69 protein-coding genes, 1 tRNA gene and 2 pseudogenes (2 of these 72 cut by a window edge) are annotated in these 54,443 nt (G+C 43.4%); 58 read left to right on the forward strand and 14 right to left on the reverse strand.

All coding sequences use genetic code 11. The annotated features are described in order from the left end of the window. The 6 genes from V7K49_RS16980 to V7K49_RS17005 all read left to right on the forward strand — a co-directional run. Positions 1 to 80 carry the 3' end of a PEP-CTERM sorting domain-containing protein gene (locus V7K49_RS16980; RefSeq protein ID WP_335206527.1) on the forward strand. It extends 601 nt beyond the left edge of the window, so the window shows 80 of its 681 coding nt (coding positions 602–681); its start codon lies beyond the left edge, outside the window; its stop codon occupies positions 78 to 80. 745 nt (positions 81 to 825) lie between these two features. Beyond that, positions 826 to 1,626: a PEP-CTERM sorting domain-containing protein gene (locus V7K49_RS16985; protein WP_335206529.1), complete on the forward strand. Its 801-nt coding sequence runs from the start codon at positions 826 to 828 to the stop codon at positions 1,624 to 1,626. Positions 1,627 to 2,001: 375 nt separating this feature from the next. After that, entirely contained in the window at positions 2,002 to 3,450 is a 1,449-nt protein-coding gene (atpD, locus tag V7K49_RS16990; RefSeq protein WP_334868860.1) for a F0F1 ATP synthase subunit beta, read from the forward strand. Between the two features lie 107 nt (positions 3,451 to 3,557). Continuing rightward, positions 3,558 to 3,971, forward strand: coding sequence for an ATP synthase F1 subunit epsilon (gene atpC / locus V7K49_RS16995; RefSeq protein WP_298905807.1), 414 nt, complete (start codon positions 3,558 to 3,560; stop codon positions 3,969 to 3,971). A gap of 152 nt (positions 3,972 to 4,123) precedes the next feature. Next, a complete protein-coding gene (locus V7K49_RS17000; protein ID WP_335206531.1) occupies positions 4,124 to 6,235 on the forward strand; it encodes an SPFH domain-containing protein in 2,112 nt (703 codons plus the stop codon). A 275-nt stretch (positions 6,236 to 6,510) separates the two neighbouring features. Next, positions 6,511 to 8,247, forward strand: coding sequence for a serine/threonine-protein kinase (locus tag V7K49_RS17005; protein ID WP_335206574.1), 1,737 nt, complete (start codon positions 6,511 to 6,513; stop codon positions 8,245 to 8,247). Between the two features lie 10 nt (positions 8,248 to 8,257). Here V7K49_RS17005 and V7K49_RS17010 read toward each other — a convergent pair whose 3' ends face one another. After that, the gene (locus V7K49_RS17010; RefSeq protein WP_273765874.1) at positions 8,258 to 8,557 is read right to left on the reverse strand and encodes a 30S ribosomal protein PSRP-3; all 300 of its coding nucleotides are present in this window, start codon (positions 8,555 to 8,557) and stop codon (positions 8,258 to 8,260) included. 124 nt (positions 8,558 to 8,681) lie between these two features. On the opposite strand from V7K49_RS17010, the gene V7K49_RS17015 reads away from it, so the two are divergent. The 5 genes from V7K49_RS17015 to V7K49_RS17035 all read left to right on the forward strand — a co-directional run bounded on the left by V7K49_RS17015 (position 8,682) and on the right by V7K49_RS17035 (position 13,544). Beyond that, a complete protein-coding gene (locus V7K49_RS17015; protein ID WP_334868977.1) occupies positions 8,682 to 8,936 on the forward strand; it encodes a DUF29 domain-containing protein in 255 nt (84 codons plus the stop codon). Between the two features lie 55 nt (positions 8,937 to 8,991). After that, entirely contained in the window at positions 8,992 to 9,786 is a 795-nt protein-coding gene (locus V7K49_RS17020) for a TIGR01548 family HAD-type hydrolase (RefSeq protein ID WP_335206533.1), read from the forward strand. An 87-nt stretch (positions 9,787 to 9,873) separates the two neighbouring features. Then, positions 9,874 to 11,262 (forward strand): cytochrome P450, encoded by a 1,389-nt coding sequence (locus V7K49_RS17025; protein WP_335206534.1) that lies wholly within the window; start codon positions 9,874 to 9,876, stop codon positions 11,260 to 11,262. A 136-nt stretch (positions 11,263 to 11,398) separates the two neighbouring features. Beyond that, positions 11,399 to 12,313 carry a hypothetical protein gene (locus V7K49_RS17030; protein WP_335206536.1) on the forward strand — a complete coding sequence of 305 codons (915 nt, stop codon included), beginning with the start codon at positions 11,399 to 11,401 and terminating at the stop codon, positions 12,311 to 12,313. Positions 12,314 to 12,404: 91 nt separating this feature from the next. Continuing rightward, positions 12,405 to 13,544, forward strand: coding sequence for a sulfotransferase family protein (locus tag V7K49_RS17035; protein WP_335206538.1), 1,140 nt, complete (start codon positions 12,405 to 12,407; stop codon positions 13,542 to 13,544). Between the two features lie 193 nt (positions 13,545 to 13,737). Here the strand turns inward: V7K49_RS17035 and cysC are convergent, their stop codons facing one another. The 4 genes from cysC to ruvB all read right to left on the reverse strand — a co-directional run bounded on the left by cysC (position 13,738) and on the right by ruvB (position 17,685). Next, positions 13,738 to 14,271: an adenylyl-sulfate kinase gene (gene cysC, locus V7K49_RS17040; protein WP_335206540.1), complete on the reverse strand. Its 534-nt coding sequence runs from the start codon at positions 14,269 to 14,271 to the stop codon at positions 13,738 to 13,740. Between the two features lie 51 nt (positions 14,272 to 14,322). Then, complete coding sequence (locus V7K49_RS17045; RefSeq protein WP_335206542.1) at positions 14,323 to 15,600, reverse strand: glycosyltransferase; 1,278 nt, start codon at positions 15,598 to 15,600, stop codon at positions 14,323 to 14,325. A gap of 90 nt (positions 15,601 to 15,690) precedes the next feature. Then, complete coding sequence (locus V7K49_RS17050; RefSeq protein WP_335206543.1) at positions 15,691 to 16,494, reverse strand: tetratricopeptide repeat protein; 804 nt, start codon at positions 16,492 to 16,494, stop codon at positions 15,691 to 15,693. Positions 16,495 to 16,584: 90 nt separating this feature from the next. Then, positions 16,585 to 17,685 (reverse strand): Holliday junction branch migration DNA helicase RuvB, encoded by a 1,101-nt coding sequence (gene ruvB, locus V7K49_RS17055; RefSeq protein WP_298905782.1) that lies wholly within the window; start codon positions 17,683 to 17,685, stop codon positions 16,585 to 16,587. 302 nt (positions 17,686 to 17,987) lie between these two features. Between ruvB and hisF the strand changes: the two genes are divergently transcribed. The 3 genes from hisF (at position 17,988) to V7K49_RS17070 (ending at position 19,222) form a co-directional block, all read left to right on the forward strand. Next, positions 17,988 to 18,773 carry an imidazole glycerol phosphate synthase subunit HisF gene (gene hisF / locus V7K49_RS17060; RefSeq protein ID WP_334868838.1) on the forward strand — a complete coding sequence of 262 codons (786 nt, stop codon included), beginning with the start codon at positions 17,988 to 17,990 and terminating at the stop codon, positions 18,771 to 18,773. Positions 18,774 to 18,860: 87 nt separating this feature from the next. Further along, on the forward strand, positions 18,861 to 19,055 hold the full coding sequence (locus V7K49_RS17065) for a hypothetical protein (RefSeq protein ID WP_100901219.1): 195 nt from the start codon (positions 18,861 to 18,863) through the stop codon (positions 19,053 to 19,055). Positions 19,056 to 19,149: 94 nt separating this feature from the next. Next, positions 19,150 to 19,222: transfer RNA gene (locus tag V7K49_RS17070), tRNA-Ala, on the forward strand. Positions 19,223 to 19,272: 50 nt separating this feature from the next. Here the strand turns inward: V7K49_RS17070 and V7K49_RS17075 are convergent. Continuing rightward, positions 19,273 to 20,460: an ATP-binding protein gene (locus tag V7K49_RS17075; RefSeq protein ID WP_335206544.1), complete on the reverse strand. Its 1,188-nt coding sequence runs from the start codon at positions 20,458 to 20,460 to the stop codon at positions 19,273 to 19,275. A gap of 45 nt (positions 20,461 to 20,505) precedes the next feature. Between V7K49_RS17075 and V7K49_RS17080 the strand changes: the two are divergent. Further along, positions 20,506 to 21,072 (forward strand): annotated as a pseudogene (locus tag V7K49_RS17080) (Uma2 family endonuclease). A 14-nt stretch (positions 21,073 to 21,086) separates the two neighbouring features. Here the strand turns inward: V7K49_RS17080 and V7K49_RS17085 are convergent. Then, positions 21,087 to 21,803: a hypothetical protein gene (locus V7K49_RS17085; RefSeq protein ID WP_335206545.1), complete on the reverse strand. Its 717-nt coding sequence runs from the start codon at positions 21,801 to 21,803 to the stop codon at positions 21,087 to 21,089. A 1-nt stretch (position 21,804) separates the two neighbouring features. Continuing rightward, positions 21,805 to 23,370, reverse strand: a complete 1,566-nt coding sequence (locus V7K49_RS17090) for an NACHT domain protein (RefSeq protein ID WP_335206546.1) — start codon at positions 23,368 to 23,370, stop codon at positions 21,805 to 21,807. Positions 23,371 to 24,053: 683 nt separating this feature from the next. On the opposite strand from V7K49_RS17090, the gene V7K49_RS17095 reads away from it, so the two are divergent. From V7K49_RS17095 to V7K49_RS17130, 8 genes are all read left to right on the forward strand, one after another. Further along, a complete protein-coding gene (locus V7K49_RS17095) occupies positions 24,054 to 24,800 on the forward strand; it encodes a GDSL-type esterase/lipase family protein (protein WP_335206547.1) in 747 nt (248 codons plus the stop codon). Positions 24,801 to 25,009: 209 nt separating this feature from the next. Beyond that, on the forward strand, positions 25,010 to 25,444 hold the full coding sequence (locus tag V7K49_RS17100; protein ID WP_334868822.1) for a hypothetical protein: 435 nt from the start codon (positions 25,010 to 25,012) through the stop codon (positions 25,442 to 25,444). Positions 25,445 to 25,866: 422 nt separating this feature from the next. Beyond that, positions 25,867 to 27,156 carry a cation:proton antiporter gene (locus V7K49_RS17105; RefSeq protein WP_335206548.1) on the forward strand — a complete coding sequence of 430 codons (1,290 nt, stop codon included), beginning with the start codon at positions 25,867 to 25,869 and terminating at the stop codon, positions 27,154 to 27,156. A 501-nt stretch (positions 27,157 to 27,657) separates the two neighbouring features. Then, the gene (locus tag V7K49_RS17110) at positions 27,658 to 29,868 is read left to right on the forward strand and encodes a cation:proton antiporter (RefSeq protein WP_334868817.1); all 2,211 of its coding nucleotides are present in this window, start codon (positions 27,658 to 27,660) and stop codon (positions 29,866 to 29,868) included. Between the two features lie 4 nt (positions 29,869 to 29,872). Then, positions 29,873 to 30,361 carry a hypothetical protein gene (locus V7K49_RS17115; protein WP_335206549.1) on the forward strand — a complete coding sequence of 163 codons (489 nt, stop codon included), beginning with the start codon at positions 29,873 to 29,875 and terminating at the stop codon, positions 30,359 to 30,361. Positions 30,362 to 30,441: 80 nt separating this feature from the next. Further along, a complete protein-coding gene (locus V7K49_RS17120) occupies positions 30,442 to 31,281 on the forward strand; it encodes an AMIN domain-containing protein (RefSeq protein WP_335206550.1) in 840 nt (279 codons plus the stop codon). A gap of 227 nt (positions 31,282 to 31,508) precedes the next feature. After that, positions 31,509 to 31,694 carry a hypothetical protein gene (locus V7K49_RS17125; protein ID WP_334868811.1) on the forward strand — a complete coding sequence of 62 codons (186 nt, stop codon included), beginning with the start codon at positions 31,509 to 31,511 and terminating at the stop codon, positions 31,692 to 31,694. 203 nt (positions 31,695 to 31,897) lie between these two features. Continuing rightward, positions 31,898 to 32,692, forward strand: a complete 795-nt coding sequence (locus tag V7K49_RS17130; protein ID WP_335206551.1) for a hypothetical protein — start codon at positions 31,898 to 31,900, stop codon at positions 32,690 to 32,692. Between the two features lie 40 nt (positions 32,693 to 32,732). On the opposite strand, the pseudogene V7K49_RS17135 reads toward V7K49_RS17130, so the two are convergent. Beyond that, a pseudogene (locus tag V7K49_RS17135) lies at positions 32,733 to 33,005 on the reverse strand (tyrosine-type recombinase/integrase); the annotation flags it as partial. A gap of 78 nt (positions 33,006 to 33,083) precedes the next feature. Between V7K49_RS17135 and V7K49_RS17140 the strand changes: the two are divergent. After that, a complete protein-coding gene (locus tag V7K49_RS17140; protein ID WP_335206552.1) occupies positions 33,084 to 33,368 on the forward strand; it encodes a hypothetical protein in 285 nt (94 codons plus the stop codon). 108 nt (positions 33,369 to 33,476) lie between these two features. Here the strand turns inward: V7K49_RS17140 and V7K49_RS17145 are convergent, their stop codons facing one another. The 3 genes from V7K49_RS17145 to V7K49_RS17155 all read right to left on the reverse strand — a co-directional run bounded on the left by V7K49_RS17145 (position 33,477) and on the right by V7K49_RS17155 (position 34,908). Further along, entirely contained in the window at positions 33,477 to 34,016 is a 540-nt protein-coding gene (locus tag V7K49_RS17145) for a DUF3172 domain-containing protein (RefSeq protein WP_334868805.1), read from the reverse strand. A 257-nt stretch (positions 34,017 to 34,273) separates the two neighbouring features. Continuing rightward, positions 34,274 to 34,447 (reverse strand): hypothetical protein, encoded by a 174-nt coding sequence (locus V7K49_RS17150; protein ID WP_334868803.1) that lies wholly within the window; start codon positions 34,445 to 34,447, stop codon positions 34,274 to 34,276. 119 nt (positions 34,448 to 34,566) lie between these two features. Further along, positions 34,567 to 34,908 carry a hypothetical protein gene (locus tag V7K49_RS17155; protein WP_335206554.1) on the reverse strand — a complete coding sequence of 114 codons (342 nt, stop codon included), beginning with the start codon at positions 34,906 to 34,908 and terminating at the stop codon, positions 34,567 to 34,569. A 45-nt stretch (positions 34,909 to 34,953) separates the two neighbouring features. Between V7K49_RS17155 and V7K49_RS17160 the strand changes: the two genes are divergently transcribed. Both V7K49_RS17160 and V7K49_RS17165 read left to right on the forward strand, forming a co-directional pair. Further along, a complete protein-coding gene (locus tag V7K49_RS17160) occupies positions 34,954 to 35,211 on the forward strand; it encodes a GNAT family N-acetyltransferase (protein ID WP_335206556.1) in 258 nt (85 codons plus the stop codon). 9 nt (positions 35,212 to 35,220) lie between these two features. Beyond that, complete coding sequence (locus V7K49_RS17165; RefSeq protein ID WP_335206576.1) at positions 35,221 to 35,421, forward strand: GNAT family N-acetyltransferase; 201 nt, start codon at positions 35,221 to 35,223, stop codon at positions 35,419 to 35,421. 81 nt (positions 35,422 to 35,502) lie between these two features. Here the strand turns inward: V7K49_RS17165 and V7K49_RS17170 are convergent, their stop codons facing one another. Together V7K49_RS17170 and V7K49_RS17175 are read right to left on the reverse strand one after the other, a co-directional pair. Continuing rightward, on the reverse strand, positions 35,503 to 35,979 hold the full coding sequence (locus V7K49_RS17170) for an NAD(P)H-quinone oxidoreductase subunit N (protein WP_298905717.1): 477 nt from the start codon (positions 35,977 to 35,979) through the stop codon (positions 35,503 to 35,505). A gap of 476 nt (positions 35,980 to 36,455) precedes the next feature. Further along, on the reverse strand, positions 36,456 to 36,611 hold the full coding sequence (locus V7K49_RS17175; protein ID WP_334723665.1) for a hypothetical protein: 156 nt from the start codon (positions 36,609 to 36,611) through the stop codon (positions 36,456 to 36,458). Positions 36,612 to 36,891: 280 nt separating this feature from the next. Between V7K49_RS17175 and rplC the strand changes: the two genes are divergently transcribed. From rplC to prfA, 32 genes are all read left to right on the forward strand, one after another. Next, on the forward strand, positions 36,892 to 37,524 hold the full coding sequence (rplC, locus tag V7K49_RS17180; protein WP_273765848.1) for a 50S ribosomal protein L3: 633 nt from the start codon (positions 36,892 to 36,894) through the stop codon (positions 37,522 to 37,524). A 175-nt stretch (positions 37,525 to 37,699) separates the two neighbouring features. Next, positions 37,700 to 38,338 carry a 50S ribosomal protein L4 gene (gene rplD / locus V7K49_RS17185; protein WP_334868796.1) on the forward strand — a complete coding sequence of 213 codons (639 nt, stop codon included), beginning with the start codon at positions 37,700 to 37,702 and terminating at the stop codon, positions 38,336 to 38,338. After that, positions 38,331 to 38,645: a 50S ribosomal protein L23 gene (locus V7K49_RS17190; protein ID WP_094349089.1), complete on the forward strand. Its 315-nt coding sequence runs from the start codon at positions 38,331 to 38,333 to the stop codon at positions 38,643 to 38,645. The genes rplD and V7K49_RS17190 overlap by 8 nt, the downstream gene beginning before the upstream one ends. Positions 38,646 to 38,849: 204 nt before the next feature. Continuing rightward, on the forward strand, positions 38,850 to 39,713 hold the full coding sequence (gene rplB, locus V7K49_RS17195; RefSeq protein WP_273765845.1) for a 50S ribosomal protein L2: 864 nt from the start codon (positions 38,850 to 38,852) through the stop codon (positions 39,711 to 39,713). A gap of 143 nt (positions 39,714 to 39,856) precedes the next feature. Beyond that, entirely contained in the window at positions 39,857 to 40,135 is a 279-nt protein-coding gene (gene rpsS, locus V7K49_RS17200; RefSeq protein ID WP_012410721.1) for a 30S ribosomal protein S19, read from the forward strand. 80 nt (positions 40,136 to 40,215) lie between these two features. After that, positions 40,216 to 40,572, forward strand: a complete 357-nt coding sequence (gene rplV, locus V7K49_RS17205) for a 50S ribosomal protein L22 (protein ID WP_069070777.1) — start codon at positions 40,216 to 40,218, stop codon at positions 40,570 to 40,572. A gap of 54 nt (positions 40,573 to 40,626) precedes the next feature. Continuing rightward, positions 40,627 to 41,406, forward strand: coding sequence for a 30S ribosomal protein S3 (rpsC, locus tag V7K49_RS17210; protein WP_334868794.1), 780 nt, complete (start codon positions 40,627 to 40,629; stop codon positions 41,404 to 41,406). 96 nt (positions 41,407 to 41,502) lie between these two features. Next, the gene (rplP, locus tag V7K49_RS17215) at positions 41,503 to 41,928 is read left to right on the forward strand and encodes a 50S ribosomal protein L16 (protein ID WP_273765839.1); all 426 of its coding nucleotides are present in this window, start codon (positions 41,503 to 41,505) and stop codon (positions 41,926 to 41,928) included. 3 nt (positions 41,929 to 41,931) lie between these two features. Then, the gene (rpmC, locus tag V7K49_RS17220; protein ID WP_334868792.1) at positions 41,932 to 42,159 is read left to right on the forward strand and encodes a 50S ribosomal protein L29; all 228 of its coding nucleotides are present in this window, start codon (positions 41,932 to 41,934) and stop codon (positions 42,157 to 42,159) included. A gap of 6 nt (positions 42,160 to 42,165) precedes the next feature. Then, entirely contained in the window at positions 42,166 to 42,414 is a 249-nt protein-coding gene (rpsQ, locus tag V7K49_RS17225) for a 30S ribosomal protein S17 (protein ID WP_100901244.1), read from the forward strand. Positions 42,415 to 42,460: 46 nt separating this feature from the next. Next, positions 42,461 to 42,829 (forward strand): 50S ribosomal protein L14, encoded by a 369-nt coding sequence (gene rplN / locus V7K49_RS17230; protein ID WP_069070772.1) that lies wholly within the window; start codon positions 42,461 to 42,463, stop codon positions 42,827 to 42,829. Further along, positions 42,829 to 43,182 carry a 50S ribosomal protein L24 gene (gene rplX, locus V7K49_RS17235; RefSeq protein WP_273765834.1) on the forward strand — a complete coding sequence of 118 codons (354 nt, stop codon included), beginning with the start codon at positions 42,829 to 42,831 and terminating at the stop codon, positions 43,180 to 43,182. The genes rplN and rplX overlap by 1 nt, the downstream gene beginning before the upstream one ends. Before the next feature lie 110 nt (positions 43,183 to 43,292). Further along, the gene (gene rplE / locus V7K49_RS17240) at positions 43,293 to 43,841 is read left to right on the forward strand and encodes a 50S ribosomal protein L5 (protein WP_298905683.1); all 549 of its coding nucleotides are present in this window, start codon (positions 43,293 to 43,295) and stop codon (positions 43,839 to 43,841) included. A gap of 20 nt (positions 43,842 to 43,861) precedes the next feature. Further along, positions 43,862 to 44,263, forward strand: coding sequence for a 30S ribosomal protein S8 (gene rpsH / locus V7K49_RS17245; RefSeq protein WP_012410712.1), 402 nt, complete (start codon positions 43,862 to 43,864; stop codon positions 44,261 to 44,263). A gap of 85 nt (positions 44,264 to 44,348) precedes the next feature. After that, a complete protein-coding gene (gene rplF / locus V7K49_RS17250; protein WP_334979415.1) occupies positions 44,349 to 44,897 on the forward strand; it encodes a 50S ribosomal protein L6 in 549 nt (182 codons plus the stop codon). Between the two features lie 2 nt (positions 44,898 to 44,899). After that, entirely contained in the window at positions 44,900 to 45,262 is a 363-nt protein-coding gene (gene rplR / locus V7K49_RS17255) for a 50S ribosomal protein L18 (protein ID WP_099101131.1), read from the forward strand. 148 nt (positions 45,263 to 45,410) lie between these two features. Continuing rightward, positions 45,411 to 45,938, forward strand: a complete 528-nt coding sequence (rpsE, locus tag V7K49_RS17260; RefSeq protein ID WP_323229563.1) for a 30S ribosomal protein S5 — start codon at positions 45,411 to 45,413, stop codon at positions 45,936 to 45,938. A 48-nt stretch (positions 45,939 to 45,986) separates the two neighbouring features. Then, the gene (gene rplO / locus V7K49_RS17265) at positions 45,987 to 46,430 is read left to right on the forward strand and encodes a 50S ribosomal protein L15 (RefSeq protein WP_334868787.1); all 444 of its coding nucleotides are present in this window, start codon (positions 45,987 to 45,989) and stop codon (positions 46,428 to 46,430) included. A gap of 74 nt (positions 46,431 to 46,504) precedes the next feature. Further along, positions 46,505 to 47,818: a preprotein translocase subunit SecY gene (secY, locus tag V7K49_RS17270; RefSeq protein WP_334868785.1), complete on the forward strand. Its 1,314-nt coding sequence runs from the start codon at positions 46,505 to 46,507 to the stop codon at positions 47,816 to 47,818. Continuing rightward, positions 47,818 to 48,372, forward strand: a complete 555-nt coding sequence (locus V7K49_RS17275; RefSeq protein ID WP_273765819.1) for an adenylate kinase — start codon at positions 47,818 to 47,820, stop codon at positions 48,370 to 48,372. Before secY ends, V7K49_RS17275 begins: the two co-directional genes overlap by 1 nt. A gap of 179 nt (positions 48,373 to 48,551) precedes the next feature. Beyond that, positions 48,552 to 48,776, forward strand: a complete 225-nt coding sequence (gene infA, locus V7K49_RS17280; protein ID WP_006276978.1) for a translation initiation factor IF-1 — start codon at positions 48,552 to 48,554, stop codon at positions 48,774 to 48,776. A 117-nt stretch (positions 48,777 to 48,893) separates the two neighbouring features. After that, on the forward strand, positions 48,894 to 49,007 hold the full coding sequence (gene rpmJ, locus V7K49_RS17285; RefSeq protein ID WP_015129703.1) for a 50S ribosomal protein L36: 114 nt from the start codon (positions 48,894 to 48,896) through the stop codon (positions 49,005 to 49,007). 115 nt (positions 49,008 to 49,122) lie between these two features. Next, positions 49,123 to 49,503 (forward strand): 30S ribosomal protein S13, encoded by a 381-nt coding sequence (gene rpsM / locus V7K49_RS17290; protein WP_069070762.1) that lies wholly within the window; start codon positions 49,123 to 49,125, stop codon positions 49,501 to 49,503. 54 nt (positions 49,504 to 49,557) lie between these two features. Beyond that, entirely contained in the window at positions 49,558 to 49,953 is a 396-nt protein-coding gene (rpsK, locus tag V7K49_RS17295; protein WP_010998331.1) for a 30S ribosomal protein S11, read from the forward strand. Positions 49,954 to 50,249: 296 nt separating this feature from the next. Continuing rightward, entirely contained in the window at positions 50,250 to 50,384 is a 135-nt protein-coding gene (locus V7K49_RS17300) for a hypothetical protein (protein ID WP_334723655.1), read from the forward strand. Continuing rightward, positions 50,365 to 51,312: a DNA-directed RNA polymerase subunit alpha gene (locus V7K49_RS17305; protein ID WP_273765775.1), complete on the forward strand. Its 948-nt coding sequence runs from the start codon at positions 50,365 to 50,367 to the stop codon at positions 51,310 to 51,312. The genes V7K49_RS17300 and V7K49_RS17305 overlap by 20 nt, the downstream gene beginning before the upstream one ends. A gap of 32 nt (positions 51,313 to 51,344) precedes the next feature. Continuing rightward, on the forward strand, positions 51,345 to 51,695 hold the full coding sequence (rplQ, locus tag V7K49_RS17310; protein ID WP_273765772.1) for a 50S ribosomal protein L17: 351 nt from the start codon (positions 51,345 to 51,347) through the stop codon (positions 51,693 to 51,695). Positions 51,696 to 51,747: 52 nt separating this feature from the next. Next, positions 51,748 to 52,596, forward strand: coding sequence for a tRNA pseudouridine(38-40) synthase TruA (gene truA / locus V7K49_RS17315; protein ID WP_335206558.1), 849 nt, complete (start codon positions 51,748 to 51,750; stop codon positions 52,594 to 52,596). 220 nt (positions 52,597 to 52,816) lie between these two features. Then, positions 52,817 to 53,278 (forward strand): 50S ribosomal protein L13, encoded by a 462-nt coding sequence (gene rplM / locus V7K49_RS17320; protein ID WP_229450944.1) that lies wholly within the window; start codon positions 52,817 to 52,819, stop codon positions 53,276 to 53,278. Further along, positions 53,278 to 53,694 carry a 30S ribosomal protein S9 gene (gene rpsI, locus V7K49_RS17325; RefSeq protein ID WP_229460561.1) on the forward strand — a complete coding sequence of 139 codons (417 nt, stop codon included), beginning with the start codon at positions 53,278 to 53,280 and terminating at the stop codon, positions 53,692 to 53,694. The genes rplM and rpsI overlap by 1 nt, the downstream gene beginning before the upstream one ends. A gap of 119 nt (positions 53,695 to 53,813) precedes the next feature. Then, positions 53,814 to 54,056 (forward strand): 50S ribosomal protein L31, encoded by a 243-nt coding sequence (rpmE, locus tag V7K49_RS17330; protein WP_273765764.1) that lies wholly within the window; start codon positions 53,814 to 53,816, stop codon positions 54,054 to 54,056. Between the two features lie 103 nt (positions 54,057 to 54,159). After that, positions 54,160 to 54,443, forward strand: partial view of a peptide chain release factor 1 gene (gene prfA, locus V7K49_RS17335; protein ID WP_334868777.1) — the start only. Its footprint extends 814 nt past the window's final position; the window shows 284 of its 1,098 coding nt (coding positions 1–284); its start codon is at positions 54,160 to 54,162; its stop codon lies off the right edge, out of view.

A 54,443-nucleotide genomic window follows, 5' to 3' on the forward strand; every position in this document is an offset into this window, starting at 1 on the left:
GTGTCCTAGCCTTCGGTGCTTTCAGTGCTACTTCCCTTTGCAAGCGCAAACAGCTACAAAAGGCTGCCGTGAAAGCCTAAATTTCTTCTCACCTTCATTTTTGATACCTGCTGTGCCTGTTAGGCTAAAGCCGTAACACACCCTAACTTTTGATTTACTTTATAAATGGTCTCTTAGTAATTATTGATTGCTTAGATTCCGAAATAGTATTGAGAATATGTGTATTAGCTATTTGAATGAAATGGTACAGCACTGCTCTTTCTGCGATCGTCAGAGAGAGCAGATTTTTTATGTAAGCTTTTCTAAGCTAATCTAGCAAGCGTTAGCGTTGGCGTAGCCTCTCGTAGAGAAGCTTGCCGCAGGCATCGCTACCCTAAGTTTTTAACCACTGTGGCTTTCATAGCTAGGTATCATAACAGTGTGTTACCACGATATTTTTAAGTGTAACTCTGATTATATATACGTATAATCATTTTAGTAAATCTATCTTAAAGCTACAACTTAATTTTACAAAGCTTCAGTCAATTATCCACTTGATACTGGGTATATAAGTCGCCTTGCATCTAGGTTTTGGCTGTTATTTAATCTAATTTATAATATATCTGTTATGTGAATACACGTAAACATTATCGACACTAAATAAATTTGTAAGTAATCTAGGTGAATAAGCAAGTGAGGAAAACACTGATAATAATTTCCTTAATAACTAGAAAACAAAAGCTAAGTTTAAAACTTTAGTCATTTTCACTAGTGCTTATATCTGCGATCGCTGCGAAAGGCTGAATTTTACATGTCGGACTTAAGGCGTTATGTGCAATTTCGCCTATGTTTTTGCTGACATATTTGGTTGGGAAAACTCCTACTATGAAGCACCATTTTTTTGGAGAAATGTATTTTATGGCAATTTCAACTGTTATGAAAAACTTATCGATGGCTCCTGTTGGAGCAACATTTATAGCTCTGTCCACACTAGGCGTATCAAAGGCAGAAGCGGCAGTAACCGTTCTTAACTTTGAAGGAGTTGGGAATTTCAATTTTGTTGCGAATTTCTACGATACAGCTCCCCAAGACTTTGATATCACCTTCTCACCTAATGCATACGGTATTGTGGATAGTGATAATGGCGGTTCAGGCAGTTTTGGTGGTGAACCCAGCCCAAACACAGATCTATTCTTTCTAAATGGATCTACCGCAACTTTGAACGCACAAAATGGCTTTGACACTGGGCTTTCATTTTTCTATTCGGCGATCGATAGGCCAGGATTTGTCAACATATACGACGGACTTAACGCTACTGGAAACTTACTTGCCACTATAAATTTACCATTAACACCGTTCAATGCAGCACCTGACCCAACTGGCGTTTATAGCCCATTTGTTCCTATCGGCGTATCATTTTCAGGTATTGCCAAATCAGTAGATTTCACAGCAACAATCAGTGAGATTTTCTTTGACGATATCACCTTGGGTTCCGCAATCCCTGGTGGTTCAGGTTCCGCAATCCCTGGTGGTTCTCAATCTGTCCCTGAACCAGGTTCTATATTAGGTGTATTAGCAGTAGGTGCTTTCAGTGCTACTACGCTACTGAAGCGCAAACAGCAACAGAAAGCCGTAGCTAAAGGCTAAATATTATCTCAAAACTACTCTGATAACTGCTGTGTCTGCGATCGCCAGACACAGCATTTTTTTGTGTTGACACGCGTAACGGTTGTACAATATTTAGGGTAAATTGCTGCTATTTAAGCGGCTTGAACCAAAGCGATCGCAGCTTAAAAATGAGCTTGGTGAAAAACTAGGGTGTTAACTGGATAAAGAAAAAGCATCCACTCGTCTAGACAAGCTTGTCAGAACGAGAGTTACAGCTAAAGCAGTCAAGCTTCTTTTTAAGGAATTACTAAGGGAGTTGTGTCCCCTTGCGGTGCTACAGTGAAAGGTGACATTGCTTAATTATATGTCTTCTCCGACCTTATCTGAAATCTAGCTTCAATCATTAGGCGCAGCATGGTCACAACCGCAGAAAAAACAAACATTGGTTACATTACCCAAATCATTGGTCCAGTTGTAGACGTTAAATTTCCCGGCGGGAAATTGCCACAAATCTTCAACGCTTTGAAAATCATTGGCACCAACGAAGCTGGACAGGAAATCAACCTCACTGTTGAAGTACAGCAACTGCTGGGCGACAACCAGGTGCGGACTGTTGCGATGAGTTCCACCGAAGGCTTAGTGCGCGGTTTGGAAGTCACCGATACAGGCGCTCCCATCAGAGTACCAGTTGGTAAAGCCACTTTGGGCCGGATTTTCAACGTCCTTGGGGAACCTGTAGACAACAGGGGCCCAGTAAATGCTGAAGCAACTTTACCTATCCACCGCTCTGCTCCCAAATTCACTGACCTGGAAACTAAACCTTCGGTGTTCGAGACTGGGATTAAAGTTGTTGACCTTATGACTCCCTATCGACGCGGCGGTAAGATTGGTCTGTTCGGCGGTGCTGGTGTTGGTAAGACCGTAATCATGATGGAGTTGATCAACAACATTGCTACCCAGCACGGTGGAGTATCCGTATTTGCTGGCGTGGGTGAGCGCACCCGTGAAGGCAATGACCTCTACAACGAAATGATTGAATCTGGGGTGATCAACAAAGACAACCTCAATGAGTCAAAAATTGCTCTAGTCTACGGTCAAATGAACGAACCACCCGGAGCGAGAATGCGGGTTGGTCTTTCGGGATTGACAGTAGCAGAGTACTTCCGGGATGTGAACAAGCAGGATGTGCTGCTGTTTGTTGACAACATCTTCCGGTTTATCCAAGCAGGTTCGGAAGTATCCGCGCTCCTGGGTCGGATGCCCTCAGCGGTAGGATATCAGCCTACCTTGGGAACCGACGTAGGTGAACTGCAAGAGCGGATTACCTCAACTACAGAGGGTTCCATTACATCCATTCAGGCAGTGTACGTACCTGCGGATGACTTCACCGACCCCGCACCTGCTACCACCTTCGCCCACTTGGACGGTACAACATTGCTGTCTCGTGGTTTGGCAGCTAAAGGAATTTATCCCGCAGTTGACCCCCTTGGTTCAACTTCCACCATGCTCCAGCCCAACATTGTCGGTGACGAACACTACAATACTGCCCGTGCGGTGCAATCAACTCTGCAACGTTATAAAGAACTCCAAGACATTATCGCCATTCTCGGTCTAGATGAATTGTCTGAAGAAGACCGTCTGATCGTGGCGCGGGCGCGGAAAGTTGAGCGCTTCTTGTCCCAGCCGTTCTTTGTGGCAGAAGTATTCACCGGTTCTCCTGGTAAGTACGTGAAGTTGGAAGATACCATCAAAGGGTTCCAGAAGATTCTGTCTGGTGAGTTGGATGCTCTGCCAGAACAGGCTTTCTACTTGGTGGGCGATATTAACGAAGCGATCGCCAAAGCTGAGAAAATCAAAGGTTAGTCATTAGTCACAGACGCGATTAATCGCGTCTGTACATTAGTCATTAGTGCGATCGCTAATGACTAGTAACAAAAGACTGAGGACAGAAGACAAAGGACAAAAGACAAATGACATTAACCGTTCGTGTAATTTCCCCAGATAAAACAGTATGGGATGCCCCAGCTGAAGAAGTCGTTTTGCCTAGTACTACTGGTCAACTAGGTATCCTCACTGGACATGCACCACTTTTGACTGCCCTGGATACTGGTGTAATGCGAGTCCGTGCTGCTAAAAATGAGAATTGGCAAGCGATCGCTCTTTTGGGTGGCTTTGCCGAAGTCGAAGAAAATGAAGTAACAATTCTGGTTAACGGCGCTGAACGTGGCGACAAAATTAACCTTGAGGAAGCCCGTGCTGCTTACAACCAAGCAGAAGCGCGTCTAAGTCAAGTGTCAGCAGATGATCGCCAAGCCCAAATCCAGGCAACCCAAGGCTTCAAACGGGCCCGCGCTCGGTTTCAAGCCGCTGGTGGTTTGGTCTAATTTAACTTTCTATTTCAACTTTGTAGGTTGGGCAATGTTCAACCTACAAGATATTTATTAATTTTAAAAAAATTACGCCAAGTTTAAGAAATCGAGGCAAGCCTTGGTGAAGTGTTAAATTAACTAATTAGTTGCCCAAATGGGCACAAATTATGAAAAGCTTTTCATCTTTGCTTGATACTCGTAAACAAAATAAGGTAGCTCGTTTTACAGCATCCATCGTAGCAACATTGGCGATCGCTGGTAGTGTTCATTCTGCCAATGCTACTCCTGTAAAAACAACTACTGCAAAAGAAATAACTTCGCTATCAGTCCAGCTAAATCAGACCAAACCAAATATTGCCCAGTTACAAATTAGCAGGACTCAATATCAAGCTGCTGGAATTAATCCTGTTGTACTGGTTCCCATCCTACTTGTTGGCGGTTTAGTCATATTCGTCCCCCTGTTCTTTGGCGGACTGGTGGTTATTGGTGAACGTGAAGTCGGCATTGTGGTGAGGAAATTTAGCCTTTCCGGGCGCGGACTCCCCGCCGGCAGTTTGATTGCCCTGAACGGGGAAGCTGGCTTGCAGGCAGATACTTTAGCTCCTGGTTGGCACTGGGGCTATTGGCCTTGGCAATATTCTGTCAAGAAAGAGTCGGTAATTGTCGTTCCCCAAGGGGAAATCGCTTTGATTGTGGCGGCAGATGGTGCATCCAACCCACCAGAGCGGATTTTGGGTAAAATTGTGAGTTGTGACAACTTCCAAGATGCTCGAAAATTCCTCACTGAAGGTGGAGAAAAAGGGCGGCAAATGGGTTTTCTCACGGCTGGTACGTACCGGATGAATACTGCCCTGTTTAAAGTCATTATGGCAGCAAATGCTAGCGCTCATGGCATGACTCCAGAACAGTTGCGGGTGTACAGCTTGGCATCTGACAAAGTTGGCATCGTCACGACCTTAGATGGTGTCCCAATTTCCGCTGGTGAACTCGCAGGCTCCATAATTGACGGACACGACAACTTCCAAAATGGTCAGAAATTTATTAATGGAGGTGGGCGGCGAGGTTTACAAGAGCAGACCTTGCTTTCTGGTTCTTGGAACTTGAATCCTTGGTTTGTCCAGGTTGAACAAGTGCCAATGACAGAAATTCCCATTGGGTATGTGGGTGTGGTGATTTCTTTCGTGGGTAAGGCACATCAAGATGTCAGCGGCGCAGCTTTTACGCATGGTAACTTGGTCAATCAGGGACATAAGGGTGTGTGGGTCGAACCGCTATATCCTGGTAAGCACCCGATTAATTCCCGGATTATGAAGATGGAACTAGTGCCAACGACCAACATTGTCTTAAACTGGTCAGGTCGTACTGAACGCCACAGCTATGATGCTCAACTAGCTTCCTTGACAGTGCGATCGCGTGATGGGTTTGCCTTTGATTTGGAAGTAGCACAAATTATCCATGTGGGTGCTTTAGATGCCCCGAAGGTAATTTCTCGCGTTGGTGCTATGCAAAATCTCGTAGACCATGTATTGGAACCGACCATCGGTAATTATTTCCGCAACTCAGCCCAAAACTGTACTGTACTAGACTTTCTGACTGCTCGGAGTGAGCGACAAACGGAGGCTGCTGAGTATATTAAAACAGCACTGCGAGCTTATGACGTGCAAGCGATCGACACCCTCATTGGTGATATTCTGCCACCAGCATCACTAATGCAGACACAGACAGACCGGAAAATTGCCGAAGAAGAACGCAAGACTTATGAAGTCCAGCAGATGGCGCAAACCCAACGGCAGCAACTTGTCCGGGAAACGGCACTCGCTGATATCCAGCAAGAAATGGTGAAATCGGAGCAGAGTGTACATATTGCTGACCTAAAAGCCCAAGCCCAAATCAAGCAGGCGAACGGTGAAGCTGAGGGGACAAAACTCCGAGCAATTGCTGAGGCTGAAGGTATTCGGGCTACGGGTAACGCGAAAGCTGAAACCTACAGTGCTGGCGTGGAAGCTTTAGGTCCACAAGGTTATACAGCAATGCAACTAATGCAGATTATAGGCGATCACAATGTCCGCTTGATTCCAGATGTCTTAGTTGGCAGCAACGGCAGCAATAACGGCTTAGTAGATGGGCTACTATCCATGATTTTATGGAATCAAACTGGTAAGGGTGAATTGACACCAACGCCTTTGCATCCACAACCAGTAGTTACCAAAGCACAACCAACCGCAGAAAATGGTCTTCCACCTATAATTGTGAATTTCCCGGCGGATAAGTCAACTTAACGTTAAAAGGGCAGTTAGAAACCGCACGCCAGTTGCTAAAGAGCGGGAACGCTAAGAGCGAACAAGTTGGGCATTGCCCGCCCAACGCACTGGCTTGTCTATATAGGCAAAACCCACCTCCGTGGGTTTCAAACCTTCAATTTTTCCTTAGTCCGTGGAGGCGGACTTCTCTGCGAGACGCTACGCGAACGTTTGTGTAGCCGCGAATTTTATTCGCCCTGGCTGGCTGTAACTCTAACGGAGAAATTTTGCTTTTACAAGAACGTTATCGTTTAATGAAACGGATTGGTGAAGGGGGATTCTGCAAAACCTTCCTCGCTGTAGATGAGGGTCAGTTTCCTCCAGTTCCTTGCGTCGTTCAAGAATTATCGCTAGAATCCGAAACATCTAAAAGTTTTCAGCAAAAGGCGCAACAGCTAGAAGAATTAGGAAAGCATCCCGAAATTCCCGCTTTATTAACTTATTTCCAGCAGAACGAGCATTTTTATTTAGTGCAGGAGTTTATTGCAGGCACTAATTTAGCTCAGGTGGTTGAGGAGGAAGGGGCTTTTAATGAAACTCAGATTTGGCAACTTTTAGAAGATTTATTACCAATTTTTAAGTTTATTAGCGATCGCAATATCATTCACCGCGATATTAAACCTCACAATATCATTCGTAGATCCCCAATTACCAAGAAAGGGGATTTAGTCATAGTCGATTTTACCACTGCGAAAATCGTCACCGAAATTGATCGGCTACCATTTGAAACCAGTATCGGCAGTCCAGAATATGCTGCACCAGAACAAGCGAGAGGAAAAGCGGTTTTTGCTAGTGACTTATATAGCTTGGGTGTAACTTGCATTTACTTACTTACCCAGATTCCTCCCTTTGATTTATTTGATATTGCTAATAATTGCTGGGTTTGGCAACAATATCTTACTACTAAGGTAAGCGATCGCCTAGCGCAAATTCTCAACAAGCTGCTGCAAAATGCTATTAATCGCCGTTTTCAATCAGCTGATGAAGTTATGCAAGCAATGGGTATGGAATGTGAAACTCAAAATTTTAAATTACCAAATCCTCTTTGGCGATGCTTGCATACCCTAACTGAGCATTCTGGGAGATTGAGTAGTGTGAATGCCCTTGCCATTAGTCCTGACAGTAACACTTTAGCCAGTGCTAGTGATCATAAAATCGTCAAATTGTGGGATTTAAATACCCAAAAAGTCCTAGCTAGCTTATCAGGACATTCCCAAGCTGTAAAATCAGTTACCTTCAGTCCTGATGGGAAAATTCTGGCAACTGCTAGCGACGATAAAACTATCAAATTGTGGCAGATTGAGACATTAGAGGAAATCTGCACCCTCTTGGGACACTCACACGCTGTGAAATCAGTTGCTTTCAGTCCAAATGGGCAGATTCTCGCTAGTGGTAGCTGGGATAAGACAATCAAACTCTGGGATGTAAATACTGGTACAGAAATCTGCACCATAACTGGACACCAATTACAGGTAAATTCAGTAGCATTTAATCCTCAAGGACAGCTTTTAGCCAGTGCTAGTTATGACAGAACAATTCGTCTGTGGCAGATACCTGCATTAGAAGGTTCTCCGAGAGGACTTCAAAACCGCCCATGCTATAGCTTGTTAGGCACCCTTTCGGGTCATGCATGGGCGGTTTTGACAGTCGCTTTTAGTCCTGATGGGAAAATTTTGGCGACGGGTAGTGATGATAACACTATTAAATTGTGGGAGGTAAACACTGGTCAGCTAATTTGCACACTTGTAGGCCATTCTTGGTCTGTGGTGGCTGTGGCTTTTACTGCCGATGGCGAAACGCTCCTAAGTGCAAGTTGCGACAAAACAGTTAAACTTTGGAGGGTAAGCACAGCAGAAGAGATTGTTACTCTCTCTGGTCATGTAGACTCAGTATCTGCTGTTGCTGTGAGCAAAGTTAGACAATTAATTGCAAGTGGTAGCAGGGACAAAACTATCAAACTGTGGCAGCTTGTAGAAGAGCACAATCGCTAATATTGTAATATCAAGCGCTACCTGTGAAGGCAACTTCCGGAAATTTCAACTGAGCTTCTGCCATTGGACGGTTTCTGCCTTCCTCTTGCCAGTAGTTAATCACTTCTGTCGCTTTATTAAGCAACTCAACACGATCCAGGTCAGTAATCCAATGTTTGGCCTCTAGTTCCTTTTTTAACTCTTCCCAGGCATCATTTCTGGGCCAAAAAAAGTACTTAGTCAAAGGACTTGTGCCTTTGCCTACAATTTGATCGACTGCTAGAGCAACGTTTTCGTCTAACCACAAAATTTTCAAAATAAACTTGGTCAATCACACCTCCGGGAATTTCCAGGCATTACTTAACTAGGATAGCGATCGCTTATTTTAACGCAATACCCTATCAAATGACCAAACATTCAAGAGTGCTGGGTTACCAAGAGAGCGAAACGGGGGGATTGCCGAGAAGCGTGGTAGTTGGAGAGCAACAATTCGGGAGGATCGCAAACGCCTCAGACAAGCTCTAGAAGAAAGTCCTAGCCTTAAACCCTATTTCTATGAAGTATTCGGGCTGTGTTATGACGATGCTAGACTCTTGGCTGCCGATGAAACTGAATTGGATGTGGCTATCTTCGGTGAACAATCTCCCTTCACGTCAGAGCAAACCCTCGACCCCGATTTTTTACCGGAGGTTGAAAAATTAAACTACTGAGCATCCATAATGGGGTTAAACTTTTTTATGCTCCTCGCCCAAATTTATCCCTCCCATGACTGAAAAATCCTCAGCAAAAGCGATTGTTGTTTTCGATATTGATGGCGTTGTGCGCGATGTTAGCGGTTCCTATCGTCGAGCGATCGCAGATACCGTAGAATATTTTACTACCCAAGCATATCGTCCAACCCCACTGGATATTGACCAACTGAAGTCTGAAGGTGTGTGGAATAACGATTGGGAAGCATCGCAGGAATTAATTTACCGCTACTTTGAAACCCAAGAACAGACCCGCGAACAACTGCAACTAGATTACAATGCGATCGTTGCTTTTTTTCAATCGCGTTACCGTGGCCCAGACCCAAATAATTTTACTGGGTATATCTGTAATGAACCTTTATTATTACAACCTAGCTATTTAGAGCAACTTACCCAAGCGGAGATTGCTTGGGGATTTTTTAGCGGTGCAACTCGTGCTTCCGCTAACTATGTCTTAGAAAAACGCCTGGGCTTGCAATCTCCAGTGTTGATTGCGATGGAAGATGCGCCAGGAAAACCTGACCCCACTGGACTTTTTGCCACTGTTAAAATCTTGGAGAATGGGTGTGAGAATTTACCTACTGTATTTTATGTGGGAGATACGGTAGCTGATATGTATACAGTTGAGAAAGCACGAAATTTGCATCCGCACCGCACTTGGATTGGTGTAGGCGTTTTACCACCTCATGTACAACAAACAGCAGCGCGTCGTGATACTTATACTGAAACATTAAAAAAAGCGGGATCGGCAATAGTTTTGAGTAATGTACAGGAATTTACAACAGAGCAAATTCAGGAATTGGTAAGCTGATTACCTCGATCCGTGTTTTAATATCATAGAGTGCATCAATAACTGGCTGATACAAGTCTTGCTCCAATTATTGAGAGAGGAATCAAAATGCCTGCTCATAAACTGCCTGATGGCCCTGAAAAAGCGCCATTTCTACAGAAATTCAAATGGATCACTAAGCCATTGGAAGTTCTGGAAACCTATTCCCAAAGCTATGGCGATATCTGCACCGCCTATGTTGGTCTAGGGAAAAAGCCCATAGTATTAATTAGCAATCCCCAAGCAATTCAGGAGGTTTTTACCACCGATCCCAAATATTTGGATTCCGGTGAAGTGGCTGGGATTAAACCGGCTTTTATCGGACAACAATCACTGATTGCGCTTTCAGGCGATCGCCACAAACGCCAACGCAAGCTTTTAACACCACCCTTTCACGGCGAAAGGATGCTGGCTTATGGCAAGATCATCCAAGACCTGACTGAGAAAGTCACTAGCCAATGGGCGATTGGATCACCCTTTTCAGTCCGTTCTGCTATGCAGAAGATCACTTTTCAGGTGATTTTGAAAGCGGTATTTGGTCTAGAAGATGGTAAACGCTACCAACAACTACAGCAACTCCTAACTACTAGATTAGAGGGAACAAAATCTATCTTTAGAGCCATATTGCTGCTTTTTCCTTTCCTACAAAAGGATTGGGGTCCCTTGAGTCCTTGGGGACGGTTGATGGAAAACGAGCGCCAAATTGACAAACTCATCTACGCAGAGATTCAGGAAAGACGAGAAAAACTTGATCCGTCTCGGACGGATATACTCTCTTTAATGATGGCGGCTCGTGATGAAGCGGGTGAGCCAATGACGGATGTAGAATTGCGAGATGAGTTGATCACCCTGTTGGTCGCGGGTCACGAAACGACTGCAACGTCTTTATCATGGGCATTTTACTGGATTCATCATCAGCCTCAAGTGCGGGAAAAACTGCTGCAAGAATTGGATACTCTCGGTGAAAATCCCGATCCGAATGCGATTTTCCGATTACCCTATTTGGATGCTGTTTATAAAGAAACGTTGCGGATTTATCCAGTAGCAATGATGGGATTTCAGCGCATGGTGCTATCACCTCTAGAAATCGCAGGTTATCACTTTCAGCCTGGTACCATACTTGCTCCCTGTATTTATCTCACCCATCATCGTGAAGATTTATATCCTGAGCCAAAACAGTTTAAGCCAGAGCGATTTCTGGAACGGCAATTTTCCCCTTATGAATATTTGCCTTTTGGTGGCGGCAATCGTCGCTGTATTGGGATGGCATTTGCTCAGTTTGAGATGAAACTGATTCTGGTGACAGTGCTATCTCGTTGGCAGTTGGCTCTGACTGATAGCAAACCGATGCTACCAGTGCGTCGGGGTTTATTGTTAGCACCCCCAGATGGTTTTCAGATGGTAGCAACGGGGATGCGCCATCAAAATCAGCAAGTACTCCAAACTAGCTCTATGTAAGTGGAAAGAATGCCTGCCTGCCTAGTCTCGTCAAAACTTCAAAAAGTTATGAGATCATCTGCCTAGCGTGGCATTGAATTGTTTTCAAAACTGAAAAACTACTAATCAATCTACGTGTTTTTTAAGATATTTTTGCATGACAAAATACCAAAAAGATCACAAAAATGAAAAAATTTGCTTCGTTTTTATTTGCCAAAGTGGTGAACTTGAAGCAAAAGCCGTATTACTTGCGGCATCATTACGTCATTTTTTAACAATAGATCACGATATAGTTGCGGCTATACCAATCCCAGAAAGGCGTTGGGGTAGATTATCAGAAGTAACCTTAGAAGCGTTAAAATTACTAAACGTTAGAACAATCAAACTGCAAAACGAAATCTCTGAAGATTACCCAATTGGCAACAAACTTGGTTGTCTGGCGGTAGAAACAACCTGTGAAAATATAGTATTTATTGACAGCGATGTAATTATGATGCGCTGTTTCGATGAGCAGAAATACTTTGAATCTCCTATTAGTGCAGTTCCGGCAAGTTATACCCATATAACCTTTGAAGTTTGGGAAGAATTATATGCACAATTCGGTCTTCCTATACCTACACAAAGAATGCTCACTGAAATTTCTAAAGAAGAATCATTAGCCTATGTTAATACTGGTTTTATCGCGACTAAGCTAACTCCAGATTTAGCATCAAAATGGATTAATTGCACAAAAGCAATTTACGAGTATCCGGGTATTCCTCAAGCTATTAAATATCGTTTTCTAGATCAAATATCTTTTCCTATTGCTGTGGCATTAAGCGATATGACAATAGATTTTATCGGTAGAGATTGGAATTTTCCTAGCTGGAGTCTGAGTATTGGATCAGATCAAATGCCAATATTTTTTCACTATCAGAGTGCAGAGCGACTTTTACGAGAGCACTCTACCGCCACACTGCTACAGAAATTTTGTCAGCAAAATCCAGTATATAAAGCGGCAATCACGCAACATCAATCCTTTAATCTGGCGCTTTCCCAAATCCAGTGTTTTGAGGAGAAGCCCCAAGTTTAAACTAAATTGCTATTATGCCTAAATAGTTGAGTTGTGATACTTTTAGTATTAAATACCAAAACTATTTCACCTACAAATTAGTTTTTGCTCAATGATGAATACCAAAATTTTAAAAATTCAAACCAAAAATAGGACTCCCGCTAGTCTGATTGCAAATTTGCAAGATTTTAGCTATGAAATAGGAGAGGATATTGACCCAAAAACTATTGTTGATAATCCCCATATCACTTTATATTGCCTCGATCTGGAAAATCAACAAGCCATTTTTGTGGAAACGCCTTCAGATATTGATATTTACGAGGCTTCTTTTCTTTACCAAGCGCAGTATGAATATGCCCAACGCTTAATTGCAGTCCCTTATCAAGAATTCCACCAACTGGCAGCGAATATAGGAGATTCAATTGGGCAAATTGCCATGATTTACTCCGTTGGACGCTGTGGCTCTACTTTGCTAAGTAAACTGTTTAGTCAAGTTGATACAGTCCTCAGTTTATCAGAGCCAGATGTTTTTACCCAGATAGTAGGCATCCGCAACCCTGATGGCAGCAATGATGATGCACTAGCAGAACTAATAAAAAGTTGTATTTATCTTCTCTGCAAACCTACTTTAAAAGGAAAACCTTCATTTTGTGCAATCAAATTGCGTAGTTTTGGCATTGAATTGGCAGACTTAATATACCGTGTTTTGCCTGATACCAAGCTGATTTTTATGTATCGCAATGCAGAAGATGTAGTTAAATCATGTATCCGTACTTTTGTGCCTTTTAGTGCAATGCTGCCGATAATAGCACAGAATATACAAGCGTACAATCAATTTATTCCTTTACTTAAAGAGTATGCCCGTTATATAGATTTCACTGACTCTAATGCAACTGAGTTTTATACAACTATGTGGCTATCTGTGATGCACCGTTACCTATTAATTTGCCAGCAAGGTATTCCTACCTGCGCCATTCGCTATGAAGATTTAGTTGCAGATCCCAAAAAGATGGTCACTGGTATTTTTAATTATTGTAACTTGCCAATCTCTGAAGTTTCCCACGCCTGCAAAGTATTTGAAAAAGATTCTCAAAGTGGTTCAAACTTTTCTCAGGAGAATGTGCGTAAGAATAACAATAAACTACCAGATATTTTAGAGATTCGGCAAAAAATTGCTCAATTATTGCTGAAACATCCACAGATTCAAACAGCAGATTTTATTGTTTCCGGTACTTTAGGAGTTTCTAAATAAAAAACGTTTTAGTAAAGGCTAACTATTTGGCATCAGCACTAAGAGGATGTTTGAAAAGTTGATAAAAGGTATAATTCGTCATTCTGAACGTAACGAAGTGGAGTGAAAAATCCCGATTTTCCGTTAAATTGTGAGATGCTTCACTACGCTGGTGCTCCGTTCAGCATAACATTTTATACTTTTCAAACATCCTCTAAAGATAGCCTAGCTCTGCCAATTTTGCCAAAACCTTATCTGTACTTTCTGCAATACTCTCTTCATCTGTTCTACATTCTATTTCCGGGCTAATTGGTGGCTCATAAGGATCATCAATTCCAGTAAAATGCTTAATATCTCCATTTCGCGCTTTTTTGTACAGACCTTTTACATCCCGTTCCTCACAAATCTCCAACGGTGAATTGACGTAAACTTCCACAAAATTTTCAATGCGTTGCCGTACCTCTTCACGAACTTCGCGGTAGGGCGAGATAGCTGAAACGAGAACAATCACATTATTCCTAGTCAGAAGATGAGCCACAAAACCAATGCGGCGGATGTTTTCATCGCGGTCTGCCTTACTGAAGCCCAAACCTTTACAGAGATTTTGGCGCACTATGTCACTATCAAGGACTTCAACCTGATATCCAAGCGATCGCAACTTTCTTTCTACGACTTCGTTAAGACTAGTCTTTCCGGCACCACTTAGACCAGTAAACCAAATTGTAAGACCATATTGCTTTAGCTTCACCTAACCTCCAGTATCATGCAATGCAATTTATGATATTTACAGATGTCTACACTATGTTTCTTTCAACACAGGTTTGCCTGTAGCAACAACCTGTTCGACAATATCAATGGCTCGATTTACACCCCCTGCTTTTTGAATCGCCTCTTGTAACCTAAGTGCGTTTTTTTTGTAAGAATCTTCCGTCAACACCTTTTGGATAGCAGTTCGCAGTTTAGGAACATTCACACGACTCAGTGGTACAGCCTCACCAGCGCCTGTCCAAGCTATACGCGCTGCTATTCCTGGTTGATCATTAGCAACGGGAATGGCAACCATTGGCACACCATTATTCAGTGATTCCAAAGTGGTGTTCATACCCGCATGGGTAATCGTAAGAGCCGCTTTTTGCAGCAATTCCAATTGGGGTGCATAACCAACAACCAGCGGATTTCCCGGCAAACTCCCCAGAGACTCTGGAGCTGCGGAACCACCTAACGAAATCACTAATTGGGCATCCAAATCATTACAAGCTTCTGCAATAGATTTAAAAACTCCCAATAGGCGATTTTGGACAGTTCCCATTGAAGCATAAATCAATGGTTGCCCGGTCAATTTTTCATAAGGGAAATCAGGAATTTCCCGACCAATTGGACTATGATAAGGGCCTGTGAAATGGAACCACTGGGGCAAATATTGCCTGGGAAATTCCAATTGGGCAGGCTGTTGACTAATTTGAGCTAGTCGGGAATAGCCTTCATTGGCGTTGAAGTGTGGAGGTAACTTCCACTCTCGGCGATAGCCACCTATTACCTCTCTAATTGGTTTGCCGATGCGATCCAACAACCTATAACCCACTCTGTTACGCAGTTGTGCCCACCAAGCTCGGTTATAGCCCCAGTTTGTGATAAACGGGGGAACACTCTCTTCTCGATTAAGTACTACAGCACTGCAAACGGTAATAAAGGGAAGTCCTAAAAATTCTGCAACAGTTCCGCCCTCTGGCATCACCTGATCTACTAAAAGTGCATCCACACCCGCTTCTTTAATTGCTGATGGTGCATCCGTGAGTATAACATCTGCTCCATCCTTGAGCAGAGTGACGGTATATTGGAATGCAGCGAGTTCACTCAACTTGCCCAACTTAGCCAAGGATTCTGACATTACCCCAGAAGGAAACTGAGATTCGCCAATCGCCCTAAATTCTAGTCCTGCGGCTAGTGTCTTCGATTCAGCATCGCAAAAGCCGAATAGGGTAACATGATGACCCCGATTTTGCAGTTCTTTTCCCAAGGGAAGCATAGTGTTGAGATGACCAGTTGATGCCGGACACATCAGTCCAAAATGAGTCATAGTTCTTGCTTCTATTTATTTACAATGATGTATACCAGAAAACAGGTACATAGGAGCAAAGAAAATAAATTTTTGTTGAGTTGGACTTGCCTACTGGAGTTTCAAGAACTTATCTAAAGCTGTCACCATGCTGGGAGGCCAACGGCGGATATTTGTTACCCAGTTAATGTCCTTATAACGGCTATCGAGTCCATAAGCTGCCACCCAGTTACTTTCGGCTTCACCTTGTTCTCCATTTACCCAGTAGGCAGCTGTGAGGGCGGCACGCATATCAGCAAACTTGGGATATTTACGGACAATATTCCGCATTTGCCGGATTGCTTGGTCTATTTGACCAGTTTCATAAAGAGCAAGCGCGTAGTTAGCACGGGCGAAAGCAAAATTTGGAGCTATCTCATTAGATTTTTTATAATCAGCGATCGCATCTGACCATTTTCCCAAACCGGCTGTGGCATTACCGCGATTATTGTACGCCATCGCATCATTAGGATCAAGTTCTAGGACATGATTATAATCTGCGATCGCATCTTTCCATTTTCCCAACCCTTCCAACGCCGCACCTCGATTCAAATAAGGATCGGTGACATTCGGCGCTAGTTCTATGGCTTTGTTATAATCTGCCAGCGCCTCTTGTAATTTATTCTGACTCACCCGCGAATTTCCTCGGTTACTCCACGCCCCCGCATTCGTCGGAAATTGCTCAATAATCTTTGTCCAATAAGTTTCAGCCGCGGCAAAATCACCTTGATTCGTCGCTGTAAACGCTTGATTTGCCCACTCATCGCCTTGTTTTAACTGTTCTTGAGTAATGGGCGGTTGAGATTGTGCCATGACTGGAGTACCCCAGCCAAACACAAGTAACAGACTGAGAAAAATAGCAATCAACTTAATCATCTGGATTTACCTGTGTCTATCTTAAATATGGGGAATGGGGTAGGGGGAGCAGAGGAGCATAATTAATGCTCAATGCCCAATTTCCCATAATTACAATAATGACAACTGTTCATTAGGCGGCGTAAATCCCAAATGCTTATATGCTGCTTTTGTCGCCATCCTCCCCCGATGAGTCCGAGTTAAATACCCAATCTGCATGAGGTAAGGTTCATACACCTCTTCAATTGTTTGGGTATCTTCACCCGTCGCTGCTGCCATTGTTTCCAACCCTACTGGTCCACCGTTAAATTGTTCAATTATTACACTCAGCATTTGGCGGTCTGTCCAATCTAAACCGCAAGGATCTACTTGGAATAGTTGCAATGCCTCTGATGCAACGCTTTCATTAATCTCACCCGATAACTTTACCTCCGCATAATCACGGACTCGTTTAAGTAACCTATTAGCAATCCGTGGCGTTCCGCGTGAACGACGGGCAATTTCTGTGGCACCATCTTCTGTAACGGGGGTTTTGAGTAATTGAGCGGTTCGCAGTACAATTTTAGTCAGTTCGTCAACTTCGTAAAATCGGAGTTTTTGAATTAAACCGAAGCGATCGCGCAGTGGTGAAGTTAAAGCACCCACACGCGTTGTAGCCCCTACTAGGGTAAACTTTGACAGCGGCAAACTTCTGATCCGAGCGCTCGAACCCTTACCAATAGTAATATCTAAGCGATAATCTTCCATCGCCGGATAGAGAATTTCCTCCGTCATCCGCGAGAGGCGATGAATTTCATCCACAAATAAAATATCCCCTGGTTTCATGTTCACCAGTAGCCCGACAATATCCCGTGGACGTTCTAGGGCTGGCGCACTGGTAATTTTGTAATTTACCCCCATTTCCGATGCTAAAATCATTGCCATTGTGGTTTTGCCCAATCCCGGCGGCCCATACAGCAGTAAGTGATCCAGCACCTCACCACGAGACTTGGCTGCTTTGATGGCAATATCTAGCACATCCTTTAAATCTTTTTGCCCAATGTAATCGGCAAATCGGTGCGGTCGAATACCTTCTTCTTGCTGATCTTGTTCATCAATAGCAGCTTCAGGCTGCAAAATGTTGTCTGGGGATGGTGCTTTCGCCGACTCCCGACGCTGCTTTGGTTCTCCGTTGGGTTCTGGAGGCTGTTTTTTCGAGGAGATTATCGCCATAATTCAGCTATCTACTTTTAAGGGGACTAAGACTAGGGGAAGCAGGGGGAGATGAGGGGGACAAGGGAGACAAGAAGAATAACCAATACTTTGGCTTACCTCGACTTCGCTACTTCGACGCCGGTTCCATCGAGCGAAGTCGAGATGCTCAGTACAAGTCGCCCTTCGGCTACGCTCAGGACAAGCTCAGTAAAAGTGCCCCATGCCCCATTCCCCATTTTCGGGAAAATTTTAGTTTGGAAATACCCGCGCCAATTTAAAATTTAAATTCGGGTCAATTACCCAGAAGTACAAAAGTTATTATGTTATCTAAAAGAATCTTACCGTGCTTGGATGTGAAGGCGGGACGGGTTGTAAAAGGAGTTAACTTTGTCAATCTCCAAGATGCAGGCGATCCAGTAGAGCTGGCCAAGGTTTACAATGAAGCTGGTGCGGATGAGTTAGTATTTCTGGATATTACAGCTACTCATGAAGACCGAGGTACTATTTTAGATGTGGTCTACCGGACTGCTGAACAGGTCTTTATTCCATTGACTGTGGGTGGTGGCATTCAATCCTTAGAAAATGTTAAAGCTTTATTAAGAGCAGGTGCAGATAAGGTTAGTATTAATTCTGCGGCGGTGCGTGATCCAGACTTAATTAATCGGGCAAGCGATCGCTTTGGTAATCAGTGCATAGTTGTTGCTATTGATGCCAGACGCAGAAATAATCCAGAGAATCCAGGTTGGGATGTGTATGTGCGGGGTGGTAGGGAAAATACAGGCTTAGATGCCCTATTGTGGGCACAAGAAGTTGAAAAACGGGGGGCCGGAGAACTCCTAGTCACAAGTATGGATGCCGATGGAACCCAAGCTGGGTATGATATCAAGATCACACGGGCGATTGCCGATGCTGTCGAAATTCCAGTCATTGCTTCTGGTGGTGCAGGTAGTTGTGAACATATCTATACTGCTCTAACTGAAGGCAAAGCTGAAGCAGCATTACTGGCATCCTTGTTACATTACGGGCATTTAAGCGTAGCAGAAATCAAAAATTATCTGCGCGATCGCAATGTGCCAGTAAGAACATTCTCCTCAATGACTATTTAGCATTTAATGACATCTATCTTAGGTTAGACACACTTACCTGAAAGGGTGTTAATATTATTTTACAAGTATTAACAAATATTAAAAAATATGTTGCTTCCTATTTTACTTTTTGATGTCGCCCTGGTGGCGTGGTCACTGCACTTAATGGAAAGAGCCTACGAGAGTAAAGAATTTTCTCTGATGTTGGCTGGTACATTGGTTGCTCTGGCTGCTGCTGCCATGTTAGTAGTTTACTTTTTAATGGGGCACTGTATGACCTATTTGTTGCAAGTGTCGTTGTGAGTGTTGAGTGGTTGAGGAGATATTTAAAATTTAGTTTCCAGAAAAAGCTTGACAAAGTACTAATAATCAAGAGATTATATATAATGGATTTTAAGGGGTTATAGCGCAGTTGGTAGCGCACCTCAATGGCATTGAGGGGGTCAGCGGTTCGAATCCGCTTAGCTCCATTCTTAACACCCTAATCTTCTCTGTTAATAGAGAAGATTAGGGTAATTTTTTAGAGGGTTTTAAATGCTTGTCTACCTAGCCAGTCTCGAAAGTTGGAGTGATAGAGACTGTAATAGGTTTCTGGGGCGATTCGTTGTTGCTGTAAGAACTCTAGCCAATTTTCCAGCACTTCCTCAACTTCATACTCATCAGTATCAATGATTTGTGCGATCGCATCCACTGATATTGCTTTTTGTTGCTGGATTAAGACATTTAACACATCTATACTATACTTCGTCCCTTGTTCGGGTGGAATCATTTTGTGTAAATGCTGCTGATAATATGCTTCTAAACCAGGTGGCAGTTGATTGTACCAGAAAGGTTCCGGGTAGAAATTTTCTGTGATCGCACTTATTACCTGACTGAGATACATGAAATTATTTTCGCTTAAAGTGGTGAGGCGATCGCAGAATTCTTGCTCACTAATCTGGTAATTACTCAGCCAAGATTTAAGATTTGACCTCTCCTCCAACCCTTCCCCTACAAGGGGAGGGGAGTAATCTTGTTCCCCCCTTCCCTCGTAGGGAAGGGGGGTTAGGGGGGTTAGGTAATTTTGAATATATGCTTGGATATCTTGGTGATTTTGTTCTGGATAATCTGCTAAATCAAGACTTTGCGACGGCGTTTCAATTAATAAACCCGACTTCTCCCGCAAGAAAGGTCTACGAGTGAGGAGGAAATAGACTTCATCCGGGAGATAGCGGGGGAGATAAAACAGATTTGTACCAGGTGGTTGGCTGTTAGGGTCAATGCAATTCAACCCATCAATGGCAATTATCAGTTTTTGATCAGGTTCTAACTCATCACTGATTTGCTGGAGAAGACTAGAGAAAAACCAACTTCCCTCAGTGGCATTATCAGGGAGGGAAGTGTAATTAAGGGAGTATTGATTAATGAGTTGCGTGCAGATATTTATGAGAAATTCGTCAGCACGATTTTTACCCTCAAGTTCGGCATTGTAATAAATAACTTGAGGATTGTTTGTCACATATTTGGCGAGGATGGCACTTTTCCCGCTACCGGGTGCGCCGATGATGGTGAAGTAACCCTGGTTATGGCGGTGGAGAAAGTTGTTAATAGCTGTGAAGACAAATTCACGATCGACAAAGTTGTGGCTTTTTTCTTGAATGATTTGCTCAAACTCCGGGGGATGTCCTCTGGAATTGATTGCAGTGGGTGGTATAGGTGGTGAATTCATGATTTTGGAGAATAATTAAAAGATAAGGCAACAGTGGAGGTGGCGATGTCTGTACAATTGCTAAGACGGAAATTCACAGTCGAGCAATATCATAAGATGGTTGAGTCGGGGATTCTCACAGAAGATGACCGAGTGGAATTGATTCGGGGAGAGATTATTGAGATGTCGCCGATTGGGACAAAACACGCTGCTTGTGTAAATCGACTAGTTAATCTGTTGGTGCAGCTGTTGGGTAAAGGCGTTATACTTGCTGCTCAAAATCCGGTCGCGTTGAACAATAACTCAGAACCTCAGCCAGATGTCGCATTACTTAAACCCCGTGATGATTTCTCCGCCACAGCACACCCCCAACCCCAGGATATTTTTTTACTAATTGAAGTAGCTGATTCGACTGTGATATAATATGACCGGGAAGAGAAAATTCCTTTATATGCAGAAGCAAACATAATTGAAGTTTGGTTAGTAGATATTAACGAGCAAATTGTCGAAGTTTATCAACAACCAACAGCCGCAAGATATCAGCTTATGCAAAAGTTCGCTAGCGGTCAAACTTTATCAATTAAAGCTTTCCCTAATGTAAACATTACCGTCAATGAAATCTTTGGCAGATAAAATTACTTTTCCCCTCATTCCTCTCTCATCCCTTGAAGACGCAAAAAATGCACCCTACCTGAACCATCTCCTGCCACAATTGTCATGCCGTCTGGTGCAACTGCACAGCAATAAATGGAACTGTCCCCTGTGAAGGTGGCAATGACCTCCCCTGTTGCCAGATTCCAGACTTTCAGGGTGGTGTCCCATGAGGCAGAAATCACCTGTTGCCCATTGGGGGTGACGGCGACGGCATTTACCGAGTAACTATGACCTTTAAGGGTACGGAGTAAGCGTCCTCCTGGTGGGGTTAAGCTAGGGGTCAAGGCACACAGCCAAGGGGTAGTTGTCCTTTGCTTTATTTGTGCCAATAATGCCTCAATTTCCTCTGGCATTTTCTGATTTAGTAACCGTCCGTGCAATTGACTCGCTAATTGCCGCTTATCCGCGACTAAAATATGCGCTGACAGTCTCAATGTACCTTGAATCAATTCCAGACTTGTGCCTTTTTTAATGTTGTATTCTGAGTTATTAGACATCTTCCTATGATCAATCAAATCATAATCTTCAATTAGGGGCTGTACCCCAAACTGAGGATGTTTAATCTTTGCCACAAGAAAATCAAAATCAGTCAGAGTTTGGTAATACTTCTCCAACTTTCCCGACTTCACCAAGTTTGGCGCTAAACTACCCAAGTAAGCACGTTGAAAAGCAGGACTTTGTGCCGCTAATTTGTCAGCAAATTCTCCCATTTCACGCCATCTTCCTTACAAGGTAGTCTGCAATGCGTTGATTAACCTCTTGAAATAGCTTCCGTTTGGAACCCAAAACCCCTTTTGCTTTCAAGAAGTCCAAAAAACTTGCATGATAGACGCTGTGGCAGATTTCTCCTTTTATATCCTGCTTCTTTAAATACTCAACCCACTCTTCTAAAACTGATTGCACATCATATTCCTCTTGTTCGGCAATATCCGCTATCATTTCACAGGTAATTGGTGTGCCAATCTCCACTAAAATAAACAGGATAAATACTTTTACTTCTTGGGGTTTTTCATCCATCCCCATACGTACCCAATGAAGTTGATAATAATCCTTTAGACCATCGGGCAATTGCGTTAAACTCAGGTCATTATATCTACCTTCAGCAATTCCTGGCAAGACATAGCGCAGGTACATGAAATTATTTTCACTCTTAGTTGCTACCTGCTCGACAAAATCATTTTCATTAATTTTGCGGTCTTGAATCCATTGTCTAAGTGCCTTTTTATGGTCTTCATCGACATTCAAAAATAACCCAATATAGTTTTTGATATCTTCACGGCTCAAATTAACATAGTCATTTGCCCTTAAATCTAGCTCCTCCATCGGGACATCTGGTGCAGACAAGCGTTTTTTATCTATGGTATATGGTCGTCTAGTCAGCAGAAAATAGACACGTTCCGGTAGCGCCGTTGGTAAATCTAAAAGATTTCCCCCAGCTTCTTGCTCCACTTCATCCAAAGCATCAACTACAATTACCAGACGTTCACTAACAGGAATTTTCCTGCTAACCTGTTCTAGTAAATCTGCTAAATTAGCCTTCTGGGCATTCTGCAATTGGTAACGCTTAATTAATTGTTTACGAATACTTTCAAGAAATAGCTCCGCTCGATTGCTACTAGTTTGGCGAATATTAAAATAGCATGGTGATTTATTATCCCAGACGTATTTAGCAGCAATGGTACTCTTCCCCATCCCCGCATCACCCACTACTGTAAAATAACCACTGCGATTTTTATTGCAAAATTGCTGAAATGCGTCAAAAACAAACTGACGACCACAAAATGAGCGAATTTTTTCTTTAATTAATGACTTAAATTCTGCTGGGTACTCGTCTAAATTCCATTCTGGGAAAGGCTCAAACTCTTTCGATTTACTTCTTTTAGCAACCTTAATAAATATTTCCCCAAACTCCTCCAACTGCGATCGCAGTTCAATTCTCATCAATCGGATATCAAATTCTGAATCCTTACCCTGCAAAAGCTTTTCTACTTCATTGTAGAAACCCAAGGGATTATTTGAAGTATAAGCACTCCAAAAAGCATTTTTAATTTCTTTTTCTCGAAAAAGATTCAGCAGTACTTCCTGCTTATCCACACCATACTCAATTAAAGAATAAACATAAACACCATCAACATCTTTAGGTGGTTGTACTGGATCAAAATTGAATTGTTTTAAGGTTCTAACTACAGTTTCATTGCGTTGAGCTTGATTAATAACTAGAGAAGCCGCAGGTTTAGCAATACTCTTAAGTGCATTAACTACAGGGTCAATATTCATCTTTGCTAGCAGTAGATATAACTTTTACACCTGTAACTTATCCTAACGACTGATGCCAAAATTAAGCAAATACACAGTTATATAATAGCGATACCTTTCCTTCTCTACGAGAGGCTGCGCCAGTGGAACGCAATGCGTAGCTTGCTTCCCCGTAGGAGTACGATAAGCTGCGCTAACGCTTCCTCTCCTCTCTTCTTCAGCGTCCGGTTATTGAGCGAAGTCGAAATACTGTGCCTCTGCGGTTCCATTCTCAGACTCATTTAGCGCAGTATGAGCGCTCACCTATACCTAAAATAAACTGAAACATGGTGCGTAGGCGTAACCCGTCGTAGACATCGTATAGCCGTTTTCAGTACCAAACCCCAAACTTGAGCTTTTAAACCGCAAGTTTCAGGCTCAAAGGCTCAACGTTCACCTTCAGAACCTCAACGTTCGACCTCAGAGGCTCAAAGTTCACCCTCAGAAGCTCAACGTCCACCCTCAGAAGCTCAACGTTCACCCTTAGAAGCTCAACGTTCGACCTCAAAGACTCAACATTCACCTTCAGAGGCTCAACTGCGGCAATATTAACTTTGCAACCATATCAACAAGTACAAACCCCATATATGCTTGCAAACTAAAGATAGCCATCTATGGTATAGAAATGTATAGAATCTTGTAAAGATATAAAATATAGTTGTTAAATGCACACATTTCTAGCTTCTTCCTCAATGCAGGTGTCAGTACCACCAAATCACTTTCAGCCTATGAAGATTGTCGCACTGGGGGACAGCTTAATTTATGGATTCGGCGACCCAGAAAAAGGAGGCTGGATTGAGCAACTACGGCGATGGTGGATGTTGCCGGATAATGCTGGTCATGTCCTTTATAATTTAGGGGTAAGAGGCGATCGCACGCAACAAGTAGCACAAAGGCTAGAAGTTGAATTTCGCCATCGGGGTGAACTGCGAAATCGTGTTCCCGACTTGATTATTTTATCCGTAGGCGTGAATGACTCAGCCCGGTTGACGCGTCCCGATGGCCGAAGTTACACAGATTTTACCGGATTTGAAAAGGAAATTGCTTCTCTGCTAGATTTAGCACAGCAACTATGTCCTGTGTTATTTGTGGGCATGGTGCCAGTGGATGAAGTCAAGATGCCATTTTTAGATTGTTTTTACTATAATCATGCCGACCAGTACCGCTACAAAGAAGCAACTCGGATTGCTTGCACGAAACGGCAGATTCCCTATTTGGACATTTTTGAGCAATGGATGGAACGCAACGAAAGTTGGCGGCTCAAATGCTTGAGTGAAGATGGTCTTCATCCCAATACACTAGGTTATCAGGCTTTGTTAGAAGATGTGATCAATTGGGATGCGATACATTCAGCGGGCTTTGCCAATGCAGCTTACCCTTCTCAATTTGATTATCACCTTAAACCATCCTAATAATATAGATGTATTGGTGCTTTGGGCAAGCCGATATTCTCATATTTGCCATCTTCGCAAAAAGCACCACAATCTTGCTGAATTTTCAATAACATCCATTTTAAAATCCATTTATAAAAACTTTAACTCCTCTCTTATTAATTACAGACGCGATTAATCGCGTCTCTACTCCTAACTCCTGTACAGACGCGATTAATCGCGTCTCTCCTATGACACCAACTTTATTTGGTCGCTGGCAAACTCGATTATTATTACTTGCAACTGTCGGCGGACTCGTATCTTTGCTATTTGCAATGGGTTGGATTGGCCCTGGTGCTAACTCGGTTTATTTTTGGATACTTGGTTACGTCGCCATCTTTGGCTTAGGCTGGGATGTGCTTTATAACTATCTGCAAAAATCTCGCTGGGATAGGGATTGGCCCGCAGCTTATCAACTCTTAGCTGGTATATGGGAATTGGTGTTTGTTTTCTGTGGAGTTAAATTGTTTGGCTTTTTACCAATACCTTTACCTAAGGAAGAACTATCGCCAGGAGCTTTTTTATTGCACTATAGCATCGTGTGGCTAGGAGTTTTTATTACTTCCCAAAGTCTGATGCGAATTATCTTTCCTCGTTGGCGTTTCCGGGGTGGAGAATGGTTGTAACACCTCAAATCATCGTAGCTAACTTTAATCAAAAATCACAGCAATTTTTAAGTAATTAAACCGTACGGTAGGGACGCATAGATGTGAGTCCCTACAGCAGATTATGGTTGAAATAGATGAAAAAGGTTAGAAATCGCAAATTAACAAATCATAAAAAATTATATATGGCGGTTTTAGTTTGGATGCAATATGTTGTATTGACGCACAGTTGTGTGGGTTCCTAAGAACAACATGGCAGTTGATACAACTTTGAAAACCAAAGTAATGCACTGCCTCTTGTATCTCATCAAATTAAAAACAGTTATCTTATATTGACAAAATTGGCATTTGTGCTGATGTAGTAGTCATCTATGAGAAAAACAGAACAAACTTTGGAGTTTGGGGAGATTCTTCAATGCAGAGACGCAAATTAAGGAAATGCAATGTCAAATTTTGATCTGGTTATTCAGCTATTTCTGCAACTCACAGTTATTTTAGCCACTTGTCGCGTCGTCACGATTTTAGGACGCCGCTATCTTGGTCAAACTGATGTTGTTTGCGAAATGATCGCAGGTGTAATGCTAAATCTATCACTTTTGGGCTTGATTGCACCGCATTTTCAGCAATGGTTGTTTCCTAAGCTTCCTATCATTACTTCTTTAGGAGACAAGATTCCCAACCCATCAATGTCAATTTTATATGCTATTAGCCAGATTGGTTTGGTAATTTATATGTTTTTAATTGGTTTGGAGTTCAATACCAAACTCTTAAAACATCATATCAAAAGTGCAAGTTTGCTATCTGCTGCCGGTATTATTACTCCCTTTATTTTAGGAGCGAGCGCATCTTTTTGGTTTTATCACAATGGTGATTTTTTCCTCCCAAAGGTAACACCTTGGTCAGCCGCTTTGTATCTAGGTGCGTCGATGACAATTACGGCTTTTCCGATGTTAGCTCGTATTCTTTACGAACGCGGTCTTGCACAAACCCGCTTCGGTACTTTGGCTTTAGGTGCAGCATCGGTAGATGATGGAGTTGCTTGGTGTTTACTAGCGATCGTGCTTGCTAGCGTGAAAAATTCTCTGAGCATCGCCGTATTAGCAATTGGTGGGGGCATTTGCTACGTGCTATTTGCGATTTTTCTCGGTCAACCTCTACTGAGAGCATTCACACGTATCACAAAACGCGATGCAGGTGTGAACAGACAAACCCTAACTTTAATGTTGATAATTTTGATGTTTTGTGCATGGTTTACCGATGTCACAGGCATCTATGCAATATTCGGTGCTTTTGTGCTGGGAGCAGTAACACCACGCGGGGAATTTGCCCAACAAATTCGCCAACATACAGAATTTTTAACTACTTCTTTTTTGCTACCAATGTTTTTTGTTTTCTCTGGATTGAATACTCAAATTGGATTGGTAAACACACCTACTTTGTGGGGAATTACGTTCTTAATTATTGCGATCGCAATTCTTGGTAAAGGTATTGCTTGTATGTTGGCAGCAAAATTGGCGGGAGAAAATTGGCGGGAATCTGCAACTATCGGCGCTCTGATGAATGCTCGTGGTTTAATGGAGTTAATCATTCTCAATATTGGTCTTGAACAAGGTATAATTACTCCAACTTTGTTCACTATCATGGTTATTATGGCAGTCATTACTACGCTCATGGCATCACCACTGATTGCCTTTTTGTTGCAAGGTACAAGCTATGATAAATCTTCCGCTTAAGCAAATTTAAATATAAAATTAATTACCTCGCAATTGGGTAAAATTTTCTGCTTGGACTCTGGATATAACTGCTAATTTGTTTGTAGTGGTGTTTAAACGCCACTACAAACTAACTAACTATTACATAATTTTCTTGATATCGGTAATTCGGAAGTTCTTCTAAATTAAGCTACTAAAATCATTAGAATTTATGTTTCGCAGTTGCAACTGCATCGTAACAATAATTGACATGATAACGAAGCAAAAATTACCCTTCCATGTATAATACGCTTGGGTTAAGGCTAAAACTATTTGTAAAATTTAATTGTTTTAACGACCTGCATTCACGTACCAGACGCACCAGAAGAACGCATAGACATCAAGTGGCTTCCCATAGGGTAGGACACAAAGAGAAATAAATACTTAAGTGAACTGTATTGGAGTGTATCTAACAAGCTTGACATTTTCCAGTCTTTTAAAGAATCATCTTAGAGAAACCAGATAGTTACTTTTGAGGAAACCATGCACATAGTTATTCTTGTTCTGGTTGAAGTGCTGATTGTTATTGGACTTTCACGGCTAGTAGGGCTAGGATTCCGTTCCATTAAGCAACCGCTGGTAATTGGTGAGATTGTCGCCGGGATTATGCTCGGTCCATCTTTATTTGGTTTAGTTGCTCCCCATCTAGCAGTTACCTTGTTTCCACCAGAAACTATTCCTTTTCTAAATGTTTTGTCTCAGGTGGGACTAATATTTTTCATGTTTTTGATTGGGCTGGAACTAAATCCAAAATACCTCAGCGGACAATTAGAAGTAGCTGTTTTAACTTCTCATGTCAGCATTTTAGTACCGTTTTCCTTAGGAACATTGCTAGCGGTAATCCTTTATCCCCTAGTTTCCAACGCAAGTGTATCTTTCACCGCCTTCACATTATTTTTGGGGGCAGCAATGTCGATTACTGCCTTTCCAGTGTTGGCGCGAATCATTACTGAAAAGAATTTACAAGGAACGCGTTTAGGAACGTTGGCGTTAACTTGTGCTGCGGTGGATGATGTGACAGCTTGGTGTCTCTTGGCAGTAGCGATCGCTGTAGCTCGAACTGGTGACTTTGCGGGTGCCATACCGACAATTATCGCCAGCATAGTTTACATCGGCTTGATGTTGACGGTGGGACGTTGGTTCCTCAAAGGCCTTGCCAAACACTACCTCCGTGCGGGACGTCTCAGCCAATTGCTGCTAGCTGGGATTTATATGGGCGTGGTTGCGTCGGCACTGATCACTGAACTAATTGGCATTCACTTAATTTTTGGGGCATTTTTACTGGGAGCAGCAATGCCCAAAAATGAAGATTTAGTGCGGGAATTGGCAGTAAAAACCGAAGATTTTGTATTGATATTTTTGCTGCCAATATTTTTTGCCTACAGTGGCTTAAAGACGCAGATTGGCTTGCTCAACCGTCCCGAATTGTGGCTTTTGTGTGCGTTGGTTTTAGGAGTGGCGATCGCAGGCAAATATGTTGGCACTTATGTAGCGGCCCGTGTGAGTGGGATTAGTAAACGGGAAGCCTCGGCACTCGGTTGGTTAATGAATACTCGCGGCTTGACCGAACTGATAGTGCTAAACATTGGTCTAGAGTTAGGGGTAATTTCCCCCTTAATATTTACCATGCTGGTAATTATGGCATTGGTAACTACATTCATGACCTCGCCACTCCTAGAATGGACATATCCGAAAAAGCTGATCAGGTTAGATGTCATGAAGCCACAGTTGGAAGCAGAAACAGGTATAAACACCTCTGCTGTCAGTGAAGCTTCCCCTCGTCCCTACCGAATTTTGGTGCCAGTGGCTAATCCAAGTACGCAAAAAGGTTTAGTACAGTTGGCAGTAGCATTGGCGCAGCCCGCTGTAGGGATCGCTCTCAATTACCGATATCCTGCCGTTGTTAACCCCCTCAGCCTGATTGAATTTCAAGAAGACTATGCCTTTGAAAGTACCCCAGTTGAAGCAGACCGATTAATCGCCCAGCGCCGCCACCAACTAGAAGAATTGATTAATACTCTCGAACCGCCAGAAACTCGTTCTTGTGTGCATCCTATCGTTCGCATATCCAGCAATGTTGCCCGCGAAACAGCACAGATTGCCACATTAGAACAAGTTGATTTAATTGTTGTAGGCTGGCATCGACCAGCTTTTAGTAGTAATCGTTTAGGTGGACGAGTCGGACAAATGCTTACGACTGCACCAGTGGATGTAGCAGTGTTTATAGATAAAGGCAAAGAGCGATTAGAAAGTTTATTGGTACCTTATTCTGCCAATATCCATGATGATTTAGCACTAATACTAGCTCTGAGACTGCTAATCAATCGTGAGACTTGTATGTTGCAGATATTACAGATAGTATCAAATAATACTAAAGAAGAATTGAGTTACGAACTGCACACCATGATGGAGCAATTGCCCACCAGTGTACGCGATCGCATTGAAATCAAAATTGTCGAGGCCTCAGAACCAATCCAAGCCGTAATTCAAGCCTCAGAACGTGTTGACCTAACTATTGCTGGCACCAGCCGCGCTTGGGGTATCGAGCGCCAAACCTTGGGAAGATATACAGATCAACTAGCCATCCAATGTCGTTCCTCCCTGCTAATTACCCGCCGCTACAGTCAAGTCACCGCTCACCTTGCCTCTATGCTTCCTGAGGTTAGTAGTCAAGAGCCAACATTGAGGAGTTGAGATTATGAATCATTTCAAGTTCAAATCTTTGGCTTTTTACGGAGTAGCAATAATTTTAGTACTACTGTTGTTTAAAACTGTAACCGTTTATGGGGAAAACAATCTTAAGGCTCCTGCTCCAGTTAACGGCCGCTATCGTCTAACCCTGTCAGAGAATTTGCCGAACTGTGAAAAATCGGATACCCTGACGTTAAACATTCAGCAGTCGGGTATTTACTTAAATGCCTCTGTATTACCGGCAAACGCTAACGCCGATACTGACGAAAAGCACTCTCTGGCAGGTATCTTCAGAAATCAACAGTTAAATTTATCTGGAAAAGTTGGTAGATCAATCCTTTGTAATATTCCTCGCCTCCAAAATGATCCTCTGAATTCAGTCACAATTCAAATGCAACTTGTGGATAAAGTTAATATGACAGGTCAATTAATTGTAAATGGTATTCCACAAACCCTGAGATTTACCCCTGTGCCCGAAAAATCTCAGAAGTTATGAATTGGGAAGTGGGGATTTAAAGCGCGAAGTAAACAGGAATGTGAGCGCATTGTATGGGTTTTATGGAGCAGATAAAAAGAATGGATCAGCGACTAAAGACTAGGCAATTTTGCCAATGGCGCAAGCAGCTATTTAGCATTAGTCTATTCGGCTTTTGTGCAGCGATCGCCCTCGAAACTTGCACTACTGCTGCTACACCAGTGGTAAAGCTAGATAATTGGCGTTTTTCCCCCAAGACACAGCAACTCGAAATCACCCTTTCAGCAGGCACAACCCCTCATTATTTCTACCTAGCCCAACCCTCTCGCCTTGTTGTAGATTTACCGAATACTAAGTTGGGCAAAGTTACCACGCAAAAAAATTATTCTGGAGCAATCAAAAGTATTCGCGTTTCTCAACTGAACGCTAACGACACACGCATTGTCTTAGATTTAGCACCAGGGACTGTTTTAAATCCTAAAAAGGTACAACTGCAACCCGTTTCCCGAAAAAACTCCACTCGCTGGGTATTACGTCCGCTTATTTCTGGTAAAACTACTGCCGTGAAACCAGCAAATTCCCCACCTTCACCCAAGAAACTACCTCAAACCCCCCAAAAGCCGCCTAGTAACTTACCCGTAACTACTAATAACCAACAACCACCCTTACTCACAGCTCCACCTCCATCCAATCAACTGCCCCCAACAATTACTATTAACTCAGGACAGCCTCTTGTAACCGTACCTCCTCTAAGCCCTAATACATCCTCTCAACAACCTGCTTTGATTCTTCCCCCTCCGTCTTTCCCAAATCAACCCGATAATTTGAATAACATTCCTCCTTCTGGTATGTCGGAATTTCCAGTTCCAACAATCCCCAATGTTCCCAATCCCCAGGTAATAGAGTTTGGTCAACCTTTACCCAAAACCCAATTCAAATAGAGCATTAGGCATAGCAGATGGGGCATGGAAAATCGAACCAATGCCCCATCTGCATAATTAGCAACTATTATCTTTCTCCAACTAACTCCTTCACCTTGTTGATGATGCTCACTGGATCGATACCTTGATATGGGTACTGTTCCCACAAACCACCATTTAGCGCAGCTTCATACAGAAATGGTATAGTTTTTAGTAGTATCGAGTTGATGTAACTTTTTAGTATTACTATGACATCATCTGAGTCGTCAAAACAACATTCCCTTTCTTTTGTAAATTATACATCTGAGGAATGGAAGGATTTGCAAGCAACTCATTATAATTTAATGGGTCAAAGTGTAATGGCTATTAAGGTGAATTCTAGTAATAAAATTACCATAGCCGTTGGTTTCGACTTCGCTCAACAAACTGAGTAATCGAGAGTTGAGCGAAGTCGAAACTCGTCAACATAGGTATTTTTTTTATCAGAAATCACCTAACTATATTTTAAATACTAATTTTCCTTTAGAAACAGCATTCTTTTTCGATGGAGAAGAAAAAGAAATCGTAGCTAAATAAATTTGAAGAATTTTTATTTAAATTTATCGATGTCTATTTATTGAAATCGGCAATTAAAATAGTGGCAAAGGACATTGTAGAAGAAAAAAATATTTTTAGCAAATTATTTTTGATTTTAGCATCATTTGTATTCATTATACCGATGTTTTTATTAAGTTTTAAAATTTTTCAATTTAAAAGATTAATTTTAGTACTGTTAGAATTTTATACGAAATCATTGACAGATAGGTTAATAGTTATATACACGAGGTTAAAATCCGCCAGCAACTTAAATATTGCAAATAATAGACAACATAGATTTTGGTTAATAAAAACTATTGAGGATTGTAAAAACTTCTCAAACACTTTTAATTCCATAGCAAGTTATAAATATATATTTCCTTTATTTAGTGGTTTGACAGCTTTGTTACCAGTTATCATAAAAAATACATTTGTAAGTGATTTTTTAAAAAATTTTATTAAAAGTCCCCCTCATCTTAATCATATATTTGTACAACTATTTGTTTTATTATTTTTGTATTTGCCTACTCTCATAATTATATTAATATTTATTAATTGCTATCTAGTCATGATCTATATTTTAAATAAGTTTGAAGTATTTGATTACGAAAATGAATTATATAAAAAACTAGAAAACAGGGTGAACATTAAAAGATTGGATATGAATGCAGGTGATCAACTATATATAAGATTATTTTTTCTTTTACAAATATTTTTTATAGTTAGTAGTTTGGTTTTCTTTATACCACATTTATTAGATATTTCGTTTACTATAAAAATTCCATTAATTTTCATAATTTTAGGTTTGGCTTTGGCGTGTTATGTCTTTTCTTGGTTGAATAAAAAAAATAAATAATTCAACCTGTCTCCACTAGTTCATATAATTTACAGGTAAGTTAATCGCTCGAAACCGTTTCTCTATCAGGTATAGACTCTACGTCAGCTAACACCCTTTTCCTGACGTAACCCTCACCCTTATGCCCCAACATCGACAGCGTTGACACCGCTCCCCTCACCTGTTCTGGCTGGACTTCCAAATATTTCTGTAATTCTTCTAAGTTTCTATGACCTGAAACCTCCTGGATGATCCTCAACGGAATACCAGCGTTACTCATCTAGGTCAAAGCAGTCCGTGTAAAGCTGTGAGTGCTAACACCCTCAAACCCAACACTCTCAGACATTTCACACAGTATTGCGAAAATAAATATAATGGTCTCGAGACAAAACCTAGTCCATTAAGATTACGGATGATTCGTGCAGATTTGTGCATGTTGGGGGTTTGCAGTTTGCATCCAGAGGTTGGGATTAGTGTACCTAACCTAGACGAAGCTCACGTCAAACGAGCCATAATTGCTGGATCAGCTGAGGTAGTAGGATTAGTGACAGCAGAAAAATTGGACACGGCTGCTCCTTATCTAGTGGAGTCCATTCGTGCCCTGACTTACCTAGTAACTGCACCTACAGTATCTAATAATATGCTGAGTGCCTACAAAGCTTTAGGTTTGACCATTATCCGTGATGAGTACGCATGATCTAATTTGGCAGATGCGATCGCTGGGGATTGGAGAGAAAAGGAGGACAAGGGAGACAAGGAAAGAATTTCTCCAATACTCAATGCCCTGTTTGCCCCATTCCCAAATCTAAAATCTGTCCGTTTGCTGAGGTGTTCCAACTGCTCCTGGTTGAGCCGTGAAGAAGTTTTGAGCAGCTTCATTCTGATATATACACCTAATATCAGGTTTGTCACTGTCCAAGTTACCCGTAAAGCCAAAGGTGTTCAGGCGATTTTTGCACTCATTTACTTGAGCAGATGTCACCAGCTTACGTTGCTCTAGAATTGCCCAGTCATTTTGTCGGATCACACATCCAGGACGCATACTCGGCTGAGAAACATAGACATTGAACGGGTTGAGAGTGACGAATAGTCTAGTGTCCATTACCATAGCGCTAGCTCCGTACTGCACACAAATCTCAGGGTTGGGTGCTTTGAGATCAATGAATTCACGAGAAGCCACATTTGATGGGGCCAACGTGGTTGTAGAACTAAAGGCAATGCCAATCCCAATTCCCAAAATCAACACCCCTCCCATAATTGCAATGGTGAAGAGGTTAAACATTGGGGATTGGAAAATAGAGGGTTTAGAAGTAGTAGCCGATTTACCAGTGGGTTTACGTCTCATTGTTGCTTAATCACCTTCACGCCGATTTGGCAGGGAGTGGTCTAAAGTTTTCTCCCTCTTTCAGTATGCCTATTCTTGACTGTAATTGCCTGTGGCTTTCTGTACTATATTCTTGTTAAATGAGAAAAATAGGAACTTATCTTGATAAGTAAGTCGGCGTAAATAATTAAAGGTTGGTAATAAGCGGCTCTAGGTTAGATAAATTAAGCTTTTTTGGCGATTTTTGTGTAAGTCCTATTAATTTTCAATTTTTATTATTAGATATTTTTGTTACCCCTACTAATTGTGGGATTGAGTGGGCGATCGCTCTTTCTGTGTGAGGTGGTTATAAATTCGCTCATCAACAGGATTAAAGCTTTGATCACAACCTCTGCTTTAACTGTTGAATTTTCTGTAAAACTTTTTGCCGATGCTGCGTCAGCTTGATCCATCGGGGTAGGCGACTGGCAAGACTGCCATTGTGCCAGCCTAATGTGTCATCTGGCAAGCATTCTCGCAACCTAGATTGAACATAGCTTTCCAGAAAGTTCAAATGTGCTTCATTATATGCTCAAAGCACCTGACCGCAACAAGAGGTTTGTAGCCACAGGGGCAAGCCAAAAAAATGGTCTAATATTCCATAGCTAGAATTTCTTTGAGCCATGTAATTGTTTTGCCACAATAGCAATGCGGCTTTTCGCTTCCCATCCTTTGATTGTTGCTTTGTATAACTACAGTGGTGACAGGTAATTCTTTTGATTGAACTGAGACTTGATTGCTCAGAGTTTACAGTTAATACTTTGGCAGTGCGTAGGCGCAGCCCGCCGTAGGCATCGCATTGGGGACAACAAACTAAAATTTCTTCTTCAAAATCAGAAAGCCGTTTGCCATAGTCTCTAAATCTTATAACCATTCCAGACATCCACTTATACCGTTTCTGCAACAAATTCCAGAACTTATGCTGATCCGCCCCGCCACAACAGCTGACGTACCCGCAATTTTACCAATGGTTGCCAAAATTTCTGCTTTGCATGAGTCTTGGGATTCTGCCAAATATGGTTTTCTGCCGAATCCAGAACAGCGTTATGAACAATGGTTGACGCGTTTGGCAAATAACGAGCGCAGCGTCTTTCTAGTATCTGAAGATGAAGCGCAACTTGTAGCTTTTCTGGTGGCGACAATTGAGCGAGAAATACCAATTTATCGGTTACAGTAATTTGCTTTTATTCATGATATCTGGGTTGAGCCTGAATATCGCCAAAACGGAATTGCGCGGCAGATGGTGATGGTAAGTATTGAACGCTTTCATCAGATAGGCGTCAAGCAAATTCGTCTAGATACAGCAGTTGCTAACGAGGCTTCACGGCGGTTATTTGCATCTTGTGGTTTTCGACTCAGCATTATTGAAATGCTGAGAGAATTATGAGTTATGAGACGCGATTAATCGCGTCTGTTAGGAGTTAAAAATTGAAAACTCCTAACTTTTAACTTTTAACTTTTGTAAGTGTTAGCTAGCTAACAGAGTTTTTTCTAGAGAAGTCCAACGGAAAGCGCGATCGCCACCTCTCTCAATGATTACTCTTACTCGTGGTTCTAGCTGAGGCAAATTCGTTAAATACTCAAGTTCCTCATTGGAAAGAATATGCCCTTCAATAATCCACAACACCAGCCCTTTTGACTTTGGTGGTAGCTGTTCTAGATGAGAATTGAGAATTGGTGGCAAATAGTACACCTGACCTACTGCTGCACCGCTACCAGTGCTTTTTTTACCAAGATGAGGAGGTCTGACTCCATGAATTCTTGTGAGATACGCAGCTACGTCCCCTAGTCCTTTAGCAGTAATGTGGAGGGTGGTATAGCCAGCTGCACGTAGTCGGCGCTGATATCGACCTTCATAACCCCCTTCCAGAGGTACATACACTCCAAGAGCGCCAAATTTTTCCAGATCGCGGATTAAACCGTTGCCGGTGGTAATTAGTGCCATAGATTTTCGTCTTATCCCACTCAGATATCTCTATTATTTACCCTGAACCGATAGATTAAGTTAAAGCATTTTCTTTGGGCATTGGGAAAAACTCTTCTCCCCTACTCCCCAAAAATAACTCTATAAATTACTGGACAAACATAAATAAATAATTTATATTATTAGATTGTGACCAAACACGCAAATTAGGTTGCCTTCTTACTGTCATTCTGAGATAGTGTTAGCATCAAAAGCTGATGATTCAATCCAAACAGGATAAAACTAACTTAGATTGATCATAGACTGGTAAACTAAGAAAGCTTTCAGGTCAACATTGGAGCTTATGGACGAAGAACCAAAGCCAATCCTAAGCTCCAAGGTAAATTTACTCCTGTGCCTCTGAAAAAGCAGGCAAAATCTTAAGCAATAGTTTAAGGTGTTTAGGGAAGTAAAAACTGAGCAGCAATGTTGGTTTCATGGCATTACGTTAGTCTCAGTTAACGGATACTGGGCGGTAAAAACCGCTTAAGTCCAACTGCAACACGGCAGTAGCCAAACTCCGGGAAGCCGCCCTTTGGGTGTGTATAAATCGGAAAACCCGCCGACAGCGCTGCCTCCAGAAAGTGCCAGAGCAATTGCTTGGACGAAAGCATTGCTGCACACAGTTTAAAGCTGTAGCGCCTTGCATTGATTCCAGAAGTTACTCCTTCCGAACAGGAAGGGACTTGTGGCTGTTCTGGTGATCTATTGAGTGAAGCTAAACAGATTCACCAAGCAGTACGGACACGGTTTGTTGTGTCCCAAAGCATTTGGAGCGGTTTATTTAAGCCATTCCGAATTTCGCAGGCTAACTCAGCCTAAACTGATGCGTACAAAGCGTGTCCTCTAGAGTCCAATTCCAAGGTCAGCAAGTAGAAAGGAGAACCAGTTACTGTGTCTGTAGGTATTCTCGGCACCAAGCTGGGCATGACCCAAATATTTGACGAAGCAGGAGTAGCCATTCCTGTGACTGTCATTCAAGCAGGTCCATGCACTGTTACACAAGTTAAAACGAAGCAAACCGATGGTTACTTTGCTATTCAAGTTGGTTATGGCGAAGTTAAACCAAAGGCACTAAACAGGCCACTACTGGGTCATTTGGCTAAATCATCTGCCCCAGCATTGCGTCACCTAAATGAATATCACACCGATAGTTCTAGTGATTATGCTTTAGGTCAACAGATTAAAGCAGATATTTTTAGTGCGGGTCAAATTGTCGATGTAGCCGGCACAAGCATTGGTCGCGGCTTTGCGGGTAACCAGAAGCGCAACAACTTTGGTCGAGGACCCATGTCACACGGTTCCAAAAACCATAGAGCGCCAGGTTCTATTGGTGCTGGTACAACGCCAGGTCGTGTCTATCCAGGTAAGCGGATGGCAGGGCGTTTAGGTGGGAAACGCATCACAATCCGCAAGCTGACCATAGTGCGAGTTGATGCAGAACGCAACTTATTGCTAATTAAGGGAGCCATTCCTGGTAAACCGGGCGCTCTAGTAAGTATTGTGCCTGCAAAAATAGTGGGATAGTCAAAAGTCATTAGTCAAAAGTCATTAGTCAGTAGTCATTGGCTAAAGACAAATGGCAAAAGACAAATGACAGATGACGCCACATGCTTCAGTTGGGGAGACCCCATCGCCCTTTGCGTCTCCCTTTGGGAGAAGACCGCAGTGGCTCACCAATGACAAAGGACAAATAACAAAGATGGTTGAAAGCGTAGTTAAAAATTGGCAAGGAGAACAGGTCGGTGAGACGACCTTCGAGTTGCGCGTTGCCAAGGAAGAAACAGCGTCTCATATCGTGCACCGCGCTTTAGTACGGCAATTGACCAATGCTCGTCAAGGAAATGCTAGTACAAAAACTCGTTCGGAAGTCAGAGGCGGCGGTCGTAAACCTTGGCGACAAAAAGGTACTGGTCGCGCTCGTGCAGGGTCTATTCGTTCACCACTGTGGCGTGGTGGTGGTGTAATCTTTGGACCAAAGCCCAGAGACTTTGACCTCAAGTTGAACCGTAAAGAGCGACGTTTAGCACTACGGACAGCATTTGTAAGCCGCAATGAGGACTTGATCGTAGTAGAAGAATTTAGCAGCGAGTTCTCTCGCCCGAAGACTAAAGACTTAGTGGCAGCGCTTGCCCGTTGGGGAGTGTCATTAGAAAACAAGTCCCTGTTAATTTTGTCTGAGATTGCGGATACAGATAACGTTTATTTGTCAGCCCGCAATATTGAAAATTTAAAACTAATTGCAGCTGACCAGCTAAATGTTTTTGATTTACTGCACGCTGACAAGATTGTAGTTACGGCATCAGCCCTAGAAAAAATTCAGGAGGTCTACAGTGCCTAGCTTTGACCCCCGCGACCTTGCCGACTTAGTGCGTCGCCCAATTGTCACTGAGAAAGCGACCATCCTAATGGAGCAGAATAAGTACACCTTTGAAGTAATTCCAAAGGCATCTAAGCCAGAAATCAAGGCTGCGATCGAAGACTTGTTTCAGGTCAAGGTTGTAAAAGTAAACACCATCTTACCACCGCGTAAAAAGCGGCGCGTTGGTAAATTTATTGGTTATAAGCCCCAATATAAGCGAGCCATTGTTACCGTTGCACCTGGGGATGAAGACAAGATTAGACAAGTCCTATTCCCAGAAGTCTAGGAGTTTTAAATTTTAGATTTTAGATTTTAGATTTTAGATTGAGGAGTTTACTCAATAATTACGATGATCGCAATTAGTTAAACACTCATTAAATCAAAAATCCAAAATCCAAAATTAAGTAAATTCAAAATCGTTCTACTGAGCGAACGCAAGAGCGTCTCGCAAGAGAAGCCGAAGTCCAAAATCCAAAATCCAAAATAGATTATGGGTACTCGTTCTTACCGCCCTTATACCCCCAGCACTCGCCAAGTTACAATCTCTGACTTTGCGGAAATTACAAAAACCGAGCCAGAGAAATCCCTAACTACCTCGAAGCATCGCGCCAAAGGTCGGAATAATCACGGGCGAATTACTAGTCGTCGCCGGGGTGGCGGACACAAACAACTTTACCGGATCATCGATTTTAAAAGGGATAAACATAATATTCCTGCCAAAGTCGCAGCGATTGAATACGATCCTAACCGCAATGCCCGAATTGCCCTTTTGTATTACCAAGACGGCGAAAAACGGTACATCCTCCACCCCAACGGGTTGAAAGTTGGAACAATAATTATTGCTGGGCCTGAGGCTCCCTTTGAAGATGGTAATGCTTTACCGCTCTCGAAGATTCCCTTGGGTACTGGTGTTCACAACGTAGAACTGACTCCTGGTAAAGGTGGTCAAATCGTGCGTGCTGCTGGTGCAATCGCTCAAGTTGTGGCAAAAGAAGGTAATTATGTAACTCTCAAGTTGCCTTCAGGAGAAGTCCGCTTGATTCGACGCGAGTGCTACGCCACCATTGGGCAAGTAGGCAACACCGATGCTAGAAACCTGAGTGCAGGTAAAGCAGGGCGAAATCGCTGGAAAGGTCGCCGTCCTAAGGTTAGAGGTAGCGTCATGAACCCCGTAGATCACCCACACGGTGGTGGTGAAGGTAGGGCGCCCATCGGTAGATCGGGACCTGTTACACCTTGGGGTAAACCCACATTGGGCGCGAAGACACGCAATCGCAAGAAACTTAGCAGTAAATTGATTGTGCGCCGTCGCCGGAAGTCTTCCAAACGTGGTCGCGGTGGTCGTGAATCATAGAATTTTAGATTTTGGATTTTAGATTTTAGATTGGGGTCTACTTAATTAAAATTATAAAATTTTCCACCCCAGTGAGATACCTAATCATCCAAAATCCGAAATTCTAAATCCAAAATCCAAAATCCAAAATCCAAAATTAAATTATGGGTCGTTCTCTAAAAAAAGGTCCTTTCGTTGCGGATCATCTCTTAAAGAAAATTGAAAAGCTCAACGACAACAACAGAAAAGAAGTTATTAAAACTTGGTCACGAGCTTCAACAATTTTGCCCCTAATGGTAGGTCATACCATAGCTGTTCACAACGGACGCCAACACGTTCCAGTTTTTGTAAATGAACAGATGGTGGGACACAAATTGGGGGAATTTGCCCCAACACGCACCTACAGAGGCCATGGGAAAAGCGACAAAAAAGCAGGTAGGTAGTCATTAGTCATAAGTCATTGTCATGAGCTTAAAGACAAATGACAAATGATTAATAACTAATGACAAAATTGGAGAAAATTATGGCTACTAATACTACTGAAGTGAAGGCGATCGCTCGTTTTATCCGCATCTCGGCCTACAAAGTGCGTCGGGTACTTGATCAAATCCGAGGGCGATCGTACCGAGAAGCGTTAATCATCTTGGAATTCATGCCCTATCGCGCCACTGAACCCATATTGAAGGTTCTCAGAAGCGCTGCTGCCAATGCCGAACACAACGCTGGCTTAGATCGGACTCAACTAGTAATTACTCAGGCATACGCCGATCAAGGCCCACCGCTAAAGCGGTTCCAACCAAGGGCGCAAGGTCGAGCTTACCAAATTCGCAAGCCGACGTGTCATATTACTGTGGCTGTTGCAGCTGCCCCAGAAAAATAAGCACGCTTACACGAAATAAATTGCGTAAAGTAAGAAATCTTAGAGGAAGCATTCGTGGGACAGAAGATTCATCCAGTTGGTTTTCGCCTGGGTATTACACATGAACATCAATCCCGTTGGTTTGCTGTTCCTGATCGCTATCCAGAACTACTACAAGAAGACTACAAACTCCGTCAGTACATAGAACAAAAGCTGGGTAGACTTGCTCAAAATAACGCCGGTATTTCTGAGGTACGAATTGAGCGCAAAGCCGACCAAATCGACTTAGAAGTACGCACAGCTAGACCAGGTGTAGTAGTGGGCCGTGGTGGGCAAGGCATCGAATCCTTGCGTACCGGACTCCAAGGACTGTTGGGTAGTAATCGCCAAATTCGCATTAACGTAGTTGAAGTCCAACGAGTTGATGCTGATGCCTACCTAATTGCTGAATACATTGCTCAACAATTGGAACGCCGGGTTTCCTTTCGCCGGGTAGTGCGGCAATCGATTCAGCGGGCGCAACGCGCTGGTGTCCAAGGGATTAAAATCCAAGTCAGCGGTCGGCTCAACGGTGCGGAAATTGCCCGGACAGAGTGGACTCGTGAAGGTAGAGTCCCTTTACATACCTTACGGGCTGACATTGACTACTCTTATTGCACGGCAAAAACTGTTTACGGCATTTTGGGTATCAAAGTATGGGTGTTTAAAGGAGAAATTATTCCTGGACAGGAAGAAACTCCACTACCACCCGCAACCCGTGATCCTCGCGATCGCGGGGATCGCGAGCGTGAACCCCGTCGTCGTCAACAACAACGTCGGCGTCAGCAATTTGAAGACCGCTCAAATGAAGGATAAAAAGGCAATAGGACATGGCGCATAAGGCATAGAAAACTGACGATGCCCAATGCTCAATGCCCTGTTTGGCCAATGCCCAGTACCCAGTAGCCAATCATGTTAAGCCCTAGAAGAACTAAATTCCGCAAACAACAGCGCGGACGGATGGAGGGACTAGCCACCCGTGGTAGCACCCTCAACTTCGGTGATTTTGCACTCCAAGCGCAAGAGCCTGCTTGGATTACCTCCCGGCAAATCGAGGCTTCTCGTCGGGCAATGACCCGTTATATTCGTCGGGGCGGACAAATCTGGATTCGGATTTTCCCTGATAAACCTGTAACCATGCGTCCTGCTGAAACCCGGATGGGTTCCGGTAAAGGTTCGCCAGAGTTTTGGGTAGCTGTAGTCAAGCCAGGGCGAATTTTGTTTGAAATCGGTGGGGTTTCTGAAGAAATCGCCCGTGAAGCTATGCGTTTGGCTTCATTTAAACTACCCATAAAAACTAAGTTTATTGTGCGCTCTCAACCACAGGAGCAGGAGTAGCTTATGCCTCTTCCCAAGATTTCAGAAGCTAGAGAATTAAGTGACGAGAAACTCTCTGAGGAAATTGTCGCGATCAAAAGACAACTATTTCAGTTGCGCTTGCAAAAAGCCACCAGACAACTAGAAAAGCCCCACCAGTTCCGACAAATCCGACACCGCCTAGCCCAATTGCTGACGCTAGAGACAGAACGCAAACGGGTAGCAAGTCAATCGGCTAATGAAGAAAAATAGGAGATTATGGCAGTTAAAGAACGAGTTGGCTTGGTAGTGAGCGATAAAATGCAAAAAACTGTGGTAGTTGCCATAGAAAACCGCGCTCCTCACCCCAAGTACGGCAAGATTGTGGTTAATACCCAACGATATAAAGTTCACGACGAAGAAAATAAGTGTAAAGTAGGCGATCGCGTTCGCATTCAGGAAACTAGACCCCTGAGTAAAACCAAGCGCTGGAAAATCACAGAAGTCCTGAACGTCAAACCTACTTAAACCTCATCGTTGTTAGAAACTAACAACATTACAAGGGAGAATAATTGTGATTCAACCCCAGACTTACCTGAATGTCGCAGATAATAGCGGTGCCCGTAAACTAATGTGCATCCGCATTTTAGGTGGAGGCAACCGCCGTTATGGTTTCATTGGTGATAAAATTATCGCCGTTGTCAAAGATGCTACACCCAACATGGCTGTAAAAAAGTCTGATGTCGTGGAAGCAGTAATTGTCCGCACTCGTAAAGCCGTAAGTCGTGACAGCGGCATGAGTATTCGCTTTGATGATAACGCCGCTGTGATCATCAACAAAGACGGTAACCCAAGAGGCACACGAGTTTTTGGCCCAGTTGCCCGGGAACTGCGCGATAAAAACTTTACCAAAATTGTTTCTCTGGCTCCGGAGGTGCTTTAATGGCAACCAAACAGGGTACGCCCAAAGTATTCCATAAAATGCACGTCAAAACTGGCGACACCGTACAAGTGATTGCTGGCAAAGACAAAGGAAAAGTTGGTGAAATTATCCAGGCACTTCCCCAACTGAGTAAAGTCATCGTCAAAGGTGTCAACATTAAAACCAAGCACGTCAAACCCCAGCAAGAAGGGGAATCAGGGCGGATTCTCACCCAGGAATTCCCGATTCATAGCTCCAATGTGATGCTTTATTCCACCAAGCAAAACGTTGCCAGTCGTGTTTGTTATACCTTTACCTCAGAAGGCAAAAAAGTTAGAAAACTCAAGAAAACTGGCGAACTTCTTGATAAATAAGAATTAGCCAACTTGAGATTTTAGATTTTAAATTTAATCCAAAATCCAAAATCTAAAATCCAAAATTAAAAGTTCCCTGACCAAGCCCAGGGATATCAGGACAAAAAACTATGGCGACAACAAGACTCAAAAGCTTATATCAAGAGACAATCGTCCCCAAACTGATCAATCAGTTTCAATATACCAATGTTCATCAAGTACCGAAGTTGGTAAAGGTTACTATTAACCGAGGTTTGGGTGAAGCAGCTCAAAATGCGAAGTCTCTGGAAGCATCCATAAACGAAATTTCGCTGGTCACTGGTCAAAAACCAGTGGTGACGCGGGCGAAAAAGGCGATCGCTGGCTTTAAGATTCGTCAAGGGATGCCTGTGGGGATCATGGTTACCCTCAGAGCCGAACGGATGTATGCCTTTTTTGACCGACTAGTTAGCTTGTCATTACCCAGAATTCGAGACTTTCGCGGCGTTAGCCCTAAAAGCTTTGACGGACGTGGTAACTACACGCTGGGTGTGAGAGAACAGCTAATTTTTCCAGAAGTCGAGTACGACAGCATCGATCAAGTGCGTGGTATGGATATTTCCATCATCACCACAGCAAAAAACGACGAAGAGGGTCGCGCCTTACTTAAAGAATTAGGAATGCCCTTTCGCGATCAATAAGTTCATCTATAGAGGGAACGATGGCGGCTAACGACACAATTGCAGATATGCTGACGCGCATCCGCAATGCCAACCTGGCGCGGCATCAAACTACACAAGTGCCAGCTACAAAAATGACCCGGAGTATTGCCAAAGTGCTACGGGAGGAAGGCTTTATTGCTGAAATCGAAGAAGCAGAAGAAGGGGTAAAGCACAATCTGGTGATTTCCCTGAAATACAAAGGTAAGAATCGTCAGCCTCTAATCACCGCCTTAAAGCGAGTGAGTAAGCCTGGCTTGCGTGTTTACTCCAATAGAAAAGAATTACCAAGGGTACTAGGTGGCATTGGCATTGCCATTATTTCTACATCCAGTGGCATTATGACTGACCGCGAAGCGCGGCGTCAGAACTTGGGTGGCGAAGTGCTTTGTTACGTTTGGTAGTTACCAGAAGTGAGGAGTTAGGAGTGAGGAGTTAGTTATAAAAACTGATAACTCATAACTGATAACAGGATAAAGGACAAAAGTCATGTCTCGTATTGGTAAACGTCCAATTACTATTCCCGCCAAAGTCCAAGTGGCGATTGATGGTACGAATATTGTGGTGAAAGGCCCGAAAGGAGAACTTTCTCGCACTCTCACAGCTAATGTCTCACTCTCCCAAGAGGGAGAAATATTACACGTAAATCGTCGGGATGAAACTCGTACCTCAAAGCAGCTGCACGGCTTGAGCCGCACTTTAGTTGCCAACATGGTCGAGGGAGTTTCCCAAGGTTTTCAGCGGCGTTTGGAAATTCAAGGTGTTGGTTACAGGGCACAACTTCAAGGGCGTAACCTAGTTTTAAATATGGGTTATAGCCATCAGGTGCAAATTGTTCCCCCAGATGGAATTCAGTTTGCAGTAGAAGGTACCACTAATGTCATTGTCAGCGGCTATGACAAAGAAATAGTAGGTAACACAGCCGCCAAAATTCGTGCCGTTCGTCCACCAGAACCTTACAAAGGTAAAGGCATTCGCTATGCCGGTGAAGTGGTCAGACGGAAAGCTGGTAAGACTGGTAAGGGTGGTAAGAAGTAGAAATGAAACTTACTCGTAGAGAATCAAAAAACCGTCGTCATCGACGCGTTCGTGGCAAAGTTATTGGCTCCCCAGAACGTCCGCGTTTAGCGGTATTTCGTTCAAATGAGCATATTTATGCCCAAATAATTGATGATACTCAGCATCAAACCATAGTGGCAGCATCGACTGTAGAACCAGAGTTGAAATCTAGTTTAGCGTCATGTGCAAACCGTGACGCATCGGTGCAGGTTGGTAAGTTGATCGCAGTGCGATCGCTAGAAAAAGGCATCACCAAAGTAGTCTTTGATCGCGGTGGTAACTTATATCATGGTCGTGTCAAAGCACTAGCTGATGCAGCCCGCGAGGCTGGTTTAGATTTCTAAAGTCATTAGTCATTAGACAAAGGACAAATGACAACTGACCCTTGGGTGACGCTCCTACGTCGCTATCGCTTCGCTAACGCCAGTTACTCATGGGGGAAACCCCTCTGAGCGAGTGGCTCACAAATGACGTTCACCAAAGCACTAAATTATGGCAACAGAGCGTAAAAGTAGAACAAAGCGTGCCAAAAAAGAAGAAACCACCTGGCAAGAACGGGTGATCCAAATCCGACGCGTGAGTAAGGTGGTCAAAGGTGGTAAAAAACTCAGCTTCCGAGCGATCGTTGTCGTCGGTAACGAACGCGGTCAAGTTGGTGTAGGAGTAGGCAAAGCCTCAGATGTAATTGGTGCCGTCAAAAAAGGCGTAGCCGACGGTAAAAAACACCTCATTGATATCCCAATCACCAAATCCAACTCCATACCCCATCCCATTGATGGTGTCGGTGGCGGTGCAAAGGTGATTATGCGTCCAGCCGCACCTGGTACTGGCGTAATTGCTGGTGGTGCTGTCCGGACTGTATTGGAATTGGCAGGAGTTCGTAACGTCTTAGCCAAGCAACTTGGCTCCAATAATCCGCTCAATAATGCTAGAGCCGCAGTCAATGCCTTATCTACACTGCGGACTCTTTCTGAAGTCGCTGAAGATCGCGGTATTCCTATTGAAAGTCTCTACATTTAGTAGAGTCGCACTTACAGAGTTTTTGTGTAAACAAGTACTAATTACATCATGAGACTCAACGATGTTAAGCCGCAAAAAGGCTCAAAGAAACGCAAGAAGCGTGTAGCTAGAGGTATTTCTGCCGGTCAAGGTGCCAGTGCTGGTCTAGGTATGCGAGGTCAAAAATCTCGCTCTGGTAGTGGTACTCGACCCGGTTTTGAAGGTGGTCAACAGCCATTGTACCGCCGCTTACCGAAACTGAAGGGCTTTCCGATTGTGAATCGGAAAATTTACACTACGATTAATGTAGAGAAGCTAGCCTCCCTTCCCGCTAATACGGAAGTAACTTTGACCTCCTTGAAAGCATCAGGTATCCTTACTGCTGTCAAGGGACCATTGAAAATTTTAGGTAACGGGGAATTGAGCACTCCGCTCAAGGTACAAGCGGCAGCTTTCACAGGTACAGCTCGTAGCAAAATTGAGGCAGCTGGTGGGAGTTGTGAAGTCTTATGAGTGAGCCGGAACAGCGCACTTAAATGCAAGCAAACTCGCTGTCAGCGCCTGGTTCACTATAAAGGTAGCACTCTATGATCAGTCGAGATAAAGCCCCAACGGCTCAAGAAACTTTTATGCAGATGGCACAGGCAGCTGGCCTCAGAGGTAGGCTGCTTGTCACCGTCGGTATTTTAATTTTGGTTCGCCTGGGCATCTTCTTGCCCGTACCAGGGATTGATAGACCTAGATTTGCCGAAGCCATATCGGGCAGTAATTCCATATTCGGTTTATTGGATATATTTTCCGGGCGAGGACTTTCGACTTTGGGCGTCTTTGCTTTAGGGATTTTACCCTTCATTAATGCGTCCATTATCATCCAATTGCTCACCGCTGCGATTCCATCTTTAGAAAATTTACAGAAAAATGAAGGCGAAGCAGGTCGGCGGAAAATATCGCAAATTACCCGCTATGTAACTGTATGTTGGGCGATTCTTCAAAGTGTGGCTTTTTCGGCATTATTCCTCCAGCAATTTGCCTTAAATCCAGGGCCAATCTTTGTAGCTGAAACTGCGATCGCTCTGACGGCTGGTTCCATGTTCGTAATGTGGACATCAGAACTAATTACAGAACGTGGTATTGGAAATGGTGCATCATTGTTGATTTTTGTCAACATTGTTGCGTCATTACCAAAAGCTTTAGGCGATACTATCGATTTGGTGCAAGTCGGCGGTCGGGAAACAGTGGGTCGCGTGATAGTACTGATCTTAGTTTTCCTGGCAACCATTGTTGGTATTGTGGTTGTGCAGGAAGGAATGCGCCGCATCCCAATTATTTCCGCTCGTCGCCAAGTAGGTCGTCGAGTTTTGGCAGAACAACGTAGCTTTTTACCCTTGCGGCTAAATCAAGGCGGGGTGATGCCAATTATTTTTGCCGCGGCCATCCTCAGTTTGCCACTGCTGATTGCTAATTTCGCCAAGAATGCCGAATTGGCAAATATAATTAACACTTATCTAAGTCCAAGCGGTTCTGGCTCTTGGGTCTATGCCTTGGTCTACATGATTTCTATCATTTTCTTTAGCTACTTCTATTCTTCGTTGATTCTCAACCCAGTAGATGTAGCACAGAACTTGAAAAAAATGGGTTCTAGTATTCCTGGCATTCGTCCGGGCAAAGCAACTAGTGAGTATATCGAGCGCGTGTCAAACCGACTCACTTTTTTGGGGGCGATCTTTTTGGGACTCGTTGCTATTATCCCAACAGGTGTGGAAAGAGCTTTAGGAGTACCCACATTTAAAGGGTTGGGTGCTACCTCTTTGTTAATTCTAGTTGGTGTAGCGATTGATACGGCAAGACAAATCCAAACTTACGTGATCTCTCAGCGCTATGAAGGAATGGTGAAACAATAGTGACGCGACTAATCTTCTTGGGACCGCCTGGAGCTGGTAAAGGAACACAAGCTCAAACTTTGGCTGAACACTTGAATATTCCCCATGTTTCTACGGGTGAAATATTAAGACAAGCCATGAAAGAGCAGACTCATTTGGGCATCAAGGCTCAAAACTATGTAAATAGCGGTGAGTTAGTCCCTGACCAGCTAGTGCAGGACTTGGTACAGGAGCGCCTCGGCCAACCAGATGCAAAAAATGGTTGGATTCTTGATGGTTTTCCCCGCAAAGTGACGCAAGCGGCTTTTCTAGAAGAATTGCTGGAAACAATACATCAGAGTGGCGAAAGGGTAGTCAATCTAGATGCACCAGATGAAGTTGTAATTGCACGTTTGCTAGCTAGAGGACGAAAAGATGATACCGAAGAGGTGATTCGTCGTCGGTTAGAAGTGTACCGCACTGAAACTGCACCCTTAATTGATTATTACCGTGATCGCCAAAAACTTTTAACAGTAAATGGCAATCAGTCCCAAGAAGATGTCACTGGTGAACTGCAACAGGTAATAACTTCCTAACTTGAGATAAAAGGAGTAGAGGATTCACCACTCACTACTCCCCACTCCCCCTACTAAGAAGCAGATCCATTTTAGCTAAGATATATTAAGAAACTGTTGATATATTTCTTAAAGTGTGTTCAGTTGCAGATGAAGTGCTGCAACTGAACACGAGATTGTTGAGTTGAGGAAAAAACAAATTGTCTAAGCAAGATTTAATTGAAATGGAAGGCACGGTTACAGAGTCCTTGCCCAATGCGATGTTTCGCGTTGACTTGGACAATGGATTTAACGTGCTGGCTCACATTTCCGGCAAGATTCGCCGCAACTATATCAAGATTTTGCCCGGCGATCGCGTCAAGGTAGAGTTAACTCCTTACGACTTGACCAAAGGCAGAATTACCTATCGACTACGAAAGAAGTAAGTATATGTAGAAATTTTACCATAAAACCATTTTTTGGACTGTATTACTAGTCTATTAAGTGGATTAATTTCCCTAGAAATGCTATAATTTAATATTTGGAGTCAAAGAATAAAAGGCATGAAAGTTAGAGCCTCAGTCAAGAAAATCTGTGAAAAGTGTAATGTGATCAAACGTCGTGGTCGCGTCATGGTGATTTGCGTGAACCCAAAGCACAAGCAACGTCAAGGATAGCCCTCTTACCAATAGAGTGAGTTGTAACACGCATATGATCATTAAAACGAAAAGACGCGATTAATCACGTTTTTCCAACCAACAGTAATTGCGAGAACAATAGGGAGAGTTCATTGTGGCACGTATTGCCGGAGTAGACCTTCCACGCGATAAGCGCGTCGAGATCGGTCTGACTTACATCTACGGAATTGGGTTATCACGCTCTCAAGAAATTATAGCGGCTACTGGTGTGAACCCAGACACCCGCGTTAAGGACTTAAGTGATGCCGATGTGACAGCCCTGCGAGGGGAAATAGAAAGCAACTATCAAGTTGAAGGCGACTTGCGGCGCTTGGAGTCTTTGAACATCAAGCGCTTAGTTGACATTGGTACCTACAGAGGGCGTCGTCATCGCATGGGCTTACCAGTCAGAGGACAAAGAACTCGCACAAATGCCAGAACCCGTCGAGGGAGAAGGCAGACAGTGGCTGGTAAAAAGAAAGCTCCAGGGAAATAAATTTGCAACGCTTGCTAATCAGAGCAAGTTTTACCTTAAATCAACTAAACAAGTATGGCCAGACAACCAACTAAAAAATCCGGGAGCAAAAAGCAGAAGCGGAACGTACCTAATGGGATGGCCTACATCCAGTCTACTTTCAACAATAGCATTGTCACCATTACCGATCAAAATGGAGATGTCATCTCCTGGGCTAGTGCTGGTTCTAGCGGTTTTAAGGGAGCAAAAAAGGGAACTCCCTTTGCAGCGCAAACCGCTGCTGAAAGTGCAGCCCGTAGAGCCATTGATCAAGGAATGCGCCAGATTGAGGTAATGGTCAGTGGGCCAGGAGCAGGTAGAGAAACCGCTATCCGGGCACTTCAAGGAGCAGGACTGGAAATTACACTCATTCGGGATATTACCCCCATTCCTCACAATGGTTGCCGTCCACCCAAGCGCCGTCGAGTTTAAACACCAAGACTTGGCCATTGAAGACGAGAAGTTACAGCCAAACCAAGTAAAGTTACTTGCAATGACAGCTTGGGCGTCTAACGTGCAAACTGTCATTGGGTGAAAGCTTGGGCGACCAGAAGCGCGTCAGATTTTCCCGCCGGGAAAGCTGTTAAACTTCGGGCTACCCAAAATATTATCAATCAATTTTGGATTTTAGATTTGCGATTTTAGATTGAACCCAACTACAAGGGTACAGGGCCTCGTGGATTTTAAGTTGATGATTTAAGATTTGTTGTGCCTACAAGAGGCGGAGCATGAACCAAAGAAGCACAATCCAAAATCCAAAATCCAAAATCCAAAATTGGCAATCAATTCGGGAGGCAATTGATTTGTCTGCTAGCAGCACCTTAGAAAAAGGGAGGCTCATCCGTGGCGCAGTTTCAGATTGAATGTGTAGAGTCGAATACTGATGAAAGTCGGAACCATTACAGTAAATTTGTTCTGGAACCTCTAGATCGTGGTCAAGGAACAACGGTTGGCAACGCACTGCGGCGGGTTTTACTGTCCAACCTAGAAGGTACAGCAGTTACAGCAGTGCGGATTGCAGGCGTTTCACACGAGTTTGCTACAGTTTCGGGTGTGCGGGAAGATGTACTGGAAATCCTCATGAAAATGAAGGAAGTCATCCTAAAAAACTATTCCTCGCAACCCCAAATTGGTAGATTACTTGTTAACGGTCCAGCAACTATCACTGCGGCGCATTTTGATTTACCTAGTGAAGTAGAAGTCATCGATCCGACCCAGTATGTAGCCACCCTAGCTGAGGGAGGAAAACTGGAAATGGAATTTCGGATCGAAAAAGGCAAAGGCTATCGCACCGTAGAGCGAGGACGTGAGGAAGCCACATCGTTGGACTTTCTCCAAATCGACTCAATATTTATGCCAGTGCGAAAAGTCAACTATAGTGTTGAAGAATCTCGTGGGGAAGGCTTGATCCCAAAAGACCGACTACTGTTGGAAGTTTGGACAAATGGCAGTATTTCCCCCCAAGAAGCACTATCCTCGGCCGCTGGGATCTTGGTAGATTTATTCAACCCGTTGAAAGACATCTCCCTGGAACCAACAGACACAGGTTCACATATTCCAGACGACCCAACTGCCCAGATACCTATCGAAGAGTTGCAACTCTCTGTGCGGGCATATAACTGTCTCAAACGGGCACAAGTTAACTCTGTGGCAGATTTGTTGGATTATACCCAAGAAGACCTCTTAGAAATTAAGAACTTTGGTCAGAAGTCAGCAGAAGAGGTCGTGGAAGCTTTGCAGCGACGCCTGGGCATCACCCTGCCAATGGAAAGAGGCTCTAAACATCCTTAAGAAAAACTGTTCATAATTCATAGTGCATAATTATGCGTCACCGTTGTCGCGTCAAAAAACTCAGTAAACCAGCCGATCAGCGCCGTGCTTTACTGCGATCGCTCGCCACCGAGCTGATCCGTCATGGTAAGATCACCACCACTTTAATTAGAGCGAAAGTTCTGCGAAGTGAAGTGGAAAAAATGATTACTCTAGCTAAAAATGGCTCCCTGGCAGCACGCCGCGAAGCCCTTGGCTATATCTTCGACAAACAACTGGTTCACGCTCTATTTGAGCAAGCTCCGACTCGATATGGTGCTCGTCAGGGCGGTTATACCCGCATCCTGCATACCGTACCGCGTCGGGGTGATAATGCAAAAATGGCAATAATTGAATTGGTTTAAGTCATTAGTCACTAGTCATTAGTAACGACAAAAGACAAATGACAAAATCTGTATGTTAGAAAGCCACCAGCCTACACAAACTCATCGAGTAGCCTTGGTAATCCAATACCTGGGCACTCATTTTCATGGCTGGCAACGGCAAAAAAAACAGCGGACAGTTCAAGAAGAGATAGAAAGAGCGATCGCTACTATTCTTGGGCATCATGTGACATTACATGGTGCGGGGCGAACCGATTCTGGAGTCCACGCTGCTGCTCAAGTAGCCCATTTTGAAGCAACAGGTTTAATTCCGCCTCACAAGTGGGCAACAATCCTCAACAGCTATCTGCCGCCAGATATATTAATCAGGGCTTCAGCTAGTGTAGATAACCGTTGGCACGCTCGCTTTAGTGCAGCCTATCGACGGTATCGCTACACAATATACACTGAAGATCGCCTTAACTTGTTTGTAAGACCTTTCAGTTGGCATTATTATTATGCACCCCTGGATGAATCCTTAATTCAAGCTGCCCTAAAACCTCTGTTGGGAAAGCATCATTTAGCTGCTTTTCACCGTGCAGGCTCAAAGCGATCGCATTCCTGGGTAGAGGTGCAAGCAGCAGAGTGTCGTCGCAGTGGGCCATTTATCCATATTGAAATACAGGCAGATGGATTTTTGTATGGCATGGTACGGCTGTTGGTAGGGATGCTGGTGCAAGTAGGCTCTGGACAACGGACACTTTCTAGCTTCACCGAACTCTGGAAAGAACAACGTCGGGAAGAAGTAAAATACGCCGCACCGCCCCAAGGCTTGTGCTTGTTGCGAGTCGGCTATCCAGATTTTCCCTTTCCAAAAGAGATTTGGTACGACACCTTGCCAAACTTCGTCACTAGTCAAGAGTCATTAGTCATTGGTTCTTAGTAACGACAAATGACAAAGGACTAATGACGAATTACCCTTCAGGTGACGCTCCTACGTTGCTATCGCTTCGCTAACGCCAGTTGCTCATGGGGGGAAACCCCCTACAGCCCTTCTCCTAAAGGAGACGCTACGCGAACGGGCATCCTACGGCAGGCGCTAGCCTCTCCCTTTGGAGAAGGCCGCACTGGCTGGCTCAAAAATGACAAAGGACAAATGACAAATGACAACTAGTAAAACATACCTTCCTTCTCAAGCGTCCCTTGAGCGCGAGTGGTACATAGTAGATGCCACCGATAAACGCCTCGGTCGCCTCGCCAGTGAAATCGCCCAAGTTTTAAGAGGCAAAAAGAAACCCGAATACACACCCCACCTAGATACAGGTGACTTCGTAATCGTCATCAATGCTGAGAAAGTAGCAGTCACAGGCAAAAAGCGCACTCAAAAGCTTTACCGTCGCCATTCTGGTCGTCCCGGTGGGATGAAAACGGAAACTTTCGCTAAACTGCAACAGCGCATACCAGAGCGGATTTTAGAACAGGCTGTTAAAGGTATGCTACCTAAAAATAGCCTGGGTAAGCAGTTGTTCACTAAGCTGAAAGTCTACGCTGGGCCTACGCATCCCCATGATGCTCAAAAACCTAAAGAACTACAAATTAGTACAATTCCTGGAGAAGAAAATTAATGGTAGTAGCAGACGCCAATAGCGGTCGCGCCGTATACTGGGGTACTGGTCGTCGTAAGAACGCAGTAGCAAGAGTCCGCTTGGTTCCAGGCACTGGTCAACTGACTGTGAATGGTAAAGATGGAAACTTGTATTTTCAATTCAATGCTAACTACCTGGGAGTCATCAAAGCACCCCTGGAAACTCTGGGACTAGAAAACGAATATGACATTTTGGTGAAAGCAGAAGGCGGCGGCTTGACCGGACAGGCTGATTCTGTTCGCTTGGGAGTTGCTCGTGCTTTGTGCCAACTAGACCCAGACAACCGCCCACCTTTGAAAACCGAAGGTTACCTGACTCGTGATCCGAGGGCAAAAGAGCGGAAAAAATATGGTTTACATAAAGCCCGGAAAGCACCTCAGTACTCTAAGCGTTAGGGCATGGGGAATTGGGCATTGGCAAAAGTCCGTTGTTTATATCTTTGCCAGTCCCTAATCCCTAGCTCCAATTGAAACCTGAAAGTTATAATTGATATAGATTCATCACAAAAAGAACAATGGCTAAATCTGATATTCACCCCAAGTGGTATCCAGATGCTAAAGTTTACTGCAATGGTCAAGTTGTTATGACTATTGGCTCTACCAAGCCAGAATTGCACGTAGATGTTTGGTCTGGAAATCACCCATTTTACACTGGCACTCAGAAGATTATTGACACTGAGGGTAGAGTAGAGCGCTTCCTGCGCAAGTACGGCATGAGCAGCACTCAAACATCTGGCGACGAACAAAAGAAAAAGTAGCGGGTTGGCTCTGCTGTTAACGACGGCCCTGCATCAGCTGGGTCGATTGTCATTTATATGCTTGAGCCAATTTGTTATTTTTTAAGGAGCGATCGCACTCGTCATGGCTGAATCATACTTACTGGATAAACTAAAATCTGTTGAACAAACCTTTAATGAGTTAACACGTCGTCTTGGCGACCCTGATACCGCTAGCAATCCTGATGAGTATCAAGAAATTGCTAAGTCTCGTTCTTCTTTGGAAGAGGTAGTTGATACCTATGAAATTTGGAAAATAGCCCAAGAAGACTTGAGTGGAGCGCGTCAGGTTTACAAAGAATCTGCGAGTGACCCAGAGTTGCAAGAAATGGCAGCACTGGAAGTAAAGGAACTTGAACAAAAAATAGA

The organism is Nostoc sp. (genome assembly GCF_036919675.1).
GTDB lineage: Bacteria > Cyanobacteriota > Cyanobacteriia > Cyanobacteriales > Nostocaceae > Nostoc.

Excerpts from the sequence above, each read along its gene's own strand:
- rplV (WP_069070777.1), top strand. The coding sequence starts at position 40,216 with ATGGCTACTAATACTACTGAAGTGAAGGCGATCGCTCGTTTTATCCGC.
- V7K49_RS17120 (WP_335206550.1), top strand. The coding sequence starts at position 30,442 with ATGGATCAGCGACTAAAGACTAGGCAATTTTGCCAATGGCGCAAGCAG.
- V7K49_RS17145 (WP_334868805.1), bottom strand. The coding sequence starts at position 34,016 with ATGAGACGTAAACCCACTGGTAAATCGGCTACTACTTCTAAACCCTCT.
- rplB (WP_273765845.1), top strand. The coding sequence starts at position 38,850 with ATGGGTACTCGTTCTTACCGCCCTTATACCCCCAGCACTCGCCAAGTT.
- rpsI (WP_229460561.1), top strand. The coding sequence starts at position 53,278 with ATGGTAGTAGCAGACGCCAATAGCGGTCGCGCCGTATACTGGGGTACT.
- rpsE (WP_323229563.1), top strand. The coding sequence starts at position 45,411 with ATGGCAACAGAGCGTAAAAGTAGAACAAAGCGTGCCAAAAAAGAAGAA.
- V7K49_RS17175 (WP_334723665.1), bottom strand. The coding sequence starts at position 36,611 with ATGCTTTCGTCCAAGCAATTGCTCTGGCACTTTCTGGAGGCAGCGCTG.
- V7K49_RS17150 (WP_334868803.1), bottom strand. The coding sequence starts at position 34,447 with ATGGATCAAGCTGACGCAGCATCGGCAAAAAGTTTTACAGAAAATTCA.
- hisF (WP_334868838.1), top strand. The coding sequence starts at position 17,988 with ATGTTATCTAAAAGAATCTTACCGTGCTTGGATGTGAAGGCGGGACGG.
- V7K49_RS17160 (WP_335206556.1), top strand. The coding sequence starts at position 34,954 with ATGCTGATCCGCCCCGCCACAACAGCTGACGTACCCGCAATTTTACCA.
- secY (WP_334868785.1), top strand. The coding sequence starts at position 46,505 with ATGATCAGTCGAGATAAAGCCCCAACGGCTCAAGAAACTTTTATGCAG.
- V7K49_RS17115 (WP_335206549.1), top strand. The coding sequence starts at position 29,873 with ATGAATCATTTCAAGTTCAAATCTTTGGCTTTTTACGGAGTAGCAATA.
- V7K49_RS17140 (WP_335206552.1), top strand. The coding sequence starts at position 33,084 with ATGATTCGTGCAGATTTGTGCATGTTGGGGGTTTGCAGTTTGCATCCA.
- rpmJ (WP_015129703.1), top strand. The coding sequence starts at position 48,894 with ATGAAAGTTAGAGCCTCAGTCAAGAAAATCTGTGAAAAGTGTAATGTG.
- V7K49_RS17065 (WP_100901219.1), top strand. The coding sequence starts at position 18,861 with ATGTTGCTTCCTATTTTACTTTTTGATGTCGCCCTGGTGGCGTGGTCA.
- rpsH (WP_012410712.1), top strand. The coding sequence starts at position 43,862 with ATGGCGGCTAACGACACAATTGCAGATATGCTGACGCGCATCCGCAAT.
- rpmC (WP_334868792.1), top strand. The coding sequence starts at position 41,932 with ATGCCTCTTCCCAAGATTTCAGAAGCTAGAGAATTAAGTGACGAGAAA.
- V7K49_RS17125 (WP_334868811.1), top strand. The coding sequence starts at position 31,509 with ATGACATCATCTGAGTCGTCAAAACAACATTCCCTTTCTTTTGTAAAT.
- V7K49_RS17105 (WP_335206548.1), top strand. The coding sequence starts at position 25,867 with ATGTCAAATTTTGATCTGGTTATTCAGCTATTTCTGCAACTCACAGTT.
- V7K49_RS17050 (WP_335206543.1), bottom strand. The coding sequence starts at position 16,494 with ATGATTAAGTTGATTGCTATTTTTCTCAGTCTGTTACTTGTGTTTGGC.
- truA (WP_335206558.1), top strand. The coding sequence starts at position 51,748 with ATGTTAGAAAGCCACCAGCCTACACAAACTCATCGAGTAGCCTTGGTA.
- rplP (WP_273765839.1), top strand. The coding sequence starts at position 41,503 with ATGTTAAGCCCTAGAAGAACTAAATTCCGCAAACAACAGCGCGGACGG.
- V7K49_RS17170 (WP_298905717.1), bottom strand. The coding sequence starts at position 35,979 with ATGGCACTAATTACCACCGGCAACGGTTTAATCCGCGATCTGGAAAAA.
- rplR (WP_099101131.1), top strand. The coding sequence starts at position 44,900 with ATGAAACTTACTCGTAGAGAATCAAAAAACCGTCGTCATCGACGCGTT.
- V7K49_RS17035 (WP_335206538.1), top strand. The coding sequence starts at position 12,405 with ATGATGAATACCAAAATTTTAAAAATTCAAACCAAAAATAGGACTCCC.
- atpC (WP_298905807.1), top strand. The coding sequence starts at position 3,558 with ATGACATTAACCGTTCGTGTAATTTCCCCAGATAAAACAGTATGGGAT.
- atpD (WP_334868860.1), top strand. The coding sequence starts at position 2,002 with ATGGTCACAACCGCAGAAAAAACAAACATTGGTTACATTACCCAAATC.
- rplQ (WP_273765772.1), top strand. The coding sequence starts at position 51,345 with ATGCGTCACCGTTGTCGCGTCAAAAAACTCAGTAAACCAGCCGATCAG.
- rplO (WP_334868787.1), top strand. The coding sequence starts at position 45,987 with ATGAGACTCAACGATGTTAAGCCGCAAAAAGGCTCAAAGAAACGCAAG.
- V7K49_RS17075 (WP_335206544.1), bottom strand. The coding sequence starts at position 20,460 with ATGAATTCACCACCTATACCACCCACTGCAATCAATTCCAGAGGACAT.
- V7K49_RS17000 (WP_335206531.1), top strand. The coding sequence starts at position 4,124 with ATGAAAAGCTTTTCATCTTTGCTTGATACTCGTAAACAAAATAAGGTA.
- rpsQ (WP_100901244.1), top strand. The coding sequence starts at position 42,166 with ATGGCAGTTAAAGAACGAGTTGGCTTGGTAGTGAGCGATAAAATGCAA.
- V7K49_RS17020 (WP_335206533.1), top strand. The coding sequence starts at position 8,992 with ATGACTGAAAAATCCTCAGCAAAAGCGATTGTTGTTTTCGATATTGAT.
- rplE (WP_298905683.1), top strand. The coding sequence starts at position 43,293 with ATGGCGACAACAAGACTCAAAAGCTTATATCAAGAGACAATCGTCCCC.
- V7K49_RS17030 (WP_335206536.1), top strand. The coding sequence starts at position 11,399 with ATGACAAAATACCAAAAAGATCACAAAAATGAAAAAATTTGCTTCGTT.
- V7K49_RS17025 (WP_335206534.1), top strand. The coding sequence starts at position 9,874 with ATGCCTGCTCATAAACTGCCTGATGGCCCTGAAAAAGCGCCATTTCTA.
- V7K49_RS17095 (WP_335206547.1), top strand. The coding sequence starts at position 24,054 with ATGCACACATTTCTAGCTTCTTCCTCAATGCAGGTGTCAGTACCACCA.
- rpmE (WP_273765764.1), top strand. The coding sequence starts at position 53,814 with ATGGCTAAATCTGATATTCACCCCAAGTGGTATCCAGATGCTAAAGTT.
- V7K49_RS17005 (WP_335206574.1), top strand. The coding sequence starts at position 6,511 with ATGAAACGGATTGGTGAAGGGGGATTCTGCAAAACCTTCCTCGCTGTA.
- V7K49_RS17100 (WP_334868822.1), top strand. The coding sequence starts at position 25,010 with ATGACACCAACTTTATTTGGTCGCTGGCAAACTCGATTATTATTACTT.
- V7K49_RS17090 (WP_335206546.1), bottom strand. The coding sequence starts at position 23,370 with ATGAATATTGACCCTGTAGTTAATGCACTTAAGAGTATTGCTAAACCT.
- rpsS (WP_012410721.1), top strand. The coding sequence starts at position 39,857 with ATGGGTCGTTCTCTAAAAAAAGGTCCTTTCGTTGCGGATCATCTCTTA.
- rplF (WP_334979415.1), top strand. The coding sequence starts at position 44,349 with ATGTCTCGTATTGGTAAACGTCCAATTACTATTCCCGCCAAAGTCCAA.
- V7K49_RS17300 (WP_334723655.1), top strand. The coding sequence starts at position 50,250 with ATGAACCAAAGAAGCACAATCCAAAATCCAAAATCCAAAATCCAAAAT.
- rpsK (WP_010998331.1), top strand. The coding sequence starts at position 49,558 with ATGGCCAGACAACCAACTAAAAAATCCGGGAGCAAAAAGCAGAAGCGG.
- V7K49_RS17085 (WP_335206545.1), bottom strand. The coding sequence starts at position 21,803 with ATGGGAGAATTTGCTGACAAATTAGCGGCACAAAGTCCTGCTTTTCAA.
- V7K49_RS17155 (WP_335206554.1), bottom strand. The coding sequence starts at position 34,908 with ATGGTTATAAGATTTAGAGACTATGGCAAACGGCTTTCTGATTTTGAA.
- rplM (WP_229450944.1), top strand. The coding sequence starts at position 52,817 with ATGACAACTAGTAAAACATACCTTCCTTCTCAAGCGTCCCTTGAGCGC.
- V7K49_RS17110 (WP_334868817.1), top strand. The coding sequence starts at position 27,658 with ATGCACATAGTTATTCTTGTTCTGGTTGAAGTGCTGATTGTTATTGGA.
- ruvB (WP_298905782.1), bottom strand. The coding sequence starts at position 17,685 with ATGGCGATAATCTCCTCGAAAAAACAGCCTCCAGAACCCAACGGAGAA.
- V7K49_RS16985 (WP_335206529.1), top strand. The coding sequence starts at position 826 with ATGTTTTTGCTGACATATTTGGTTGGGAAAACTCCTACTATGAAGCAC.
- rplX (WP_273765834.1), top strand. The coding sequence starts at position 42,829 with ATGGCAACCAAACAGGGTACGCCCAAAGTATTCCATAAAATGCACGTC.
- V7K49_RS17045 (WP_335206542.1), bottom strand. The coding sequence starts at position 15,600 with ATGACTCATTTTGGACTGATGTGTCCGGCATCAACTGGTCATCTCAAC.
- rplD (WP_334868796.1), top strand. The coding sequence starts at position 37,700 with ATGGTTGAAAGCGTAGTTAAAAATTGGCAAGGAGAACAGGTCGGTGAG.